54 protein-coding genes and 1 pseudogene (2 of these 55 only partly in view) are annotated in these 57,671 nt (G+C 43.6%); 37 read left to right on the top strand and 18 right to left on the bottom strand.

Going from position 1 to position 57,671, the window contains the following annotated elements; translation table 11 throughout:
- The 3 genes from hutH to hutC form a co-directional block, all read right to left on the bottom strand.
- On the bottom strand, window positions 1-1,067 hold the 5' portion of the coding sequence (gene hutH, locus GSF13_RS22700) for a histidine ammonia-lyase (protein WP_174170529.1). 466 nt of this gene lie to the left of the window's left edge; 1,067 of the gene's 1,533 nt are visible here — the first part of the coding sequence; the start codon lies at window positions 1,065-1,067; its stop codon lies beyond the left edge, outside the window.
- A 2-nt stretch (window positions 1,068-1,069) separates the two neighbouring features.
- The gene (hutU, locus tag GSF13_RS22695) at window positions 1,070-2,749 is read right to left on the bottom strand and encodes a urocanate hydratase (RefSeq protein WP_211867177.1); all 1,680 of its coding nucleotides are present in this window, start codon (window positions 2,747-2,749) and stop codon (window positions 1,070-1,072) included.
- A gap of 157 nt (window positions 2,750-2,906) precedes the next feature.
- Entirely contained in the window at window positions 2,907-3,668 is a 762-nt protein-coding gene (hutC, locus tag GSF13_RS22690; RefSeq protein ID WP_017217272.1) for a histidine utilization repressor, read from the bottom strand.
- Between the two features lie 111 nt (window positions 3,669-3,779).
- Between hutC and hutI the strand changes: the two genes are divergently transcribed.
- Both hutI and GSF13_RS22680 read left to right on the top strand, forming a co-directional pair.
- A complete protein-coding gene (hutI, locus tag GSF13_RS22685; protein WP_211869062.1) occupies window positions 3,780-5,003 on the top strand; it encodes an imidazolonepropionase in 1,224 nt (407 codons plus the stop codon).
- 24 nt (window positions 5,004-5,027) lie between these two features.
- On the top strand, window positions 5,028-6,812 hold the full coding sequence (locus GSF13_RS22680; RefSeq protein ID WP_010607044.1) for a GGDEF domain-containing phosphodiesterase: 1,785 nt from the start codon (window positions 5,028-5,030) through the stop codon (window positions 6,810-6,812).
- Between the two features lie 43 nt (window positions 6,813-6,855).
- On the opposite strand, the gene GSF13_RS22675 is transcribed toward GSF13_RS22680, so the two are convergent.
- Together GSF13_RS22675 and rraA are read right to left on the bottom strand one after the other, a co-directional pair.
- Window positions 6,856-7,911, bottom strand: a complete 1,056-nt coding sequence (locus tag GSF13_RS22675; protein WP_174170531.1) for an arginase family protein — start codon at window positions 7,909-7,911, stop codon at window positions 6,856-6,858.
- An 18-nt stretch (window positions 7,912-7,929) separates the two neighbouring features.
- On the bottom strand, window positions 7,930-8,433 hold the full coding sequence (gene rraA, locus GSF13_RS22670) for a ribonuclease E activity regulator RraA (protein WP_010607046.1): 504 nt from the start codon (window positions 8,431-8,433) through the stop codon (window positions 7,930-7,932).
- Window positions 8,434-8,591: 158 nt separating this feature from the next.
- Here rraA and GSF13_RS22665 point away from each other — a divergent pair, with 158 nt between their 5' ends.
- The 4 genes from GSF13_RS22665 (at window position 8,592) to GSF13_RS22650 (ending at window position 12,991) form a co-directional block, all read left to right on the top strand.
- On the top strand, window positions 8,592-9,116 hold the full coding sequence (locus GSF13_RS22665) for a phosphatase PAP2 family protein (protein ID WP_010368944.1): 525 nt from the start codon (window positions 8,592-8,594) through the stop codon (window positions 9,114-9,116).
- Window positions 9,113-10,165: an MJ1255/VC2487 family glycosyltransferase gene (locus GSF13_RS22660; RefSeq protein ID WP_010607047.1), complete on the top strand. Its 1,053-nt coding sequence runs from the start codon at window positions 9,113-9,115 to the stop codon at window positions 10,163-10,165. Before GSF13_RS22665 ends, GSF13_RS22660 begins: the two co-directional genes overlap by 4 nt.
- A gap of 105 nt (window positions 10,166-10,270) precedes the next feature.
- On the top strand, window positions 10,271-12,151 hold the full coding sequence (locus tag GSF13_RS22655) for a methyl-accepting chemotaxis protein (RefSeq protein WP_010607048.1): 1,881 nt from the start codon (window positions 10,271-10,273) through the stop codon (window positions 12,149-12,151).
- Window positions 12,152-12,442: 291 nt separating this feature from the next.
- Complete coding sequence (locus GSF13_RS22650; protein WP_211867175.1) at window positions 12,443-12,991, top strand: hypothetical protein; 549 nt, start codon at window positions 12,443-12,445, stop codon at window positions 12,989-12,991.
- Between the two features lie 2 nt (window positions 12,992-12,993).
- On the opposite strand, the gene GSF13_RS22645 is transcribed toward GSF13_RS22650, so the two are convergent.
- From GSF13_RS22645 to priA, 5 genes are all read right to left on the bottom strand, one after another.
- Window positions 12,994-13,368, bottom strand: coding sequence for a DUF971 domain-containing protein (locus GSF13_RS22645; RefSeq protein WP_010607050.1), 375 nt, complete (start codon window positions 13,366-13,368; stop codon window positions 12,994-12,996).
- A 49-nt stretch (window positions 13,369-13,417) separates the two neighbouring features.
- Complete coding sequence (gene hslU, locus GSF13_RS22640; protein ID WP_010607051.1) at window positions 13,418-14,746, bottom strand: HslU--HslV peptidase ATPase subunit; 1,329 nt, start codon at window positions 14,744-14,746, stop codon at window positions 13,418-13,420.
- Between the two features lie 11 nt (window positions 14,747-14,757).
- A complete protein-coding gene (gene hslV, locus GSF13_RS22635) occupies window positions 14,758-15,276 on the bottom strand; it encodes an ATP-dependent protease subunit HslV (protein ID WP_010368932.1) in 519 nt (172 codons plus the stop codon).
- 70 nt (window positions 15,277-15,346) lie between these two features.
- Window positions 15,347-15,877, bottom strand: coding sequence for an SPOR domain-containing protein (locus GSF13_RS22630; RefSeq protein ID WP_017217264.1), 531 nt, complete (start codon window positions 15,875-15,877; stop codon window positions 15,347-15,349).
- 13 nt (window positions 15,878-15,890) lie between these two features.
- On the bottom strand, window positions 15,891-18,062 hold the full coding sequence (priA, locus tag GSF13_RS22625) for a primosomal protein N' (protein WP_010607052.1): 2,172 nt from the start codon (window positions 18,060-18,062) through the stop codon (window positions 15,891-15,893).
- Between the two features lie 214 nt (window positions 18,063-18,276).
- Here priA and rpmE point away from each other — a divergent pair, with 214 nt between their 5' ends.
- Window positions 18,277-18,492 carry a 50S ribosomal protein L31 gene (rpmE, locus tag GSF13_RS22620; RefSeq protein ID WP_010607053.1) on the top strand — a complete coding sequence of 72 codons (216 nt, stop codon included), beginning with the start codon at window positions 18,277-18,279 and terminating at the stop codon, window positions 18,490-18,492.
- A gap of 772 nt (window positions 18,493-19,264) precedes the next feature.
- A complete protein-coding gene (locus GSF13_RS22615; protein WP_069020522.1) occupies window positions 19,265-20,506 on the top strand; it encodes a malic enzyme-like NAD(P)-binding protein in 1,242 nt (413 codons plus the stop codon).
- Between the two features lie 80 nt (window positions 20,507-20,586).
- Here the strand turns inward: GSF13_RS22615 and metJ are convergent, their stop codons facing one another.
- Window positions 20,587-20,907 carry a met regulon transcriptional regulator MetJ gene (gene metJ, locus GSF13_RS22610; protein WP_010368921.1) on the bottom strand — a complete coding sequence of 107 codons (321 nt, stop codon included), beginning with the start codon at window positions 20,905-20,907 and terminating at the stop codon, window positions 20,587-20,589.
- Window positions 20,908-21,251: 344 nt separating this feature from the next.
- On the opposite strand from metJ, the gene metB reads away from it, so the two are divergent.
- Together metB and metL are read left to right on the top strand one after the other, a co-directional pair.
- Entirely contained in the window at window positions 21,252-22,472 is a 1,221-nt protein-coding gene (gene metB, locus GSF13_RS22605; protein ID WP_211867173.1) for a cystathionine gamma-synthase, read from the top strand.
- A gap of 4 nt (window positions 22,473-22,476) precedes the next feature.
- Window positions 22,477-24,824, top strand: a pseudogene (metL, locus tag GSF13_RS22600) (bifunctional aspartate kinase/homoserine dehydrogenase II).
- A gap of 75 nt (window positions 24,825-24,899) precedes the next feature.
- Here metL and GSF13_RS22595 read toward each other — a convergent pair.
- Complete coding sequence (locus GSF13_RS22595; protein ID WP_211867171.1) at window positions 24,900-27,356, bottom strand: PBP1A family penicillin-binding protein; 2,457 nt, start codon at window positions 27,354-27,356, stop codon at window positions 24,900-24,902.
- A gap of 129 nt (window positions 27,357-27,485) precedes the next feature.
- On the opposite strand from GSF13_RS22595, the gene GSF13_RS22590 reads away from it, so the two are divergent.
- From GSF13_RS22590 to GSF13_RS22550, 9 genes are all read left to right on the top strand, one after another.
- Window positions 27,486-28,565: a pilus assembly protein PilM gene (locus tag GSF13_RS22590; RefSeq protein ID WP_211867169.1), complete on the top strand. Its 1,080-nt coding sequence runs from the start codon at window positions 27,486-27,488 to the stop codon at window positions 28,563-28,565.
- Complete coding sequence (locus GSF13_RS22585; RefSeq protein ID WP_010607058.1) at window positions 28,553-29,125, top strand: PilN domain-containing protein; 573 nt, start codon at window positions 28,553-28,555, stop codon at window positions 29,123-29,125. The genes GSF13_RS22590 and GSF13_RS22585 overlap by 13 nt, the downstream gene beginning before the upstream one ends.
- 16 nt (window positions 29,126-29,141) lie before the next feature.
- A complete protein-coding gene (locus GSF13_RS22580) occupies window positions 29,142-29,747 on the top strand; it encodes a type 4a pilus biogenesis protein PilO (protein WP_010607059.1) in 606 nt (201 codons plus the stop codon).
- Window positions 29,744-30,286 (top strand): pilus assembly protein PilP, encoded by a 543-nt coding sequence (locus GSF13_RS22575; protein ID WP_010607060.1) that lies wholly within the window; start codon window positions 29,744-29,746, stop codon window positions 30,284-30,286. Before GSF13_RS22580 ends, GSF13_RS22575 begins: the two co-directional genes overlap by 4 nt.
- Complete coding sequence (locus GSF13_RS22570; protein ID WP_206472681.1) at window positions 30,276-32,342, top strand: type IV pilus secretin PilQ family protein; 2,067 nt, start codon at window positions 30,276-30,278, stop codon at window positions 32,340-32,342. Before GSF13_RS22575 ends, GSF13_RS22570 begins: the two co-directional genes overlap by 11 nt.
- 150 nt (window positions 32,343-32,492) lie before the next feature.
- Window positions 32,493-33,011: a shikimate kinase AroK gene (aroK, locus tag GSF13_RS22565; RefSeq protein ID WP_010607062.1), complete on the top strand. Its 519-nt coding sequence runs from the start codon at window positions 32,493-32,495 to the stop codon at window positions 33,009-33,011.
- A gap of 26 nt (window positions 33,012-33,037) precedes the next feature.
- Window positions 33,038-34,108 (top strand): 3-dehydroquinate synthase, encoded by a 1,071-nt coding sequence (gene aroB, locus GSF13_RS22560; RefSeq protein WP_211867167.1) that lies wholly within the window; start codon window positions 33,038-33,040, stop codon window positions 34,106-34,108.
- The gene (locus tag GSF13_RS22555; protein ID WP_211867165.1) at window positions 34,109-35,470 is read left to right on the top strand and encodes an AAA family ATPase; all 1,362 of its coding nucleotides are present in this window, start codon (window positions 34,109-34,111) and stop codon (window positions 35,468-35,470) included.
- Between the two features lie 47 nt (window positions 35,471-35,517).
- Complete coding sequence (locus GSF13_RS22550) at window positions 35,518-36,351, top strand: Dam family site-specific DNA-(adenine-N6)-methyltransferase (RefSeq protein WP_010607065.1); 834 nt, start codon at window positions 35,518-35,520, stop codon at window positions 36,349-36,351.
- A 19-nt stretch (window positions 36,352-36,370) separates the two neighbouring features.
- Here the strand turns inward: GSF13_RS22550 and GSF13_RS22545 are convergent, their stop codons facing one another.
- Complete coding sequence (locus GSF13_RS22545) at window positions 36,371-36,565, bottom strand: DUF2970 domain-containing protein (RefSeq protein ID WP_010607066.1); 195 nt, start codon at window positions 36,563-36,565, stop codon at window positions 36,371-36,373.
- Window positions 36,566-36,603: 38 nt separating this feature from the next.
- The gene (locus GSF13_RS22540) at window positions 36,604-36,906 is read right to left on the bottom strand and encodes a hypothetical protein (RefSeq protein WP_010368894.1); all 303 of its coding nucleotides are present in this window, start codon (window positions 36,904-36,906) and stop codon (window positions 36,604-36,606) included.
- Between the two features lie 137 nt (window positions 36,907-37,043).
- Between GSF13_RS22540 and rpe the strand changes: the two genes are divergently transcribed.
- From rpe to GSF13_RS22455, 17 genes are all read left to right on the top strand, one after another.
- Window positions 37,044-37,715 (top strand): ribulose-phosphate 3-epimerase, encoded by a 672-nt coding sequence (rpe, locus tag GSF13_RS22535; RefSeq protein WP_010368892.1) that lies wholly within the window; start codon window positions 37,044-37,046, stop codon window positions 37,713-37,715.
- Complete coding sequence (locus GSF13_RS22530; RefSeq protein WP_102057628.1) at window positions 37,715-38,380, top strand: HAD-IA family hydrolase; 666 nt, start codon at window positions 37,715-37,717, stop codon at window positions 38,378-38,380. The genes rpe and GSF13_RS22530 overlap by 1 nt, the downstream gene beginning before the upstream one ends.
- 25 nt (window positions 38,381-38,405) lie before the next feature.
- A complete protein-coding gene (gene trpS, locus GSF13_RS22525) occupies window positions 38,406-39,410 on the top strand; it encodes a tryptophan--tRNA ligase (RefSeq protein ID WP_039494036.1) in 1,005 nt (334 codons plus the stop codon).
- Between the two features lie 186 nt (window positions 39,411-39,596).
- Window positions 39,597-40,178, top strand: coding sequence for an aminodeoxychorismate/anthranilate synthase component II (locus GSF13_RS22520; protein ID WP_010607069.1), 582 nt, complete (start codon window positions 39,597-39,599; stop codon window positions 40,176-40,178).
- A 213-nt stretch (window positions 40,179-40,391) separates the two neighbouring features.
- The gene (locus GSF13_RS22515) at window positions 40,392-41,567 is read left to right on the top strand and encodes an HDOD domain-containing protein (protein ID WP_010607070.1); all 1,176 of its coding nucleotides are present in this window, start codon (window positions 40,392-40,394) and stop codon (window positions 41,565-41,567) included.
- A 357-nt stretch (window positions 41,568-41,924) separates the two neighbouring features.
- A complete protein-coding gene (locus GSF13_RS22510; protein ID WP_206472683.1) occupies window positions 41,925-43,136 on the top strand; it encodes an aspartate aminotransferase family protein in 1,212 nt (403 codons plus the stop codon).
- A 67-nt stretch (window positions 43,137-43,203) separates the two neighbouring features.
- Complete coding sequence (astA, locus tag GSF13_RS22505; protein ID WP_010607072.1) at window positions 43,204-44,217, top strand: arginine N-succinyltransferase; 1,014 nt, start codon at window positions 43,204-43,206, stop codon at window positions 44,215-44,217.
- A gap of 15 nt (window positions 44,218-44,232) precedes the next feature.
- Complete coding sequence (gene astD / locus GSF13_RS22500) at window positions 44,233-45,705, top strand: succinylglutamate-semialdehyde dehydrogenase (RefSeq protein ID WP_211867163.1); 1,473 nt, start codon at window positions 44,233-44,235, stop codon at window positions 45,703-45,705.
- A 152-nt stretch (window positions 45,706-45,857) separates the two neighbouring features.
- Window positions 45,858-46,193, top strand: coding sequence for a DUF3802 family protein (locus GSF13_RS22495; protein ID WP_029215895.1), 336 nt, complete (start codon window positions 45,858-45,860; stop codon window positions 46,191-46,193).
- Between the two features lie 103 nt (window positions 46,194-46,296).
- Window positions 46,297-46,710, top strand: coding sequence for an OsmC family protein (locus GSF13_RS22490; RefSeq protein WP_174170538.1), 414 nt, complete (start codon window positions 46,297-46,299; stop codon window positions 46,708-46,710).
- Window positions 46,711-46,795: 85 nt separating this feature from the next.
- On the top strand, window positions 46,796-47,605 hold the full coding sequence (gene speD, locus GSF13_RS22485) for an adenosylmethionine decarboxylase (RefSeq protein ID WP_095726638.1): 810 nt from the start codon (window positions 46,796-46,798) through the stop codon (window positions 47,603-47,605).
- Window positions 47,606-47,863: 258 nt separating this feature from the next.
- Window positions 47,864-50,218, top strand: a complete 2,355-nt coding sequence (locus tag GSF13_RS22480) for a hypothetical protein (RefSeq protein WP_211867161.1) — start codon at window positions 47,864-47,866, stop codon at window positions 50,216-50,218.
- A 10-nt stretch (window positions 50,219-50,228) separates the two neighbouring features.
- Entirely contained in the window at window positions 50,229-50,912 is a 684-nt protein-coding gene (locus GSF13_RS22475) for an AHH domain-containing protein (protein ID WP_211867159.1), read from the top strand.
- Window position 50,913: 1 nt separating this feature from the next.
- On the top strand, window positions 50,914-51,552 hold the full coding sequence (locus GSF13_RS22470) for a hypothetical protein (protein WP_211867157.1): 639 nt from the start codon (window positions 50,914-50,916) through the stop codon (window positions 51,550-51,552).
- A gap of 141 nt (window positions 51,553-51,693) precedes the next feature.
- Entirely contained in the window at window positions 51,694-52,308 is a 615-nt protein-coding gene (locus GSF13_RS22465; RefSeq protein WP_211867155.1) for a DUF1629 domain-containing protein, read from the top strand.
- A 14-nt stretch (window positions 52,309-52,322) separates the two neighbouring features.
- The gene (locus GSF13_RS22460; RefSeq protein ID WP_211867153.1) at window positions 52,323-52,958 is read left to right on the top strand and encodes a DUF1629 domain-containing protein; all 636 of its coding nucleotides are present in this window, start codon (window positions 52,323-52,325) and stop codon (window positions 52,956-52,958) included.
- Between the two features lie 40 nt (window positions 52,959-52,998).
- Entirely contained in the window at window positions 52,999-53,634 is a 636-nt protein-coding gene (locus GSF13_RS22455) for a DUF1629 domain-containing protein (RefSeq protein ID WP_211867151.1), read from the top strand.
- A 56-nt stretch (window positions 53,635-53,690) separates the two neighbouring features.
- Here the strand turns inward: GSF13_RS22455 and GSF13_RS22450 are convergent, their stop codons facing one another.
- The 3 genes from GSF13_RS22450 to GSF13_RS22440 all read right to left on the bottom strand — a co-directional run bounded on the left by GSF13_RS22450 (window position 53,691) and on the right by GSF13_RS22440 (window position 55,235).
- Window positions 53,691-54,350, bottom strand: coding sequence for a hypothetical protein (locus GSF13_RS22450; RefSeq protein ID WP_211867149.1), 660 nt, complete (start codon window positions 54,348-54,350; stop codon window positions 53,691-53,693).
- A 32-nt stretch (window positions 54,351-54,382) separates the two neighbouring features.
- Entirely contained in the window at window positions 54,383-54,727 is a 345-nt protein-coding gene (locus GSF13_RS22445) for a hypothetical protein (protein ID WP_211867147.1), read from the bottom strand.
- Between the two features lie 157 nt (window positions 54,728-54,884).
- Window positions 54,885-55,235 carry a helix-turn-helix transcriptional regulator gene (locus tag GSF13_RS22440; protein ID WP_206473006.1) on the bottom strand — a complete coding sequence of 117 codons (351 nt, stop codon included), beginning with the start codon at window positions 55,233-55,235 and terminating at the stop codon, window positions 54,885-54,887.
- A gap of 346 nt (window positions 55,236-55,581) precedes the next feature.
- Here GSF13_RS22440 and GSF13_RS22435 point away from each other — a divergent pair, with 346 nt between their 5' ends.
- Window positions 55,582-55,815, top strand: a complete 234-nt coding sequence (locus GSF13_RS22435) for a hypothetical protein (RefSeq protein WP_010607079.1) — start codon at window positions 55,582-55,584, stop codon at window positions 55,813-55,815.
- Window positions 55,816-55,940: 125 nt separating this feature from the next.
- Here the strand turns inward: GSF13_RS22435 and GSF13_RS22430 are convergent, their stop codons facing one another.
- Window positions 55,941-57,671 carry the 3' portion of a TonB-dependent receptor gene (locus tag GSF13_RS22430; RefSeq protein WP_206473008.1) on the bottom strand. The gene runs 348 nt beyond the window's last position, so the window shows 1,731 of its 2,079 coding nt (coding positions 349-2,079); the start codon falls outside the window, past its right edge — the gene reads right to left on this strand; its stop codon occupies window positions 55,941-55,943.

The raw sequence follows: 57,671 nt of genomic DNA, 5'->3' as shown, positions 1-57,671 counted from the left end.
CGACGTTCAGCCAATGCACCAATTTCAGCAATGGCTAGCGCTAGGTTATCAGCCGCCATCGCGATAGGTTCTGCATGGAAGTTGCCGCCAGAAATAATATCTCCAGCATCAGCAAATACCAGCGGGTTATCTGTTACCCCATTGGATTCTACAAGGATCACCTCAGCGGCCTGGCGGATCTGAGTTAAACAGGCACCAAGCACCTGTGGTTGACAACGTAAGCAATAAGGATCTTGTACTTTTTCACAATCAACATGAGCATCACTTATTTCTGAGCGAGTTTGTAAGATATCTCTAAACGCCAGTGCGGTGTCGATTTGGCCTTGCTGGCCGCGGACTTCGTGAATACGCGCATCAAATGGCGAGCGGCTGCCCATAGCCGCTTCAATGCTCATTGAACCAACGACACAGCTTTGCGCATAAAGATCTTCTGCTCTAAATAGGCCTTGCAGTGCAAAGGCTGTAGATGCTTGTGTACCGTTAAGTAGTGCGAGACCTTCTTTTGCAGCTAAAGTAAGTGGTTCAAGCCCTGCTATTTTTAACCCATCGATGGCATCGATAAGCTCACCACGATAGCGAACCTGACCTTCGCCAAGGATCGGTAAACACATATGCGATAGTGGTGCAAGATCGCCTGATGCCCCGACTGAGCCTTTCTTGGGCACACAAGGATAGACTTCGGCATTAACCAAGGCCGCTAAGAATTCAATTACATCCAAGCGGATCCCAGAGAAACCACGAGAGAGTGAGTTGATTTTTAGTACCATCATGAGTCGAACGGTGCTATCGTCCATTAACTCGCCAATACCGGCTGCGTGCGACAGTACAATAGAGCGTTGTAGCAACTCTAATTCGTCTTTTGCAATTTTGGTGTTGGCCAGCAAGCCAAAACCCGTATTAATGCCGTAAACGGTGCGCCCTTCTTTGATTACTTGCTGAACTGTGTCTGCACTGTTAGCAATAGCGGCTTTCGCTGATTCGTCTAAGCTGAGATGAACAGGCTGTTGATTGATTTGTCGTAACGTGTTTAAAGTCAGTTGGCCTGGGATTAAATTTAGTGAGTACATACTTACTTTCCTTCCAGCATAGGTAAATCTAGTTTTTGTTCTTTTGCACAGTCTTTGGCTATGTCATAACCGGCATCGGCATGACGCATTACACCGGTACCTGGGTCATTCCATAGTACGCGAGATAAACGGGCGTCTGCTTCGTCTGTGCCATCTGCCACAATAACGACTCCCGAATGTTGACTGAAACCCATACCAACACCACCGCCGTGATGCAGTGAGACCCAAGTTGCACCGCCAGCCGTGTTTAACAAGGCATTGAGTAACGGCCAGTCCGATACTGCATCTGAACCATCCATCATCGATTCCGTTTCACGGTTTGGACTGGCTACAGAGCCAGAATCTAAGTGATCACGACCAATCACAATCGGTGCTTTGAGTTCTCCATTTTTGACCATTTCGTTGAATGCTCGTGCTAAACGCGCTCTGTCCTTCAGTCCAACCCAGCAAATACGAGCTGGCAGGCCTTGGAATTGAATGCGCTCGCGCGCCATATCTAACCAATTGTGAAGGTGTGGGTCGTCTGGGATAAGTTCTTTAACTTTCGCGTCTGTTTTATAAATATCTTCAGGATCGCCAGACAGCGCAACCCAACGGAATGGACCTATGCCTTGGCAAAACAGTGGACGAATATAGGCTGGAACAAAGCCTGGGAAATCAAAGGCGTTATCAACCCCTTCTTCTAAGGCCATTTGGCGAATGTTATTCCCGTAGTCAGTTGTTGCGGCTCCGCGCGATTGCAGCGTTAGCATGGCTTGTACTTGCACCGCCATAGATTGTTTTGCGGCTTTTACAACTGCTTGTGGATCGCTTTCGCGAAGCGCGGCAGCCTGAGCCATAGTCCACGTTTGCGGCAAGTAGCCGTTTAATGGATCGTGCGCAGAAGTTTGATCGGTCACTACGTCAGGCGTGATATTGCGCTCAACCAATTCAGCATAAACATCCGCTGCATTGCCCAACAGGCCAACTGATACCGGTTGCCCTGCAGCATTCGCTTCATCAATGATAGCTAACGCATCATCAAGTGTGGTTGCCTTTCGGTCAACATAGCGTGTGTTAAGACGAAAATCGATTCGTGACTCATCACACTCAACAACGAGGGCGCTAAAGCCTGCCATAGTTGCCGCGAGTGGCTGCGCGCCACCCATGCCGCCAAGGCCACCGGTTAAGATCCACTTGCCTTTTGCCTCACCATTAAAGTGTTGCTTTGCCATTGCTACAAAGGTCTCGTATGTGCCTTGTACTATGCCTTGTGAGCCAATATAGATCCAAGAACCAGCGGTCATCTGGCCGTACATCATCAGGCCTTTTTTATCGAGTTCGTTGAAGTGATCCCAGTTAGCCCAATGTGGTACTAAATTTGAGTTAGCAATTAATACACGAGGAGCGTTGCTATGAGTTTTGAATACCCCGACAGGTTTACCTGATTGCACCAGTAAGGTTTCGTCTTCTTCTAAGCGGTCTAACGTTTCAACGATTTTATCGAAGCATGCCCAGTCGCGAGCGGCACGGCCAATACCGCCATAAACGACTAGTGCATTTGGGTGCTCCGCAACTTCAGGGTCAAGGTTATTCATCAACATTCGCTTTGCCGCTTCAGTCAGCCAGTTCTTTGCGGTAATGTCTGCACCTCGTGGCGCGCGGATCTCGCGGCTAGGATCTAATCTTGGGTTATCACTCATTCTGCTCTCTCCTGTTGTATATACAACCTAAGTGAAACGTCTAGTTGCTGCGATTGCTTAGTTTCACTAGGTTGTTAGTCTATTTGTATTGCATGACAACCGAGGCTGCCATGTCGTTTTGATTTATCTGCCGCGATATTTGGCGACACTTTATGTGTTACGACCTTTGCTTAAAGGTGAGATGACCACCTAAGCGATATTTACTGCCTGGCGAAATTAATCTCGCGAAGCTAACAATGCCCTTTGCAGACCAAGTTCGGCGGATCATTTGTAAGCATGGTTCTTCATTATAAAGCCCAAGCCACTGGCAAACCTCTGGTGATGGCATAACTGCTTCAACGGTGTGTCTAGCCTCAGTGAGTGGCGCGACTTGAGATAAATATTCATGAGGGGTAGTCAGTTCAAAGTTTTGGTCTAAATACTCCGGTGCCAACTGTGGATTGACAAAGCGCTCTTCGACTTGCAGTGGTTGTTCATTTTCATTATGTACAATTACGCTTCTGTAGACTGGCGCGTCCGCTTCTACACCTAGTGCAATGGCGATAGGTGCTACTGCTGCAATAAGTTCAAGCGTTAGTACGGTGCATGAGTATTTGCCATTGCGTGCGTTGACCTCGTCGGCAATATTGCGGATCTCAAGTAACGAAGACTGAGATTTAAAACTGGCAACAAAAGTACCTAGACCTTGGCTACGAGTTAAAATTCCGGCTTCAGTTAGCTCGCTTAGTGCTCGTCTTGCGGTCATTCGGCTAACATTAAATTGGTCAGCTAACTCATTTTCCGACGGCACGCGCTCGTTTTCGAGCCAGCGCGCGGCGCGAATATTATCGATAATATATTGTTTTATCAGCGCAAATTTAGGAAGCTCAGGCACAGTTGTTGTCTCGAGTTCATATTTATGTAAATAAAGATGGCACACTTCTCTTGTATATACAAGTATCCCTGATAGACTCAATGGATAAATCTCGCAGTGAGCGAGTTTCTTTTAATGTGTTGGCATATGGATTTGATTTAGATTAGGACAAGTATGATGTTAGAAGCCGATTTGCTTATTATCGATGTCAATATTGCAACTATGGATCCCAATTTGGATACCCCTTATGGTGCGATAGAAAACGCAGCGATCGCTATTAAAGATGGCAAAATTAATTGGTTAGGCCCTCGTAGTGAACTACCTGAGGTTGACGCCATAGCAACCCCTATTCATAAAGCCAATGGCCAATGGTTGACCCCAGGGTTAATCGACTGCCACACGCATATTTTATTTGCAGGTTCTCGGGCCAACGAATTTGAGCAGCGATTACTGGGGGCGTCATATCAAGAGATTGCCGCGCAAGGTGGTGGTATCGCAAGTACCGTTAAGGCGACACGATTGGCAGACAGAGAAACGCTGTATGTTAACGGTAAGAACCGCTTGAATAGTTTACTCAAAGAAGGGGTTACCACGGTTGAAAGTAAATCGGGTTACGGCCTAGACGTTGAAAATGAGCTAAAGCTGCTAGAAATTAATCAACTACTTAATGAGCATCACCCGATTGATGTGCATAGCACGTTCTTGGGCGCGCATGCATTACCCCCAGACTACAAAGACAATAGCCAAGCCTACATTGATTTAGTCTGTGATGAGATGCTGCCACAAGTTGCTTCGCGCCAATTAGCAACGGCTGTTGATGTATTTTGTGAGAACGTCGGATTTACCTATCAGCAAACTGAGCAAGTATTTACTCGAGCACAACAGTTGGGATTACAGGTTAAATGTCATGCTGAGCAGCTATCTAATCAACATGGCAGCGAGCTGGTGGCAAAGTTTAAAGGGCTTTCAGCGGATCATATTGAATATCTTGATGAAGCTGGTGTGGAAGCGATGGCGAGAGGAGATGTGACTGCGGTACTTTTACCCGGCGCTTTTTATTTCTTACGAGAAACGCAATTACCACCAATTGACTTGCTCAGAAAGCATAAAGTAGCAATGGCACTCGCGAGCGACTTCAATCCAGGTACTGCGCCTTTGTGCTCACTGCGATTAATGCTAAATATGGCATGCACATTATTTAGAATGACACCGGAAGAAGCGCTTAGCGGTGTTACGGTTAATGCTGCGAAAGCCTTGGGGTTGAGCGACCGTGGAGTATTGAAAGTTGGAACGCGCGCGGACTTAGCGTTATGGGACATTACCCATCCTGCACAGTTAAGTTATCAATTTGGTGTAGCGGACCTGTCAAATTTGTGGATCTTAGGTAAACTTAATCAGTAATGATCCTTTTATAAGCAACAAATTATGCTTTCAATTTCAACAGCTAGTGGCGGAGCCACGGAATTATTGCTGTCTGAAGGAATAGCGATACTAATTACGCCAATGATGGCTGGCATGGCCGGAGCCATTGTAATGGGGGCGTTAGCATTAATGTTGCAGCGCCCCTCTGGTATGCTCAAGCTGGCTCACCTTAGCAGTGCAACACTTGCAATACTGCTCGCCTTTACGGGCAATATCACTACATTACATTTACTTACTCTGACGATACTCCTGTATCTATTCCATGGCTTACAGGAGCACAAAAGTGGCTTATTGTTGATAAGTGCTGCTGCGATAATCACTTTAGTAATGTGGACTGTGTCTGAATATCTATGGACATTTCCTGCCCAGCATGGCGCAATTGTCATTGTGTTTATGTATATTCTTTTCCTTGCCTATCAAGCGTATAGCAGCGCAAATGAATTTGAATTGAAAGAACACAATGATGACCACACCGAGCATGAAAGTTTGGGGTTACCTGGTCGGCAAAGTTTTAAACGTGCTTTTAATGAATATCGCCAAACGGAAGGGAGCCCTTGTATGCTCGTGCTAGTCCGTCTCATGGGTTTCGAGCAGGTAAATTTTCATTTAGGGCGTGAGTTTGGTGACTTGCTGCTAGCTCAGTCGGCTAATCGTATTGCACAATGTTTGCAATCAGGCGATGTTATGGCCATCACTCATGGCAATGAAACTGCGAAAATGGCGCATCTAGGTGGTCTTAACTTTGCGTTTGTATGTTCGTTAAAGCATGGTAAGCACTTTCATGAGCAGCTGATAGAGGAAATATCAAACAGCACTTTAAAGCCATTCAATGTTGGTAGCTGTACGTTAGAGATCATGATGCGTGCGAGTTATGTAAATTGCGATGAAGAAATGGGGCAGCTTGAGAACCTGATTTCTTGCGTGTTTTTAGCGCTAGATACACAATCAGAAGCGCATCAGCATAGCCATCAACAGGTCGTGCCGTATCAACAACGTATGCAAATTCATCGGCTGGAGCAACAGGTTAGGTTGTCGGAGTTAGCTAAAATCAACTTTAGATCTGAATTTGAGCTCTATTTTCATCCAGTCGTTCGTCATGAAGATAACAGCATTGAGTTTGTTGAATTACTGTTGCGTTGGCAGCATCCAAAGCAAGGGATTTTAAGTGCCAATGAGTTTATTGATGATATTCGTTTAGTTGGACTTGCCATTCCCGTTGCTGAATATGTATTAGAGCGTGCATGCGAAATTGCATTGGCACTGAAAATGGAAGGGATCAGCGTTCCCATCAGTATTAATGTCTTTGGTGCTGAGCTCTTGAGCGAAAGCTTTATCGAGTTTATTGACTACACTATGCTCAACCATCAGTTAAGCCCTGGCGCTATCATTATCGAGTGTCCAGCTAGTATGCTTGCCGAACTAGATGAGCAAGAAATTGCGATGATCAGTCGTTTGAAGAACTTGGGTGTAAAAATGTGTGTCGATAGCTTTGGTGATGCGCCGCTGGTACTTGCTAAATTACCCGCACTGCGTTTTGAGTACGTGAAACTGTCGCGCAATATGACGCAAGAACCAGAGCATATGGGGCATACCAAATCCTTGGTAAAAGGCATTGTAGAGATGCATCAAGAAAAGCACTGTCGCGTGATTGGCGAGGGTATTGAATCTCTCGGGCAACTCGAGTTTGTAAAAAGCATTGGCACGGTGGCAGCGCAAGGGTTTTACTTTTCTCGACCACAGAACAGCAATATTTTGATCAGTTGGCTGAAACAAAGGCTACCTCAATAACTAGGAGCGCCTTACCTTTACATTGGTTTGGCTGTGACAGTGTTTAGCGCCTCTGTTGACGGGTACTTAAATAAGCGTTCGCAAGGTTCGTTAGTATTTGGCCACAATGTTCGATACCCGCCTGCTCACCAAGTGGGTGTCTAGCCGGGGCTGCTTCACATAAGTGCAAATATTTAGCATGTCGAGCCTGAGCCATACGGTACACAAAATATTCGGCATCGCTACTTGTGAAGCCTTGATAGGTCAGGGCACTTGCAGGCATACCGACGATGGCATCAACGTCTAACTCTACGCCTAATGGAATGTCGCTTGGCATCGTTGCCAACGCTTTGTCGAGTGATGCGGATAAACTCTGAGTTTGCCTGGTTTTTATCGCTTGATAACTTGAAAATCCGAATCCAGCGTTTTGCAATTGAGTAAGGATTGTTTGGTTGTTTTTGTGCTCGTGCAAGCCGATGACATGATAATGCGACAAACTACCAGCTTGATGCGCGTAACTGAAGCCATTACCGCTATGTCGCCCTTCACAAGCTCGAAAGTCAGCATGAGGGTCAAAGTTGATGGCACCAGCGGCATGCTTGCTGGCCTCAAAATGTGCCTGCAAAATACCAAAAGCATTATTGTGACCACCACCAATGATAATTGGCTCCAAGCCTGCAGCAAAGATAGGTGCTAGGGTTGCAATAACTTGGTTGTCGAGGTCAGCACAGAGAGTGCGTAGCTGCGCTAGCTGTTCGCTATTAGCGTTATCGAGCGATAGTGCACGCGTTTGAATAGCGAGGGTATCCACCTCGCCTAGCAACAAAACCTTATCGCCTGACAAAAACTGGTTATCGGGCTGATTCAAAAAGCGTTTTAAGAAGGCTTGCCAACCGAGCTCGGCGCCGCCTTGCCCGCAATTGGCGCGCGGACCTATATCCTCGGGGATCCCCAACAACACGTAACGGATCCCAAATTGGGCCGCGTCTCTAAGCGAAGCCGCGTAGTCATGATCACATTGTAAAAAGCTTATGCTTTGCCAAATTCTGGTTTCACCGGCTCTTGCACTGACAAAAGTGGCAATATTACTTTCATCATATATACGGACTGCTGTACTCATGACTGTTACTTCTAGCGCTTAATTGTCTTCGTTATCATCTTCTAAAATTAACTCTTCCGCAGAGATGATAATGCCGGTGGAGTCGGCGTAAACAAAATCATCTTCGTAAAAAGAGACACCTGCGAAATTAACGGGAATACCGACTTCGCCGCTGCCACTGCTATCTGCTGCTACTGGGATAGAAGCGATTGCTTGAATGCCAATATCGCTTTCTTCTAATTCATCAACATGGCGCACCGCGCCGTAAACGATGATGCCTTGCCAGTTGTTCTCGACCGCCAGCTCAGCTAAATCAATATCAACCAGTGCACGACGAGTTGAACCACCACCATCAACGAGCAGCACACGACCAGTACCGTCTTGTTGTAGTACATCTTGGATCTGCTCATTGTTTTCAAAACATTTGACGGTAGTGATACGACCACTAAATGACGTCTGGCCGCCAAAATTGATGAACATAGGCTCTAGCACATCAACCACATCAGCAAAGTGGTCGCAAAGATCAGAAGTGCTGTATTCCATATTGAATCCTCGAATATTGATTGTCGATAACCAGTATACTCTCATACTTGTGCTTAGCAATGCTTTGATTCAACTTACATATTTGTGTCTTAAAAGTGTCACCTATTTGTTATTTTGCTCTTCTATGCTGATATTGTGAGCAATTAGGCGTGACTCGAATGATGAAAGCAAAACTAGCCGAGCTGGACGCTGCATTATACTTTGTGGTGTTTTGCCCTAAACCAAGAAACTGGTTTAGATTGATAGCATTAGGTCTATCCAAAAGTGGCAACGGTGGACTCTATGTGTTGGTCGCAATTGCGTGCGCTCTGTTTTTGGAGCAGCTAGGTCAGCAATTTGCACTCACCGTGATTTTGGCCTTTGCAATTGAAAGGCCGCTTTACTTCTATCTAAAAAATCGTTTTGCACGATTACGACCATGTGACTGCTACGCAGTGAAAGCCTTGTTGACGCCGAGTGATAAGTTTAGTCTGCCCTCGGGGCATAGTGCTGGCGCTTGGCTATATGCGACTTGCTTGATGGAGCAAATTCCACTAGCTGCGTTTCCGTTGATGATTTGGGCTTCAGGAGTGTCATTGTCACGCGTAATTGTAGGGGTACATTATCCACTTGATGTGGTGCTTGGTGCGGCAATGGGTGTTGCCTGTGCAAGTTTAGCGATAGTGATATTAGGAAGCGTATGAAAATACTATATGGTGTTCAAGGAACGGGAAATGGCCATACGACTCGAGCTCGGGTAATGGCAAATTGCTTTCGCAACATGGGAATTTCTGTTGACTACTTTTTTTCTGGACGTCCTTCGGAAAACTATTTCGATATGCATGATTTTGGTGATTATCGCAGTTGCCGAGGGTTGTCATTCGTTACCGAACGTGGCCAGTTAAATCGTTTAAAAACTTTTCAGTCGCTCAAGTTTGGTGAGTTTATTCGCGACGTTAGAAAATTAGATGTATCAGGTTATGACTTGATCTTTAACGACTTTGAGCCTGTCAGTGCGTGGGCAGGAAAGCTGGCAAAGGTTCCGGTGATAGCAATGAGTCATCAAGCGTCATATTTATATGATGCTGTTCCACAATTTGCCGTACAGCCTTGGCACAAAGCCCTGATCCGGTATTTTGCACCAGCTGATATTCATCTTGGGGTGCACTGGCAACCGTTTGATAAGCATATTATTCCGCCTTTTATTCCTTACGAGGCTGAGCAGGAGCAATGTGCATCGATAATTAACAAAGTTTTGGTTTATCTGCCGTTTGAAGCTTTGGATAGCATTATTGAGTTGTTAAAAGATTTCCCTGATAAGGAGTTTTACTGCTATCACCCGGATGCTGACAATGCTTCTTTGCAACATATTCACCTGAGAAAACCGAGTCGTTCTGGGTTTATTCAGGACTTAAGAAATACCAGTGGTGTGATTGCAAATGCCGGGTTTGAGCTTTCTAGTGAAGCATTAAAACTCGGTAAAAAACTGCTACTTAAACCATTAGATGGTCAATTTGAACAGCAGAATAATGCACAGACGCTAGCCGAACTCGGTCATGCCCAAGTGATGAATTATCTCAATGCTGGGGCGCTGGAAGAATGGCTGCGAACAGACGCGAAGGCATCGTTTTATTTTCCATCCGATCCTAGCTTGCTAGTGGAGTGGTTGATAGGAGGTCAATGGCACAATATTGATTTATTGCACAATCAACTTTGGAACGGTGTTAATAATTTGTATGTAAAAGCGGCGTAAATATATTAATTTGTAATATGAACCCAGAATAATTACCTATTATGAGGCAAGGCTGAAAGGCTTCAGCTATACTTTAGCCAGTCTATTAACATTGTAGGTAAGCCGATGGCGGTATTAGAAAATCTGACTATCAGACGTCGTTTGCAAGTGAATGCATTAGTGGTAGGGATTGCCTTGGTTGTTATGTTAATTATGATCATGTACGAAGCTCGTACTATGCTGAAATTGAATGAAACCATTCAATATGCAGAAGAGCTCGACATTCATGAATTAGCAATGCGCAAACACGAGAAAAATTTCCTTTTTTACAAGCAGGTAGATTCACTCGATGAGTTTGAAAACGAGTATCGTGAGCTGCAAACTAAGCTCGCTTTGTTGCAAGGTACTTTTTCTGATTTTGATATCGATTTAGGTCGGATCAACGAATTTGAACGCTTAGCAAAAAGTTATTACGATGACTTTCAAAAAGTGGTGCAATTACAAAAAACAATTGGCTTGCATCCAAAGGATGCTCTTTACGGTGAGCTTCGTGGTGCGGTACACGAGGTAGAAACACTACTAAAAGAGCAGCAGAATTATCAACTCCTTTCAACCATGCTGCAGCTTCGTCGAGCCGAAAAAGACTTTATGTTACGTTTTGATACCAAATATCTTAAGCGTTTTGACGAGCTAGTTGCACAGTTTTCTCAGGAAATTCGTAGTGCTGGGTTTAACGCTCAATATCAATCTAAGCTACTTAGTTTATTGAGCACCTATCAATCCAAATTTGCGGGTTTAGTTCGAGCACAAGAAGCACTTGGCTTAGATTTAACGAGCGGTGCGCTTGGCAAGATGAAAGTGAGTGTTGAGAAAAGTGATGCGCTGGTCTCTGAAGTCGTGGAGCAGGCAAAGGCAGAGATCAAAGAAAACGTTGATAAAACTCAGATGCTTGCCATCGGTGTATTTGTTGTGGCTGGTATTATCGTGATGACTTTGGTGTTATCTACTAGTCGCTCAATTATTCAGCCCGTAGAGCGCGTTTATCAAACCATTGAGCGCATTCGTCGTGAAAATAATTTAAGTCTACAAATTGAACAAAGCGGTAATGACGAAATCACGATTATGACCCGTGATTTTAATAGCTTAATTTCTGACTTCAGAGATCTCATTGCTGATGTGAATGGAGCGTTGGCAACTATTAATGAAGCCACGGATCATTTAACGGAGACAACAGCCCAAACGAGTACAGGTATGGCTGAGCAGTTGCACGAAGCGGATATGGTTGCAACCGCTGCGACCGAGATGCAAGCGACGATCCAAGACATTTCTCATAATACGGGTGAAGCTGCGCATAAAGCCGAGACAACGAATGAAAATGCGCAACAAGGTCGCCGTGAGGTCACAGCAACAATTGAGCACATCATGCAGTTATCGGAATCGTTAGGTGGTGCTTCAAGTGTTGTTGCTCAGTTAGAGCGTGACGGTGAAACTATTGGCTCGGTATTGGATGTGATCCGTGGTATTGCAGAGCAAACAAACTTACTTGCGCTAAACGCTGCTATTGAAGCTGCACGTGCGGGAGAGCAAGGTCGAGGTTTTGCTGTTGTAGCGGATGAAGTTAGGTCACTTGCGCAGCGTACTCAAGACTCCACGCAAGAAATCGAAAGTATCATTTCTACACTGCAACAGCGTACACGAGAAGTGGTGAACATCATGGAACAATGTCGTGAACAAGGCAATGAAAGTGTGTCGCAAGCCGAAAAGGCTGGGGAGTTGCTCAGCATGATCACCCAAGATGTGCAAACGATTATGGAAATGAGCACGCATATCGCGACGGCAATTGATGAACAAAACCAAGTTGCTTCAGAAGTGAATAAAAACGTGGTTAAGATCAGAGACATTGCGCAAGGTGCCTCAGAGCATGCTCGCTCTAATGCGCAAAGTAGTGAAGAAGTCGCAGAGCAAGCGCGCGTATTACACGAAGCCGTGGCTAAGTATCAGGTATAAACACCAATTCAACCTGAGGTTCTTAATGTCAAAGCCCCACTTAATTTATAGTGGGGTTTTTTATTAAACCTGAGGCTCGGATAAGAAATGAGCTTGCTTATTATTTTTAAGGTTCAGGTTGATTGTCATTTTGAATATTGAGAAGCGTATTGCATTTAAGGTGACTCTATTCAACATCGTGAGTAATATGTACTGTTGTAGAAATTTTCCGGATCGTCTTAGGTAGGGGTTTGCATCTTTAAAAGGTATGTTTTATAAAGAGAAAATCACATGTTGAAAAGGAATATTTAAATGAAACTCTCCACACGTAATTCTTGTATCCGGGGGCTATTTTTACTTTTGGCTATGGGAAACTTTTCTGTTCAAGCTTCGATGTTATGTCGAGATAGCTTCGATACTGTACGCAATAACATGGCTAATATGAATTATAAAAGCTTTGATCAAACACCTAACTCTGGGTGGCGAGTACTGTATAATCAGGGTTGTTATTTAGAAGCTGCAATGCTCATTGAGCAATATAAAACCATGACTGGAGAGCAGCAAGCAAGTTTGCAATGGCATTTATTTCAGAATTACGCTATGGCGGGAAAGCGAGAACAGGCGATAGAGGTTGGAGAGGCACTTCTGCTCTCTGCGAAGAATAATCCTGCCGAGTTCCTTTGGGTAGAGTATATAGCCGCGAGTGTTGCGTTTTTAAAAGAAGATCGAGTGACACTAATGAAGATGCGTAACAAGCTAGCGGCACAAGCTGATTTCTTCCCTAATAAGATGAATTTAAAGGTTTTAGATAGCTTGGTCGATAATGTCAAATCTTCGTATCAGGCTGCTTATCAACAGTAAATTTAAGGCACAAACTTGATAGGTACGCTGTCCTTTTGGGTTTTATACTCTTCTACCGCGTTTACATATTCCTGCCATAGCACATCGTGTTGTGTAGCTATAGTGTATAAGTATTGCCAGCTGTAGAGCCCTGAGTCGTGGCCATCATCAAAAACAAAGCGTGCAGCATAGTGACCAACGGGTTCAATTTTCTTTATGGCGACATTCTGTTTGTTTAGCACGAGTTGCTTTTGCGCCGGACTATGCCCTTGCACTTCGGCGGATGGTGAATGTGTTCGTAAGAATTCGGCACTTAGCGTAAAACAGCGGCCGTCCTCAAAATAAACATCGAGTACTTTACTGAGCGTATGATAATGAAGTTTGGTGACTTGATACATAATTGGTATAACTCAAAAAGCGGAGCAAGGCTCCGCTTTTGATTTTAATTTACAGAATGAAGCGGCTTAAATCTTCATCCTGAACAAGCATGTCTAAATGCTGTTCAACGTAGGCGGCATCAATCGTCAAGGTATCACCAGCCTTTTCACTGGCATCGAATGAAATCTCTTCCATCAGCTTTTCCATCACAGTGTGAAGGCGACGCGCACCGATGTTTTCAGTTTTCTCGTTGACCTGATATGCAGCTTCAGCCAGTTTAGTGATAGCGTCATCGGTAAAGTCGATAGTGACGTCTTCTGTTTTCAGTAGCGCTTGTTGCTGCTCTGTAAGAGATGCATTTGGCTCAGTTAGAATACGTTTGAAATCACCCGCAGTTAGTGCTTCTAGTTCAACGCGAATAGGTAAACGACCTTGTAGTTCAGGGATTAAATCCGACGGCTTGGCCATTTGGAACGCACCTGACGCGATAAATAAAATGTGGTCGGTTTTTACCATGCCGTGTTTAGTATTAACGGTTGAACCTTCGATAAGTGGTAGTAAGTCGCGTTGTACACCTTCACGGCTAACATCTGGGCCAGAAGATTCTCCGCGCTTACAAATTTTATCGATTTCATCAATAAACACGATACCGTTTTGTTCAACTGACTCAATAGCTTGCTCTTTAAGCTCTTCTGGATTAACAAGCTTTGCAGCTTCTTCTTCAATCAATAGCTTAAGTGCTTCTTTAATTTTCAGCTTACGGTTCTTTTTCTTGTCACCCGACATGTTTTGGAACATGCTCTGTAGCTGGCTGGTCATTTCTTCCATACCGGGAGGTGACATGATCTCAACATGAGGCGCCGTTTCTGCGATGTCGATCTCAATTTCTTTGTCGTCTAACTGACCTTCACGTAGTTTCTTACGAAATACTTGACGTGTTGACGAATTTTCATTTGGCTGAGACTCACCCCAAGCGTCTTTTGCTGGTGGCAAAAGTGCATCTAAAATACGCTCTTCGGCGGCTTCTTCAGCGCGGAATTTGAATTTCTTGGTTTGCTGTTCACGTGTTAGTTTAAAAGAAACTTCGACTAGATCGCGGATGATGGTTTCAACTTCTTTACCAACATAACCCACTTCGGTGAACTTAGTCGCTTCTACTTTGATAAATGGTGCGTTAGCAAGCTTTGCTAGACGGCGGGCAATTTCAGTTTTACCTACACCCGTTGGGCCGATCATCAAAATATTCTTGGGTGTAACTTCTGCACGCAGCTCTTCATCAAGCTGCATACGACGCCAACGGTTGCGCAGTGCAATCGCGACGGCTTTTTTGGCTTTGTCCTGACCGATAATATGTTGATCAAGCTCGTGCACAATCTCTCTTGGAGTCATAGCTGTCATGACGAGTCCTATTACAATTCTTCGATAGTTTGGAAATTATTGGTAAATACGCAGATATCGCCGGCGATCTTCAGGCTCTTTTCCACGATTTCTTTCGCACTTAAGTCTGTATTTTCAAGTAGTGCGGTTGCAGCCGCCTGTGCGAAGTTACCACCACTGCCGATAGCAATAAGATCATGCTCTGGCTGCACCACGTCGCCGTTACCTGTGATGATAAGCGAGGCGGTTTCATCGGCTACCGCAAGTAGGGCTTCAAGCCTTCTTAATGCTCTGTCGGTACGCCAGTCTTTTGCCATTTCTACGGCTGCTTTAGTGAGATGGCCTTGGTGCATCTCTAGCTTTGCTTCAAAGCGTTCAAATAATGTAAATGCATCAGCTGTACCGCCAGCGAAACCTGCCAGTACTTTACCATTGTATAGACGACGTACTTTACGTGCGTTGCCTTTCATAACTGTGTTACCAAGCGAAACTTGGCCATCACCGCCGATAACCACTTTGTCATCGCGACGAACACTAACGATGGTAGTCATAGTAATCCTTATCTGGGCCTGTGCCCGTGTAACTCTAGATTAGTAGGAAATATGGGTGGACTTATAAAAATCAAGTCCAGCCCCAAATCCCGCAGCCAAATATCCCAACGCGTTGTAATTTGTTTTTATCGCTTTCTGCTAAACGCTTGGTATCGTAGGGGCCAAGACGGACACGATACCAGACACCGTTACTCCCTTCGGTACGACGGATCTCCGCGATTAATCCAGCAAACGCAACTTTGGCTTTCATGGCTTCGGCTTGGCTATGGGTTCTAAATGAACCACACTGCATTTGATAGGGACCTTTGCTCTCGATCTCTTTAACTTCGACCTTGATTTCATGATTTTTAATTTCTTCAATGAACTCAGGTGGGCGAGGCTTTGGTTTAATAACCTTTTGCTCGGCAACTGGGTGTGGGTTTTTGGCTTGCTCTACTTCTTTAGGATCGGCATTGGTTTTTATAAACCAAAGACCGTAGGCAAACCCTCCGATTAGTAGAAATGCAAAAATAGCAGCAATAACAGGAAATTTCGCCGATTTTTCTGGCTTGTCTTTCCCCTTGCCTTTAGGTTTCTTATTGATGTAATCGTGCTGTGCCATAGGTTATTTGATTTTAATAGCTATCCATTGGATCAACATCTATGCTCCAGCGTACTCGATTGGCAGACTCATGCGTAGCGATATAGCGCGCAAGTTGCGAAAGGTAGTCCCGCAGCACAGTGCGTTGTTGTGCGTGTATGTGTAATTGATATCTGAACTTTCCAGCTATTCGTTCAAGTGGTGCTGGAATTGGACCCAGCAATTGTATACCAGGATAGGGGGTAGCAGGAACCAAATCCGACAAAAAGCGCAATACTGTATTTATATTTGTTGCCTCGGCGCGGATGATAGCTAAGTGTGCGAAGGGGGGAAGCATAGCTTCTTCACGCTCTTGTAAGGCATATCGCGCGAAGTCGCCATAACCATTATTAATTAAATCTTGCAATAATGGATGTTCTGGAAAATGCGTTTGCAATAACACGGTTCCCGCTTCACCGGCACGTCCGGCTCGTCCAGCAACTTGCGTAATGAGCTGTGCCATTTGCTCGGTTGCTCTAAAGTCACAAGAGTAAAGTCCTGAGTCCACATCCAAGATAATCACAAGGCTGACATCGGCAAAGTGGTGGCCCTTGGCAAGCATTTGAGTGCCGACCAGAATTCGCGCGCCACCTTGATTAATTTCTTCAAGGGCGCTTTCAAGGCTGCCCTTACGGCGCGTAGAATCTCGGTCAATGCGAGTAACGGGAATATCAGTGAAGCGTTCGCTTAAAAAGCCTTCGAGTTGTTCTGTACCAAGCCCTGTGGGCATGATTTGGGTGCTGCCGCAATCTGGACACTGTCTCGGTACAAAGTCCTGTTCACCACAATGATGGCATACCAAGCGGTTCATGTTTTTATGGTACGTGGCGCTGGTAGAGCAATGTTTACAGGTATTAAGCCATCCGCATTCGTGACACATCAATGTTGGTGCAAAGCCCCGACGATTTAGAAACACCATAACTTGCTTACCGCGAGCGAGTGTTTTTTCCATCCAATGTAAACTCATTGGTGAAAACCCGCCTTGTTCTGGCTGACCTTTCATGTCGACAAGGTGAAATTGGTTGTCGTGCTGGGTCTGCGCTCGTTTACTCAGTGTGACGAGTTGATATTTGTTGGTAATGGCTTTGTGTAATGTTTCTAATGCCGGTGTTGCGGTTCCCAAAAGCAAAGGGCAGTGTGCCTGATGCGCTCGAAATGCAGCGAGATCTCTGGCGTGATAGCGCAGGCCTTCTTGCTGTTTAAACGAGTTGTCGTGCTCTTCGTCAACGATGATCATGCCGAGATTTTGAAATGGCAAAAAAATGGCCGAGCGAGTACCGATGACCAAAGCGCTCAGACCCTTTTCGGCGCGACGCCAAGTATGTAGGCGTTCGTTATCGGTTAGATTTGAATGCCATAAATCAATGGGCAGGTTATTAAAGCGTTTTTTGAAGCGGTTGACCGTTTGTGGTGTGAGTCCAATTTCAGGCACTAAGATCAGTGCTTGTTTACCCGCTTTTATTATGTTTTCAAGGCTCTGTAAGTAGACTTCGGTTTTACCACTTCCCGTTACACCTTCGATTAAAAAGGTACGGTAACCGACTTGTGCATTAACGGCGCTGCAAATAGTCGCTTGCTGGTCGTTTAGGCGTGGCTTTTCGCCTAGCTGTAATTCGTTTTGCGACCAATCACTATCATGCTCAATAGATTGTGAGATAAGCGCTTTTTCTTCTAATGCTTTAATTGTTTGGCTAGCAAATCCGAGCGCTTTGAGTTCACTTAATTTTATTGCACCACCTTCATATAATTGAGAAAGCAGCGCTTGTTGCTTTTTGGCTCGCAGTGTTGGTAGTTTCTGCCCTTTTTCCGTTAATCTGACGATAGGGATCTGAGTTTTGTCTGGGCTTCCACCATCTCTGAGTACTGCCGGTAGTGCTGTGAATAAGGTATCGCCAATTGGATGACAGTAATACTGGGAGACAAAGTGTAAAAAGCTAAGTTGTGCTTGATTAAAGACAGGATGCTCGTCCAACACCTCAATAATTTGCTTGAGTTTTTCTTTTGGTACATCGGTGTCGTCTTTTTTAGCAAGCGCAATCGCTGTGCAGCGACGGTTGGCAAAATTGACGGTGACTCTCATTCCTGCTTCAACTTGCATGGTTGGTGCTAGCAAATAGTCGAATGTTCGGTGCAGTGGCAGCTTTAAAGCTACTTCAAGAATGAGCATGTATTACAATTCCATAAAGTGAGCGCAGTGACGAAGTATATACCTAAGGTGGTACGAATTGAAAACGTACTCTGCGACGGTGATAAAAAACTCTGAAATATCGCTTGTAGATTGTTCAGTTAAGCACTAAAATACGCGTCCACATTTTTGTATAACTACGTATGGTGCCAGACTTCGGGTTTGGAGAGCGATACGGCCTTAACTAGAGGTTGCTATGAAAGAAGGTATTCACCCTAATTACGAGACGATCACTGCATCGTGCTCTTGCGGTAACAAGTTCGAAACTCGTTCAACGCTATGTAAAGATATTCACCTAGACGTATGTTCTGCATGTCACCCGTTCTACACTGGTAAGCAGAAGATCCTTGACACAGGTGGCCGTGTAGATCGCTTTAACAAGCGTTTCGGTGCACTTAGCAGCAAGAAGTAATCTTGTTGGTCTAGTCGAAAAAAGCACCTTTAGGGTGCTTTTTTTGTGCCTGTTTGAAAATACCTTCTCGATTTATACATCCTATTCTGCATCAGCAGATAGACCGTCAGTCATCCCGTCTTATTGTGTCTTTTATTCTTCTAAAATAAAAAACTTGCCAGTTTGGCAGCAAAACTTTACTGATCTCTTGGGTAGAGTAAAAACTCTATTTAGCAGATAAATATTCAACATTTACGAGCTTAAGTTGTGAAAATAATCAAAGCTCATATAGTAAATAGTATCAGGTATGAGCACTTAATATAAACTAAAGTCAGTATATTGCGATTAAATGTCGGTATCTTGACGTTAAAGTTAGTTAAGTTGCAATTTTCTTATTGTTTTTATAGTTGGTATACATTTGTGCTAATCTTATACATTCTGTGCTGATTTTAGCGTCTTGTTTTTTAAGTTTTAGTCATTTTATTTGTGAAATATTTCTTAAAATTGAGCTTATCTTCTCGGAAAAGTATAGAAAATACCATGCTAGTGGATAGACCTGATTTTACTTGAATAATGAGCAAAACTCGGTATTGTGTGAATACGGTCGATTAACTATATGTCCTATTGACATACCGCGACAGCAAAGCACATACGCTTGTTGAGTGGTTGAATGTCGTCGCTCATATAGTTAATCGCACTGTGTGTTGCTGTAACCAGCTAGCTAGGTTGCCAACATTCAGAATGCGAACGTTTACCACACTCTCACATTAACTTCGTAGGAAAATATCGCGCCATGACAGACTTTCGTCAACAAGCTCTAGATTATCACGAGAAGCCCGTTCCAGGTAAAATCAGTGTTGAACTCACTAAACCTGCCGAGACCGTAAAAGACTTAGCACTTGCATACAGCCCAGGTGTTGCAGAGCCAGTACGTGAAATCGCGGCTGATCCGGCGAATGCATACCGTTACACGGGTAAAGGAAATATGGTTGCGGTGATCAGTAATGGTACGGCAATTCTTGGCTTGGGTAACTTAGGTCCTTTGGCGTCAAAGCCTGTTATGGAAGGTAAGGCACTATTATTTAAGCGTTTTGCGGGCCTTGATTCAATCGATATCGAAGTTAAGCACAACACCACTGAAGACTTCATCAATACTGTGGCAAATATCGCAGACACATTTGGTGGTATTAACCTTGAAGATATTAAAGCGCCAGAGTGTTTTGAAATTGAGCGCGCGCTAATTGAACGTTGTGACGTTCCTGTATTCCATGATGATCAGCACGGCACTGCAATTGTAACCGCTGCGGGTATGCTGAATGCGTTGGAAATCCAAGGTAAAGATATTCATGATGCGATTATTGTGTGTCTTGGCGCGGGTGCAGCCGCTATTGCTTGTATGGAATTACTGATCAAATGCGGTGCTCAACGTGAGCACATCTATATGCTGGACAGAAAAGGCGTGATCCATACTCGTCGTGATGACCTAAATGAATACAAAGAGCTGTTTGCAAACAACACGGATAAGCGTACGTTACAAGACGTGATTGCAGATGCGGACGTATTTGTTGGTGTTTCTGGCCCAGACTTACTTTCTGCTGAGGATCTAAAGCTAATGGCTGACAAGCCAGTGGTATTCGCTTGTTCTAACCCAGACCCTGAGATCAGCCCTGAAGTTGCACACGGTGCACGTAATGATTTGATCATGGCGACAGGCCGCTCGGATTATCCAAACCAAGTAAATAACGTGTTGTGTTTCCCGTTTATCTTCCGTGGTGCGCTTGATGTACGCGCAACCGCTATCAATGACGAGATGAAGATTGCAGCGGTTGAAGCAATTAGAACGATTGCGAAAGAGCCTGTACCTGCTGAAGTGTTAAAAGCGGCTGACGTAGATAGTCTAGAGTTTGGTCCTGAGTATATTATTCCAAAACCAATGGATCCACGTTTGTTACCTCGTATCGCAAAAGCGGTAGCGGTAGCTGCAATTGAATCAGGCGTGGCACAAATCGATATGCCAGCTGGATATATGGAATAATACCATTGGTATTATTCAAATGAAAAAGCCTCGATTGAGGCTTTTTTTGTGTCTGTATTTCCAGAGCGAAAGAGCAGTTATCACTCTTCGTTTATTTCTGGGATCTCCAAACCGCGCTCTTCCATTATTTGTCTTACCTCTAAAGGAATACGCTCTGGATTATCTTTTCTCAAGTCTTCATCGCTCGGCAGTGGCTGACCTGTGAAGGCATGTAGAAACGCCTCACATAAAAGCTCACTGTTCGTGGCATGACGTAAGTTATTCACTTGGCGACGTGTACGCTCATCAGTTAGCACTTTGAGTACATTCAGAGGTATGCTCACCGTGATCTTTTTTACTTGCTCTGCTTTCTTACCGTGTTCTGCATATGGGTGAATATACTCACCGTTCCATTTTGCCATAATTGTGTACTTGCCTCAGTTACATCAATGCCAATATGACTGGGTTCTGGTCTACATTATTCACCAACCGCATGAATATAGGGATAACCTTACGAATTAAAGATAAATCCCAAACTCAAATAGATGAATAAACTAATCCGCCATAGCGAGATAGAAGAATCTCTGCCATAGTTTTCAATAACTCAGTCGTATTAGCAACGCCTAGAGTGGCGAAATTTTATCGGTTTAAAAAAGATAGTCAAATACTAGTTATTTAGCCATTTAGCAGTATAAATGTTTTGACTTCTGGTTTCTGTTGCTCTAACCTTTTAGACGTCTAAACATCCAACTATCTAGGTGACCTTATGAGTCAAGTTAATAAATCGACGGTAGCAGTGCGTCACGGTATAGAAGCTGATAAAGCGCATGGGGCAGTAGTGCCACCGCTTTACCTTTCTACCACCTATTCTTTTGCCGATTTTGATACCAAACGCGACTACGATTATGGCCGCAGCGGTAACTTTAATCGTGATGTGCTTGCACAGGCACTTACCGAACTTGAAGGTGGTGCTCGTGGTATTATTACCGCCACTGGCATGGCTGCCGTTCACCTAGTAACTCAACTGCTTAACCATGACGATACGCTGGTTATTCCACATGACTGCTATGGTGGTAGCTATCGCTTGTTTACATCGCTTGCAAAGCGTGGATTGCTCAAATTAACAGTCTTGGATCTCACGCAACCTGAAAGTCTTGCGCAGCTGCAGCAGATCAAACCTAAATTAGTTTGGATTGAAACACCAAGTAACCCAATTTTGCGGTTAACGGATATAGAAGCTGTCGTAAATGCAGCACACGCTGTGGGGGCTTTGGTCGCCGCTGACAACACCTTCTTGTCTCCTGCATTACAAAACCCCATTGCCTTTGGCGTGGATGTCGTCGTGCATTCAACCACTAAATATATCAATGGTCATTCTGATGTAGTGGGGGGCGCGGTGATCGCGCGTACTCTGGAATTGGGTGATGAGTTAGCTTGGTGGGCGAATAATATCGGTATTACCGGTGCACCTTTTGATAGTTACCTTACCCTACGTGGACTGCGCACCTTAAATGTGCGTTTACGCCAACATCAAGAAAATGCTCAGCTTATTGCAGAATATTTAGAAAAGTCGCCGTATGTTAGCCAAGTTTATTACCCTGGCCTTGAGTCGCATCCTCAACACGAACTTGCGAAAAAACAACAGCTCGGCTTTGGTGGCATGGTGAGCTTTGATATCAAAGGCGATCTGCAAACATCTGCGAAGTTTTTAACGTCTCTAACGCACTTTTCATTGGCAGAATCTTTAGGTGGGGTTGAGAGTCTTATTTGTCATCCAGCGACGATGACACACGCGGGTATGGATCCGCAAGCACGTTTAGAAGCGGGAGTGGGCGACACGTTGATTCGTATTTCTGTAGGCATTGAAGATGCACAGGATCTCATTGCAGATCTGGAAGCGGGATTTGCATGTATTGATGAAAGTCAGGCGAGTGATGATGCTAAGTCATTCAAATTAACGCCTGCACATACAGTAGCGTTGTGGTGAGTAAATGGCAAAAGTAGTACATAAGTTTGGTGGTTCGAGTTTAAGCTCGCCAGAGCGTTATCAGGCGGTTGCCAAGATAGTGTTAGAGCAATGTCAACTAGGTGACAGTGTTGTGGTTTCTGCTGCAGGAAAAACAACGAATACCCTAGTGAAGTTATGGCAAAGCTTTGAGCAGCAAGATGTTCGCGCATTCAACGATGTTTTATTACAAGTTGAAAATCATCAACGTGAATTAATTGATGCCCTGTTTGTAGGTGAACAACACAGTGTGTTACTCAAACAGCTTGTCAATGAGCTGCAAGCAATCGCTTTAGGACGAGAAGAACAGCATCTTCACTACGCGAGTTTACTTGCACATGGAGAGCTATGGTCGGCTCGTATATTAGCAAACTACCTAAGTTCTCAAGGTATCGAAGCCAAAGCTATCGACGCTCGTACGTTATTTGTACAACAAGAGGGGGTGTTACTACACGCCCATAACAAAGAAGCGTGCTATCGCGCAATTGATGATCACGCTATCTATATCGTTACCGGTTTTATTGCCGCAAATGCACAAGGTGAAACGGTGACTTTAGGCCGAAATGGCAGTGACTATAGCGCGACTTTGTTGGCAAGTTATCTTGATGCGGCTCAAGTATCAATTTGGACGGATACAACAGGTGTATTCAGTACTGATCCACGTAAAGTCGCTAATGCCATAAAATACACTAAGGTATGTCGTGGCCAAGCTGAATTACTCGCACGATTAGGTAATCCGGTATTACATGCAAAAACGCTGTCTCCACTTAAAGATACCGATATAAAACTACAAGTTCGTAGCAGCTTTGACGCTGATGCGCTTGGCACTGAGATAGTAAAGGCAGGCTATAGCAAAGAGAAGCGCTTTATTACCACTTTTGGACAACTTGACCTGTTACGCGTTGAGCAGCTAAAAAGTGGTGAAGTAAAACAGCTAAGCCAGCTTATCCAGCATAGCATTCATCATTTTGTTAAAGGTGGAGAGGCACACTTACTGGTGCCATCTGAGTTTAGCCATGCTGTGATCAAAGCGCTGGATTCGCGGGCCAATATTATTGAATCACAAGTACAAGGCTTTGCTATTGTTGCCCCAAGTCAGGATGTCGCTGGCTTACATCAGCAGGCACTGGAGCTATTGGATGAACATGCGATTGTCACCCGTTTTGTGCTGCAAGAGCGTCATTACAGCTTAGTGTTAACCGATCAAGCAATTGATAGCGATCTACTTGCTATATTGCACGAGCGTTTGGTGAATAAAGGCCGGGAGCTTGCAGTGATTGTGGCGGGTGTTGGCAACGTGGGTGAAGTGTTTATCGAACAATGCAAAAACCAAGTCGCTAAGCTGAGTGAGCACTTTGATCTTAAGTTGGTTGGCCTACTGCGTTCTAAGCAAATGTTGTTCTGTCCAAGCGGGTTGAATTTAGCATTGTGGCAACAGCAATGGCAAAATGAGGCCATCGAATACAATGAAGCAGAGCTATTCACTCGTATTAAAGAGCTAGATTACGAGCATAAAGTGGTGGTCGATATTACTGCGAGCGAGCGTTTCAGCGAGTTGTATCCGCAGTTTGTTGAACATGACTGTCATTTGATCAGCGCCAATAAATATGCCGGCACGGCACAACAAGGTTGGTACTCAAAGCTGCGTCAGCAGTTACAAGAGCGTAACCTTTTATGGCGTTACAATACCAGTGTTGGCGCAGGTCTTCCCATTAACTTTGCATTGGCTGATCTGCAAAATAGTGGTGATGAAGTGGTGAGAATTGAAGGCGTCTTTTCCGGCACTTTATCTTGGCTTTGTAGTCGCTATGATGGTTCTGAAGCATTTTCTGAGTTAGTGCTTGGGGCGCAAGAACTTGGTTTTACCGAGCCCGATCCGCGCGAAGATCTATCTGGCCGTGATATGCAGCGTAAGCTTTTGATCTTAGCACGAGAGTTAGGCATTGAGCTTGAGCTTGACGATATTGAATTAGAGGCGTTAATGCCAGAGTCCTTGAGTGTGGGTTCATGGCAAACGTTTTTAGAAAATCGCCAGCAACTCGATGACTTTTATGCGACACACTATGCAAAGGCCACAGCGAATGACGCTGCGCTTCGTTATACTGGTGCGCTTGAAATTGCAAGCAATGGCAAAGTGTCTGCAAAAGTAGGCATTGCACAGGTACCAAACGGCTCGGCAATCGCGAATTTAACACCGGGTGATAATATTTTTGTGATCCACACTAAATGGTATGAACAAAATCCACTGGTGATCCAAGGCCCGGGGCAGGTAAAGAAGTGACAGCAGCGGGAATACATTCCGATTTATTCTGGCTGACGCAAAATCTAAAATAACTCTTTTAAGAAAATAGATATAATACAACTGATATAAGACAAAAATGCCGATACATCTGTATCGGCATTTCTATTTTAGAATAACTCTTCGTGAGTCGGTAGCGGCGCGGTATCGTCAAACGGTGTGCTGCTATCCGTATCCAATACGTACTTGGTTGGGGCCGTACCTTGCTCGAAATATTCAAACCGAGATGTGTAATCGTTCTTGCGAGACAAAAGCCCTGTCTTTAAGTCAATCCGAGTTGAGATAAGCCCAGGAGGCGGCTCTATCGGGGCCAAAGGCTCATCTCTCAGTGCCTCACGCATAAAGTCTATCCAAGCAGGTTGTGCTGAAATTGCCCCGGCTTCTGCGCCAACAAGTTGATTATCACCAAGGTTAGCGTTGTAGGCCGCACGACCCAAGGATTTACTCGCATCGTCAAAGCCAACCCAAACTGTGGTGAGGACATTACGGTTAAAGCCCGTAAACCAAGTATCTACAGAGTCGTTGGTGGTACCCGTTTTTCCAGCAAGGTCACGACGTTTTAACCATTGACCACGCCAGCCTGTGCCGCTCCAGCCCGTGTCGTGTTTCCAGCTACCGCCACCCCAGATAGCACTGTGAAGTGCATCGGCAATCAGAAATGCGTTTTGCTCCGAAATCACTTGCGGTGCACAGCGCTCAGGTTGTTCTTCCAGCTGCTGCTCGTCGCAGACTAATAACGGCTCTGCCGAACCCAGCTCGGTACCAAATGAGTCGGTAATTCTATCGATAAAGTACGGCTCAATGAGGTGACCGCCATTGGCAAAAGTGGCCATGCCGCGCGCCATTTCAATAGGAGTCAGTGCAGCACTACCAAGCGCCAATGACTCACTGCGATTAATATCAGCGTCTTGGAAACCAAATTTAAGCAAATGATCAGCGGCCTTATTTATGCCAACGCCTTTGATCAAACGAACAGATACCACGTTTTTCGATTGTGCGAGCGCTCGGCGAATACGGATTGGGCCGTTATACACTTCAGGGCTATTCTTCGGACGCCAAGCCACGCCAACGCTTCTGTCCCAATGATTAATCGGGGCATCATTAAGAATGGTGGCTAGGGTATAGCCATTTTCTAATGCGGATGAATAAATAAAGGGTTTGATGTTTGAACCCACCTGACGCTTAGCTTGGGTAGCACGATTGTATTGGCTAAGCTCAAAGCTGTAGCCACCCACAATCGCCTTGACACGCCCATCCTGCGGGTCGAGTGAGACGAGGGCACTGGATGCCTGCGGCAATTGACTTAACATCCAGCCGTCGTCTTGTTTGCGTACAAACACTTGCATGCCCGGCGCGAGGATATCTGCGGTTGTTTTTGGTGGTAGGCTTTGACGCGTTTCACTGATGTATTGTCTGGCCCAACTTAAGCCTGACCATTCCAATGTAATTTGCTCACCGGTTTTTAAGAGCAGGTCGGCCGTTTTCTCTGCAATGCTTAGCACCACAGCTGCTTTTAACGGCCCAATTTCATTGACCTTTTTAAGGCGAGTAATAATGCCTTCATAGCTTAGCGGCGATTCCGTTTCAGCATGCCAATAGGTTTCTTCTGCGCCTCTAAAGCCGTGACGCATATCGTAGGCATGTAAATTATCAACTAATGCATGCTGAGCAGCCTGTTGCATGTCAGACTCCACACTGGTGTAAACTTTCATGCCTGAGTTATAAGCTTTATCAGTACCATAACGCTCAACCATATAGGCGCGAACCATTTCAGAAATATAAGGTGCATACAGCTCGATTTCGGCGCCATGGAATTTAGCCGTGATAGGAGCTTGTGTCGCCTCACTATATTCTGCGCGGGTAATATACTTTTCAGCAAGCATTCGTCCGAGCACAACATTCCGGCGCAATTGCGCGCGCTCTGGGTTACGAATTGGATTTAACGCAGAAGGCGCTTTTGGCAGGCCTGCAATCATTGCCATTTCTGCTAAAGTTAATTCTGATAGTGAGCGACCGTAGTAGACTTGCGCTGCAGCACCTATACCAAAGGCGCGATTGCCCAGTTCAATTTTGTTTAAGTAAAGCTCAAAAATTTCATCTTTCGTTAATAGTTGCTCAATATGCAACGCAATAAAGATTTCTTTCACTTTACGAATATAGGCTTTCTCTCTTGTTAAGAAGAAGTTTCTGGCAAGTTGCATGGTGAGCGTACTGGCTCCCTGCTTTTTTTGCCCTGTGGTGATAAGTACTATAGCGGAGCGGACGATACCTATCGGATCAATACCGAAATGATCGTAAAAGCGGTTATCTTCTGTCGCTAAGAATGCCTTTCGCATGGGGAGTGGAACATCCTGCAAACGTACAGGGATCCTGCGCTTTTCACCAAATTGATTGATGAGTTTTCCGTCTCGTGTAAAGACTTGCATGGGTGTTTGTAGTTGAACATCTTTCAAAACCTCTACACTTGGTATGTCAGATTTGACATAATAATAAAGACTGATAAGTGTCAACACGCCTAAAAGGGTACAAACAAAAACGAATTGTAAAAATCTTTTCAATAATTTCACGGAATTATCCCTAGTTAGACTCCCAATTACAGGTAGACACTGCTAGTATATCTTGATTAAAAAACGATTAATATTTTTGTGTGCTAAATTTTTATGGTACACAGTCTTAAAAGGAAACGGGCGCTTCACATGCTGAGCCAACTACTAAAAAAACAAGCACCTCTGATGATAGGGATCGATATTGGCTCCCATTGTGTCAAAGCGGTGTTGCTGTCGAAGACAAGTTCCAGCTACCGAGTAGAAGCCGTTGCGATTGAACCTATTCCGAAAGGAGCAGTAAATGAAAGGGCCATTCAAGACATTGAAGCGATCGGCAACGCGATAACTAAAATGAAGCGGCGCATTCCAAAGCTCACGCAATATGCAGCAGTTGCCGTATCCGGTCAGACCGTGATTACAAAAGTGATCTTTATGGATGTGTCATTAACTGATGCTGAACTCGAGTCTCAGATAGCAATAGAAGCAGATAGCCTGATCCCTTACCCGTTAGATGAAGTTAGTCTAGATTTTGAAAAAATTGGAGTAAACGAAGCCGATCCGTCAAAAATGAATGTGCTGCTCTCTGCGGCTCGTACCGAAAGCGTGCAAGCACGGGTTGGCGCATTGGAAGAAGCGGGTTTCAAAGCGAAAGTTGTTGATGTAGAAAACTACGCACTAAGTAGAGCCATGGATGTCATTTACCCTGAACTGCCAAATGATGCCTTTGATAAAATCGTAGCAATGATAGATATTGGCGCAGTGCTTATGCTGATTAGCGTTATTCAATCTGGGAAAACGATTTACACTCGTGACCAAGTGTTTGGTGGTGAGCAATATACCAACAGCATTGTTGCTTATTACAACAAAACCTACGATGAAGCAGAACTGGCGAAAACGACGGGGGATTTACCTCCAAACTATACCTTTGAAGTCTTGGCTCCTTTCCAAACTTCTATGCTGCAGCAAATTCGTCGAGCAGTGCAAATGTTTATGACGACCAGTGGTAAAGATCATATCGATTACATCGTGTTGACGGGTGGAACGGCTTTAGTGGATGGCTTAGATAAACTGCTCATTGATGAGCTTGGGATCCACACAATAGTGGCAGACCCGTTTACTGATATGGAGATTGCACCAAAAGTAGATAGGCATGTGCTGCAAAAGCATAAAGCGCAATTCGCCTTAGCGACAGGCTTGGCATTAAGGAGCTTCTCATCATGCCACATATAAATTTGCTTCCTTGGCGCGAGCAGCAAAGGCAAGCGTCGCAACAAATCTTTCTGACTATCATTGCGGTGATCATCGCGGCTTGTCTGTTGTTAATGTACATGCTTGGCAGCTTCTATGACGGCTTAAAAACCGGGCAAGAAATTAAAAACCGCTATCTCGAAAGCGAGATCACTCAACTAGATTCACGGATAGTTGCGATTAACGACCTGAATAAGCAAAAAGAAAATTTACAGCGCCGTATTCGGCTTATTGAGGAGTTGCAACTCAACCGCAGTCTCGGCACGCAAATTATCGATGAAATAGCGCGAGTGGTTCCGGCTGGGGTTTATCTCACCAGTCTTGAGCGGCAAGACAATATGATCAAAGTCATTGGTCGGAGTGAATCAAACAACCGCTTATCGCAAATGCTACGACAAGTTGAATCATCATATTTAATAGAGCGGCCGGTGATCCAAGGCATAGTAGCCGGTGAGCAAAGTTCAAAATTACTGAGTGATTTTACGATGCACTTTTATATTAAGTCTCATGACGACATCCACTTAGCCGATAAAGCGAAATAGGGCGGAGGCACAGTGCATGAATTTTGACTTAAACAGTTTAAAAGAAATAGATTGGAATGAGCTGGAGCTCGATAATATTGGTCATTGGCCATTTCCTGTAAAAGTTTTATGCTCCGTTCTGGTGGTTTTACTAATGATGGTATTGGGTTATAACCTGATGGTCTCAAGTTCCATTGACCGCTACGACCAAGCGGTTAAAAAAGAGCAAGAGCTGAGAACGAGCTACCGGATTAAATACGCAAGAGCAAACAATCTAGAGCTATATAAACAGCAAATGATTGATATGGAAGCGCAATTCACTGAGCTGTTGAGACGACTGCCAAGCTCCAACGAAACGCCTGGACTACTTGATGATCTGACTTACGTTGGTACCTCAAGCGGATTAACCTTCCTAAAAATTGGCTGGATGCCAGAGGTACGTAAAGAGTTTTATACCGAATTGCCTATTAAGCTAGAAGTGATAGGTAAGTATCATGAATTTGGTCAGTTTGTGAGTAAGGTATCTGAATTACCTCGTATAGTCAGCCTACATGATTTTAGAATCGAAAATGCAGGAAATGGCGAGCTGGTATTTAGTGTTGTGGCAAAAACTTATCGTTATGAGCAAGGAGGTCAGAAATGATCCGACTGATGCTCTGCGTGACCTCGTTGATGTTCATCTCGGGTTGTAATGATAGTACTGCAGAACAAAAAGAATTTATTGATCAGGTAAAAGCAAGCTCAACACCAAAAATCGAGCCTATACCTGAAATGCAAAATTATGAGCCATTTAAGTATAGCGCTTCAGAATTGCGTAGCCCTTTTGTTGCGCCCCAGCCTGAAGTGATTGAAAATAAACTAGTTCAAATTAAAAACTGTTTACACCCAGATCCAGACAGAGATCGCTATCCATTGGAGAAATTTCCGTTGGATAATCTACGTATGAAAGGCATTATTGCCAAGTCTGATGGTCGTTGGGCGCTAATCGAAGCGGCGACGCAAGGCTTGTATCGTGTAAAGCGTGGTGAATATATGGGCCTGTATCATGGCAAAGTGCTGAGTGTACATGCCGATCATTTAGAATTATTAGAATTGATCCCAGATGGAACGGGATGTTGGAAAGAAAGGCTAACAAAAGTGGAAATGTTAGAAGCGGAACAAGGTGGCACGAGTGAATACTAACAATAACGTTATAAAATCAACCATTAAAAGCACTCGAACATTATGGCGTTCTGTGCTCGGTGTTGCCTTAGTTGGCCTTTCGTCAATTACGCATGCCATTCCTATGTTGTATGACATTCGCTATAACCCCGTTCCGACAGGGGAAACTCAGCTACAACTGGTGTTTGATGAAAAACTCAATACAGAGCCACAAGTTCGTGTTGTCGGCGAAAGCACCAGTATTGAATTGTTTTTCCAGCAGGCTGAGTTTGAAGAAAGCTTAAAAGCTCTGAGTATTGATAAAGCTGGTATTCAAGGCATTACCAGTGAACTCAGAGATGGTGGTTTTGCCGTTTCCATCAACATGGATGAGCTGAAGCTATATAAAACCGAGGTTAAGAATAACCTTGTGATAGTGGAAGTGTCTAATAAACCGATTGTCTCTGAACAAGATCAAAGTCAAAAAGTCACTGCGTTTATCAACCAAATTCAAGCTATCGATTTTCGTCGCGGTGAGAAAGGTGAAGCTAAAGTACTTGCGTTTCTTGAGCACAACCAAGCGGCCATCGATGTACAAGAGCGCGGTGGTAAAATCATTGCGGACTTCCACCATATCGATATTGCAGAAGACCTGCTATACGAACTCGATGTGTTAGATTTTGGCACTGTGGTATCTCGCATAGAAACCTTTAAAGAAGACAATAAAAGCCGCATTGTGATTGAGCCAAATGCGGCATTCAAGTTTACCTATCAACAGCTTGATAACATCTTTACCTTATCAGTTGAAAAAGACGAAGGTAATAAAACCTTTGGCGATAAAAAAGAGTATAGAGGTCAGCCGATCACGTTGAATTTTCAGGATATTCCAATTCGCTCCGTACTACAGATCATCGCCGATACAAACAACTTTAACCTAGTAACGAGTGACACCGTATCTGGCAATATAACCTTGCGTTTAGATGGTGTACCTTGGGATCAAGCGCTTGATGTTGTGTTACGTGTGAAAGGGCTAGATAAGCGTATGGATGGCTCTATTTTGATGGTCGCGCCATCTGAAGAGCTCGCTGCTAGAGAAGCCAAGGAATTACAAGCGCGTCAGCAAGTAGAAGAGCTGGAACCATTATATAGCGAGTATATTCAACTTAATTACGCGAAAGCGGAAGAGTTTGCTGACTTACTCAAAACCGATATCAACTCTATTATTAGTCATCGTGGTAGTGTATCGGTTGATAAACGTACCAATACTTTATTAATTAAAGACACCTCACGCAGTATTGAAAGTGTACGTCGGATGGTTGAAACCTTAGATGTGCCGGTAAAACAGGTGCGTATAGAGTCACGCATGGTTACTGTAGATGACACAGTACAAGAAGACTTAGGTGTCCGCTGGGGCTTTAGCGATCAGCAAGGCAGTGATGCCATCTCTGGTACGCTAGACGGTGCGAATGCGCTATCCAATGGCAATATTCCGTCTTTGGAAAACCGCTTAAACGTTAATTTAGGCGTAAAAGGAGTCCCTGCTGGCAGTATTGGTATGCACATTGCGAAACTAGCTGATGGCACTTTGATAGATCTTGAGTTGTCTGCATTGGAGCAAGAAAATAAAGGTGAGATAATCGCGACGCCAAGCATCACGACAGCTAACCAGAAAAAGGCGCGTATCGAGCAAGGTACAGAGATTCCTTACGTAGAGGCATCATCAAGTGGTGCAACGACGGTGAGCTTCAAAAAAGCGGTTTTAAGCTTGGAGGTGACACCGCAAATCACACCTGATAATAAAATAATTCTCGACTTAGTGATTACACAAGACACTAAAGGTGATACCGTGCAAACGCCAAATGGCCCGGCGACGGCAATCAATACCCAAGAGATCCAAACACAAGTACTGGTCGAAAATGGTCAAACTATCGTACTGGGTGGTATCTATCAGCAAGAAGTGAAAACGGCAGTAAGTAAGATCCCAATTTTGGGCGATATCCCATATTTAGGTCTATTGTTTAAGAACTCTCGTGATATTAATGAAAAGCGAGAATTGCTGATATTTGTGACGCCTAAGATCATTCAAGACAGTTTATAGGCCCGTTGACAGTAAAAGTATTGCGCTTTTTGCGTGGTTTGACTTGAAATTGTTCACGGATTACTGAGATAATCCCCTCCTTAATTTTGGGGCCAGGTCGTTAGGCGGGGTTTTATTTCAAATTTTAGAGTTCGTTTGTACTAAAAAGATATGGCTGAGAAACGTAATATATTTCTAGTAGGCCCGATGGGGGCTGGTAAAAGCACGATTGGTCGTCACATTGCAGATCAATTACACCTTGAATTTTTCGATTCGGATCAGGAAATTGAGCGCCGCACAGGTGCCGATATTTCTTGGGTGTTCGATATCGAGGGCGAAGAGGGGTTCCGCAAGCGTGAAGAAAGCGTCATCTCTGACCTAACAGAAATGCAAGGCATTGTGTTAGCGACAGGTGGTGGCTCTGTGATCAGCAAAGAAGTGCGCAACAAGTTGTCTGCGCGCGGTATTGTTGTTTACCTAGAAACGCCGATCGAAAAACAGGTAGCTCGTACTCAGCGTGATAAGCGTCGTCCATTACTACAAACCAGTGAAGACTCACGTGACGTACTAGAGCGCTTAGCTGATGAGCGTGAACCACTATATAGAGAAGTGGCAGATCACGTTGTTCGCACGGATGAGCAAAGCGCTAAAGTAGTTGCAAACCAAATTATTGAAAAATTAGATTTCTAATATAACAACACCGTAGGAGGGACGCCATGCTTGAATTAAAGGTTGATTTAAACGAGCGGAGCTATCCCATCTTTATCGGTGAACATCTCTTATCTGATGAAGGACGACTTAAGCAGTATGTTGGGCAAAGTCGTCCTGTTATCATCACCAACACCACCATAGCACCTTTATATTTAGACAATCTTTTAGCGATATTTGACGCTCAAAAACCGCTACATTTTGTTATCCCTGATGGTGAACAATACAAATCGCTAGAATGGTTTGAAAAGATTTCTGCCTTTTTGCTCGAGCATAATTGTGGTCGTGATACGTGTTTGATTGCCCTCGGTGGCGGTGTGGTTGGCGATTTGACTGGTTTTGTTGCGGCATGCTACCAGCGCGGTGTTCCGTTTATTCAAATCCCTACGACTTTGCTGTCACAAGTAGATTCATCGGTTGGTGGTAAAACAGCGGTAAATCATCCGCTAGGTAAAAACATGATTGGTGCTTTCTATCAGCCAAAAGCGGTTTTTATCGACACCAAGACCTTAAGTACATTGCCTGCAAGAGAGTTTGCTGCGGGTATGGCTGAAGTCATTAAATATGCGTTGATCTATGACGCATCTTTTCTTGATACATTAACGGATCAGCATCCTCAGCTCAGCGCACTAGATGCTGAAAGCCTTCAACAAGTTATTTATAAGTGTTGTGCGATAAAAGCCGAGATCGTCGCCAAAGACGAAACCGAAGCGGGATTGCGTGCATTACTTAATCTGGGTCACACCTTTGGCCATGCGATTGAAGCGCAAATGGGCTATGGTAATTGGTTGCATGGTGAAGCCGTTGCTGCCGGTATGATGATAGCTGCAAATTTGGCTTGTCAGCGCGGCGCGCTTAGTACTACTGATGTTGAAAAGATCCGTCGTGTTATTGCGCTTTATCAATTACCGACAGAAGCGCCAAGCGAGATGACCGCAGCGCAGTTTTTACAACATATGCGCAAAGACAAAAAGAACAAACAAGGCAAAATTCGCTTTATTCTTCCTACGCAACTAGGCCAATGTGCGCTAGTGGATGATGTTAGCGATGAAACCGTGGTAACTCTAATAGGTCGTTAAATGCAGTCGCAAATTTTACCAAGCAGAGCTGCATTGGTAGATAGAATTGCTATGCAATTCGACTATGGCCAAAACCTGATAACCTTAGTTGGCTCTTCAGGTCTTGGTAAAAGCTACCTTGCGGAATCGTTTCTTACTGATAAATACCCAGACTTTAACAAAGCGTTTGTAAAGCTGACTGCCAATACTCAAGAGTTTGATGTGGTACGGCAGCTGCTTGAGCATAGCTTTCGCAGTCCTCTCATTGATCAGAAGTTATCTCTAAGTGAAAACTTCATGTTGCTCCATGATGAACAAGCCTGTGGGCCATGTTTATGGGTGTTAGACAACGTCAGGCATTTAACCCAAGAGCTTGCGGAACAACTACAAAAGCTCGCAAAATCTTCTCGCGAAACAATTTACATACTCGCTACGGCGCAGCAGCCTCAGCTGATCCCTGAAAGTCTGGATATTCATATCGAGCCTTTATCCGTGCTCGAGAGTAAGCGCTTGATGAGCATGTTTTACAAAGACTTACCGCCTGACGAAGATCCTATTTTTAATACGTTTGTTGCTGAAGCTCGAGGTAATCCGAGTGTTTTACTTTCTTGGCAGCCACAGCAGCAGAGTCTAAATTTACGTGAACAAAGCTCCAAAGTAGGTAGCAAATCACAATGGCAATGGTATGTCATTGCGCTTTGTTTGGTATTAACAGCGTTGATGGTTGCTTTAGTGTATAAGCAAGAATTAAAACGATACTGGACACCGACTCAAGGTGATGAAGAAACAGTAGCCACCGCTATTGATGCGCAAGAGGTATTTGAGGCGCCAAATACCACAGTTGAAAAAGTTGAAATTGAAAACGACTTGCAACCAGAGTTGCCAACCGAAGCGCCAACGCAAGTCGAAACAGCGGCTGTTGGCAGTATTTTATCTGCACTAACCGAAACAAAAGAAGATACGACAAACAACAATAACGCACTATCAGAGCAAGCGGTTACACCTGAAAAAGCCGATGTTGATAGTACTCCTGCCACTTTATCGCCAGTAACAGAGCTTCAGCACGCGGAGCCTGAACTATTGACGGGAAACCCTTGGTATCTCAGTCGCTCAGATGGTGAATGGGTGATCCAGTTACTTGCAGTGACAGAAAGTGAGATTGCAGCTGGGTTTATGGCGGAGCATAACGAGGTAGTAACACAGCAGTTTACTGTTTTAAGAAATGGCCGAACTTGGTTTGTAGTTACTACTGATGCTTACGAGAGTTTGGCATCAGCGAAGCAAGCAAAGGCAGTATTGCCAGAAGCGCTACAAAAAGGTCAGCCATTTTTTAAGAGAATGAGTAAAATTAAACAAGAAATTACTCAGTCTCTCGGTAATTAGCCACATTTAGTGTAAAATCGCGCAACCACTAACGACATAGAACGAGCATGCAACAAAAGACTAGAGCCTTCTTAAAATGGGCAGGCGGAAAATACAGCTTAGTAGAAGATATTTCTAAGCGCCTACAAGCAGCAAGTAATGAAGCCGACACGCTAGTAGAACCTTTTGTTGGAGCGGGATCTGTTTTCCTTAACACTCAGTTTAAGCATTATGTCTTAAATGACATTAACGCTGATCTTATCAACCTGTATAAAGAGTTGAAGCGTATTCCTGATGAATTTATCAGTGACGCTAAAAGGCTATTCGTCGAGCTGAATAACCATCCAGATGCGTATTACGCGTATCGACAACAGTTTAACGAAAGCATTGATGTGTATGAGCGTGCGATTCTATTTCTATATATGAACCGCCATGGCTACAATGGTTTATGTCGTTATAACCTCAAGGGGATCTTTAACGTCCCTTTTGGTAAATACAAAAAGCCTTACTTTCCAGAGCGCGAGTTATATGTGTTTGCTGAAAAGGCTCAACAGGCTACTTTCACCTGTCAAAGTTACAGCCAAGTATTTGAAACCATGCCAAAGAATGCGGTAGTGTATTGCGATCCTCCGTATGTACCTTTGAGCAAAACTGCGTCATTTACTAGCTATGCAAAAGGCGGCTTTAACTTAGACGATCAAGCACAGCTGGCGAATCTTGCGGAAACTGCGGCTTTTGAAAAGCAAACGCCAGTGTTAATCTCCAATCACGATACGGTGTGGACACGAAAGATTTACAATCAAGCGAAGCTAGATGTGATAAAGGTGAAACGTACAATTAGCCCAAAGGGTAATGGGCGGAATAAAGTTGACGAGCTAATGGCGCTATATCACCGTTCGTAATTTGCAGCGGCATAAAAGACTAAGCCAAAACTACACCATTTACAAACCAAATTAAGCCAATGACAAAAGCGGCGACAAAAACGATGCCCGCAAAAGCAAACGGCCAAAAATGCTTTTTGTTAAAGTCATATGCTTGTTTTTGACCGCTCTGCACACCAAACATTGCCGCACAGACACTTTGAATTAACGCGAATTTACTATTGGAAGAAGCCATAGTGTTTACCTCTTACCAGTTGATTGGCTCAACTGGTATTAGTAAGGAGATGAAACTTTACTACTGCTTTGATTGTCTTTAGAGCCAAGTAATAACTCAAGCAAATCCAAATAATGGAATTGGCCACTCGAACTACCGCCAGTCAACCACGCAGCCCAACTGGTGTGCGCTTCTTGCTGACATTCCACTGCATTTATTCGACTGCTTAAATTGCCAGTGCTACAAGTGCATGCGGAGTAATTTGCGGCAAGACTTTCATCATTGTCGAAAGAAAATACCCCTGCCGACACGGCTAATACCGTCCCAAGCAGAGCAATCCGTGCTTTATATCTAGAAACCATAACCCTATCCCCAGAAGTTAAATATCACATAATGATACACAATGTTCGTTTATTGCACAATCATAAAGCGCCTTAAATCGCAGACATTTTGGGCAATTTACGGTACAGTATCGCGGTCTTACGTTTAGGGGAAAAGTATGTCTGATTTTTTAATTGCACCATCCATTCTATCCGCAGATTTTGCGAGGTTAGGCGAAGATGTTGAAAAGGTACTGACAGCAGGTGCCGACGTGGTTCATTTCGATGTAATGGATAATCACTATGTGCCAAATTTAACTTTTGGTCCAATGATTTGTGACGCATTAAGAAATTACGGAATTACTGCTCCTATCGACGTACACTTGATGATAAAGCCTGTAGATAGTCTAATTCCCGAGTTTGCTAAAGCCGGAGCGAGCATTATTACATTTCACCCAGAGGCCAGCGAGCATATAGACAGAAGCCTTGCGCTGATTAAAGAATCAGGTTGTAAAGCGGGCTTGGTATTTAATCCGGGCACACCGCTGCATTATCTTGATCATGTGATGGATAAAATTGATCAAATCCTCTTGATGTCAGTAAACCCGGGCTTTGGTGGACAAAGTTTTATCCCACATACACTTGAGAAATTAAAAGAAGCGAGAGCACGCATTGACGCTTCCGGTCGCGATATTCGTCTTGAAGTGGATGGGGGAATTAAGGTGGACAACATTGCTGAAGTTGCAGCGGCAGGTGCAGACATGTTTGTTGCAGGTTCCGCTATCTTTAATCAACCCGATTACAAAGCGGTAATAGACGCCATGCGTCAAGAATTAGCAAAGGTAAAATAATGCGTTTTGAGGGTATTTTATTTGACCTCGATGGCACGTTAGTTGATAGCGTCGAGGATATGTATATGGCGCTCAATTTAACGCTGTCTGAGCTTGCTCACCCAATTGTTAGTCACGCTCTAGTGCGTGAATGGGTAGGTAACGGCATCGATATGTTAGTAAAAAGAGGCCTAAGCGGTAGCCATGAAGTTAGCGAAGACTTATCCGAAAGTTTAGCGCACACCGCCATTGAGCGTTTTAAAGTGCATTATGACGAATTAGTTGGTCAGTATGCGGGTTTGTATCCGCATGTTGAGACAGGGCTATTTGCATTTGCCACAGTGCCAAAAGCCGTCGTGACAAATAAAAATCGTGCATTTACGCTAAAACTGCTGGATAAATTAAATCTCACATCGCATTTTGATTGTATCGTCTGTGGTGATGACACTGACAAAAAGCCGTCACCAGCTCCGCTATTGCTGGCTGCCGAGCGTCTTGGTATATCAGCGGATAAGCTTATTATGGTTGGGGACTCTAAAAGCGATATTTTGGCCGCTCAGGGCGCTAAGATACCTGTGATTGCGCTAAATTATGGGTATAATCAGGGATTCGATTTGAAAGAGTTCAATCCACAGTACCTTTGTGATGGATTCTTAGATATTATTCCCATTATCAATCAACGTTAATTCAATGAAGAAATAAAGGAACGACATGAGTAAACCTGTAGTATTAAGTGGTATTCAGCCAACCGGTGGTATGACAATAGGCAATTACGTAGGTGCCATTAACCAGTGGCTTAAACTACAAAACGATCATGATTGTTACTTTATGTTGGTTGACTTGCATGCCATTACGGTTCGCCAAGAGCCACAGCAACTACGCGATCGCGTATTAGACGGCGTAGCACTATATACTGCTTGCGGCATCGATCCAGATAAATCGTCACTATTTGTACAATCACAGGTTCCTGAGCATGCACAGCTAGGTTGGGTGCTGAACTGTTATGCACAGATGGGTGAGTTAAACCGCATGACGCAGTTTAAAGATAAGTCAGCAAAGCACGCCAATAACGTAAACGTTGGCTTATTCGCCTATCCAGTATTGCAAGCTGCGGATATTTTATTGTATCAAGCGGATCAAGTACCGGTTGGTGAAGACCAAAAGCAACACCTTGAGTTGACCCGCGATATCGCAACGCGCTTTAACAACTTGTACGGCGATGTCTTTAAGATCCCAGAACCTTATATTCCAGAGTTTGGCGCTCGTGTTATGAGCTTGCAAGACCCGAGCAAGAAGATGTCAAAATCAGACGAAAACCCAAATGGTTTTGTGATGCTGTTGGACGAACCTAAGAAGATAGAGAAAAAGCTGAAAAAAGCGGTAACGGATTCAGATGAGCAAGCACGCATTTACTTTGATCGTGTTGAAAAGCCAGGAGTATCCAACTTACTGACTCTACTAAGTGTTGCAACTAAACGCTCAATTGAAGAGTTAGTGCCAGAGTACGAAGACAAAATGTACGGTCATTTAAAGAAAGACACTGCCGATGCGGTCGTGAATATGCTGGAGCCTATTCAAGCGCGTTTTAAAGAAATCCGTGAAGATCAAACTCTGCTGAACGAAATCATGAAAAAAGGCGCGGAAAAAGCAAGTATTCGTGCCGAAAAAACACTGAAAGCTGTGTATGACGCCGTCGGTTTTATTCCTCGCGGTTAATAAAACACAATGAAAAGACACCATAAATGGTGTCTTTTTGTATTACAAGGGTCTGCAGACCTTTGGTTTAAAGCAGATACTAGATATAAGAAAACCCTCCTGTTGAGTTCGTGATAAAATAGATTTATAACGAACATCCTTACCCCAGTGGCAAATAGGCCGCTTGGTTCTTTTAGTGGTACCTACATGCTGTTGATGATTGATAACTATGATTCCTTTACCTACAACTTAGTGCAGTATTTTCAGCGCTTAGATGTGGATGTGCTGGTAAAGCGAAATGATGAAATCAGCACCTCACAAATCAAGCAGCTTAATCCCAAATATGTTGTGCTATCCCCTGGCCCTTGCAGTCCTGATGAAGCGGGGATCTCGCTTGAAGTCGTAAAACGTCTACAGGGACAAATCCCTATTCTCGGCATTTGCCTCGGTCATCAAACTATTGCACAAGCTTTAGGTGGCAAAGTCATTCGCGCAAAACAAGTGATGCATGGGAAAACGTCTCAAGTGCACCATAACAATATAGGCGTATTTCAAGGCCTGCCATCACCATACGAAGTATGCCGCTACCACTCTTTGGTTGTTGAGCAAAGTAGCTTACCAAAGTCTCTAGCCGTAACGGCTTGGACACAGACACAAGAGGGTGAGCGTGATGAAATTATGGGACTCTTGGCATCCGATAGAGCACTTGAAGGTGTGCAATTTCACCCAGAAGCTATCCTCACTGAACACGGCTTAGCATTACTTGATAACTTTATAAAACGCTTCTAAAGTTTAAACAAAACCAACAGGATTTCGCCTAGGTGTTATACATCCATATTCGCTGCGTTTTTGTTGGTTAGACTAGTTTTTGATACGTAACTTTTTGATTCTATTGTGCGCAATATCAAATCATAATATTGCTTTTACTGGTATAATGTTAATCAGTAAGACGATTCTGTTGAGTGCTTAACTCAGTGTTTTTCCTTTAGATAAGTAGCATGCATGACGCAAGAAAATAAGCAAATTAGAATGGCACAAGCGCTATCCGAGCGTGCCCATGACCTTCTTATCAGCCTCAACTTTGCGCAAAAGCAAATAGGCTATATCCATACATTTGATATTAGCTATGGGGAGAATATCGCACAGCGCACTATGCTAGAGGTGGAAATTGCAGCGGCTGCAAAACGCCAAGAAAGCAGCACAAGCCATCACAAATATATTGCCAAAGCGAGTAAGCATCTACATTCAGTTATCGAAGAAGCTATCACAAAGCAACTGCATGACCTTGATAATATCTATCATGAAGTCATTGGCATTCAAGACTCCGTTCCTGCAATTTTAGACATTCTTGCCGTGCGCTCAGCTTCAGTTGGGCGTTTAGAACCTTTGGTTAATGACTTAAGTTGGTTGGGTCGTGAGCTGGTTTCGCTAGTCAACTTGCCACAGTATCGCAAAAAAAACAGTAAAGGCACGTCCATTAAGGTCGACACGCCGGCATTAGCATTAAGGTATTTAGGCCTTGAGAACTTGCAAATGGTGATCCCGACAATGGCGGTAAGACACTGGATGCCGCATGCTACAGAACCATTTGGCTTAATGAAGCGTAAATTACGCGAGCTGAGCATGAGCACGGCCATTGCGGCAAAAGAGCTGGCACCATTTTTTGGGGTAAAAGAACAGCATGCGTTTACTTTAGGCATGTTACTAGAGCTTGGGAAAGTGGCCTTGATCCGTCTTTATTTACGCACCTTCGAAAAGGTGTGGCAAGCCAAGGTACAAATAGCACGAGACAAAAAGCAAAAAGACCTACACACCGCATTAATGGAGTTATCTCCTGATCCGTTATTTTTACGTAATTTGTTGATAGAACATTCAGCAGAGATTTCACGTAAGCTAATTGAAAAAATGGAGTTACGTTATTTGCCCTTTAATGCCGTCATGGAAGAGTATGCGCAAACTTATCTACCAAATGCGCATAAAAACATTGCCGACCCATTACCTCTGACACAAGTGATGCAAAAAGCCTATGGTTACGCACAACTGCTTGTTTTAAAAGATAGTCAGTTAATTGAAGATGACGAAGCCGAGATTTTGCTCAATCATTTAGAACTTACCGAGGAAATGCGTCAGCAATTGGCAAAATGTGCGTTCCATAACCTGCAGTTGACGATTTTGTAAAAAAAATTGAAATTTTTTTTGCGACTATTCATTCAAAACCTAATCTTAAATGATCTGTGCAAGGCTGCACGGCGCTTGCTTTGCCCTAAATATCTGCCCTAGATAGTTATTCACTTGAGTTGAGAATATATGTTAAACCCTTGAATACTAAGGGCTGAGAACGTGGTATAAGTGAGACAAATGGCGCTTTTTCTGGAATAATGAGCGTATGAATTTTGTGCCATCAAGGGGCGGGTCAAAATACATAGCACCGAATTGGTGTGAATAAATATCCTATCAAGTGGCGGCAACGCGCCGACCTCCAAAAGGAAATGACTCCTTGTTTGCACTCTCACTCACCAAATATGAGGAAATAAAATGACTATCAATCGTGAATTGTTTGACGACGTAATGGTACCTAACTACGCACCTTCAGCGGTAATTCCAGTGAAAGGTGAAGGTTCTCGAGTATGGGATCAGGAAGGTCGTGAGTACATCGACTTTGCTGGTGGTATCGCAGTTAACTGTCTAGGTCATTGTCACCCAGCTTTGGTGGGCGCGCTTAAAGAGCAAGGCGAGAAAATTTGGCATCTATCTAACGTGATGACCAATGAGCCTGCACTACGTTTAGCGAAAAAGCTAACCGATGCCACGTTCGCAGAAAAAGTCTACTTTGCAAACTCAGGTGCAGAAGCGAACGAAGCGGCGCTTAAACTAGCACGCCGTTGGGCACTAGATAAGTTTGGTGCTGAAAAGTCGCAAATCATCTCTTTCAACAAAGGTTTCCACGGCCGTACTTTCTTCACTGTGACCGTAGGTGGTCAAGCTGCATACTCTGATGGCTTTGGTCCAAAGCCGGGCGACATTGTTCACACAGACTATAACGATTTAGCGGCATTTGAAGCGCTTATTTCAGACAACACTTGTGCCGTGATGATGGAGCCGCTACAAGGCGAAGGTGGTATCATTTCACCAACGGCTGAGTTCGTAAAAGGTGTTCGCGAGCTGTGTGACAAGCACAACGCGCTACTTATTTTTGATGAAGTGCAAACAGGTGTTGGCCGTACTGGTGACCTGTATGCATACCAAGGTTTAAACGTAACCCCTGATATTTTAACAACGGCTAAAGCGCTTGGCGGTGGTTTCCCTATCGGCGCGATGATCACAACAACTGAGATTGCTGCGCACCTAAAAGTGGGTACTCACGGTTCTACATACGGCGGTAACCCGCTGGCGTGTGCGGTTGCAGAAGCGGCATTTGACACAGTAAACACAACAGCAGTACTTGATGGCGTAAAAGCAAAAGAGCAGCTGTTCCGTGAACTACTAAACGACATCAACGAAAAGTACAACGTATTTACCGAAGTACGTGGTAAAGGTCTATTGCTTGGTGGTGTAGTCACTGAAAAGTACGAAGGCAAAGCAAAAGAATTCTTGGTTGAAGGTATCAAGCAAGGCGTAATGTCACTGGTTGCAGGTGCAAACGTAGTGCGTTTCACTCCATCTCTAGTTATTCCAGAAGCTGACATCCGCGAAGGGATGGCACGCTTCGAAAAAGCCGTTGCCGCGGTAGTTGCTAACAACGCTTAATACTGGTTGCAAGGTCACCTTTTGGTGGCCTTGTTGTTATCCACATTTTTGAGGAGTAAGCGGGCTCATGATGATCCTTCGCCCAATCCAAGAAAGCGATTATCCAGCGCTTTTAAACATTGCTCACGAATCAGGCCACGGTTTTACCTCTTTGCCTGTTAACGAAGAGCTATTACAGAAGAAGATTGCACGCTCTGTTGCTTCATTTGGCAAGCAAGCAGACAAGCCTTTTGATGAAGGCTATTTATTTGTATTAGAAGATACTGAAACAGGCGAGGTGGTTGGTACCAGCGGTATCGAAGCTGCGGTTGGTTTAGATGATGCGTTTTATCATTATCACCTAAGCAAAGTGATCCACTCTTCACGCACACTCGATGTTTATAAAGCAGTGGATATTTTAACGCTATGTAATGACTACACTGGCGCGACGGAATTATGCACCCTGTTTTTGAAAGATGGCTATCGCAAAGGCGCAAACGGCAAACTGCTATCTCGCTCTCGCTTTATGTTTATTAACCAACATCGTGCTCGTTTTGCTGAAACCGTTATCGCGGAAATGCGTGGTGTTTCTAACGAGCAAGGCGAAAGCCCGTTCTGGCAATGGCTTGAAGAGCATTTCTTCTCGATGGATTTCCCTACAGCGGATTATCTAACGGGTATCGGCCAAAAGGTCTTTATTGCTGAATTAATGCCAAAGTACCCAATCTACGTGAACCTGCTTAGTAAAGAAGCACAAGCGGTGATTGGTGAAGTTCATGACAATACGCGTCCTGCGATTGAGCTACTAAAAAGCGAAGGTTTCACATTTAATGGTTATGTTGATATCTTCGACGCGGGTCCAACTGTAGAAGCAAAAGTGGGGAACATCCGCACGGTTCGCAATAGTGAAACTCGTACTGTGAAAATAGGCGAAAGCAACGGTGGATTCCCTGTTATGGTCGCAAATGGTAAACTTGTTGATTATCGCGCGACAGTAATTGAGTTAGCCCTGACTGATGGCAATGAAGTTACGCTTGCTCCACATGTTGCCGCGGCGCTAAAAGTTGAAGAAGGCGATCAAGTAAGCCTAGTAAAGATTTAAGATTGGGAACAGATTATGACAACACATGCAGCACAACTAATAAATGGTGAGTGGATTGCAGGACAAGGCGCAAGCTTTAGCTCTGTAAACCCAGCAAACAACGACGTTATTTGGAGCGCAAACGCAGCTACTGCTGAGCAAGTTGATGGCGCGGTAAAAGCGGCTCGTGAAGCTTTCTATTCATGGAGCGACATGAGCTTTGACGCGCGTCTAGAAATTGTTAAGCGTTTCGCTGAAGTACTAAAAGAAAATAGCGAAGAGCTGGCTATCGCAATTGCTAAAGAAACGGGTAAGCCACTTTGGGAAACTCGTACAGAAGCGGGTGCTATGGTAGGTAAAATCGCGATTTCTGAGAAAGCCTATCAAGAGCGTACAGGTGTTGTTGAAAATCCAATGCCAGTTGGCCGTGCCGTGATCCGTCACAAGGCACATGGTGTAGTTGCTGTATTTGGCCCATATAACTTCCCTGGTCACTTACCTAATGGCCACATCGTACCTGCGCTACTTGCTGGTAACACGGTTATCTTTAAGCCATCTGAACTAACGCCATATGTTGCTGAGCTAACGCTTAAATACTGGCAACAAGCGGGTCTTCCTGCTGGCGTGATTAACCTAGTTCAGGGTGAAGTTGAAACAGGTAAAGCACTTGCGTCACACGCGGGTATTGACGGCTTATTCTTTACTGGCTCTTCTCGTACGGGTCACTTGCTACATGAGCAATATGCAGGTCAACCGGGTAAGATCCTAGCGCTTGAAATGGGCGGTAATAACCCACTCATCGTAAAAGATGTAGCGGATACCAAAGCGGCAGTACACGACATTATTCAATCTGCGTTTATCTCAAGTGGTCAACGTTGTACTTGTGCTCGTAAACTATTCCTTCCTGCAGGTGAACAAGGTGACACAATCCTTGAGCAACTGATCAAAGCAACTAAAGCGATTAAAGTGGGTAACTTTGACGATGCTGATCAACCGTTCATGGGCTCAATGATCTCAAATGCAGCAGCCGCTGGCATGGTAAAAGCACAGCAACAGCTTGTTGAGCTCGGTGGTGAGTCGCTTATCGAGCTGACGCACACAGAAGGCACAGGCTTTGTGACGCCAGGTATCATCGAATGTACTAACATTGCAGACTTCCCTGATGAAGAGCACTTTGGTCCGCTGTTAAAAATATTCCGTTACACAGACTTTGACGCTGCTATTGAAAAAGCGAACGAGACAAGCTTTGGCTTATCAGCAGGTCTGCTTGGCGACAACGAAGCTGATTACGACCGTTTCTTACGTCGTATTCGTGCAGGTATCGTAAACTGGAACCGCCCAATCACTGGCGCTTCAAGTGCAGCTCCGTTTGGTGGTATCGGTGCATCAGGTAACCACCGTGCAAGTGCATACTACGCGGCAGATTACTGTGCATACCCAGTGGCTTCTGTGGAACTAGAAAAGGTAACTTTACCTTCTAGCTTGAGCCCAGGTTTATCTTTGGATTAAAATGCCAATATTGAGGTTTACTCAATAAAAATTGATTAGAAAAGCAGCTTCGGCTGCTTTTTTGTGTCTAGTTGACTACAAAAGTAGCAATCGAAAAAACTTTCTGCTTAAATCAATAGGAGATGTCTTTGATAGGTTCGGGTGAGCAAAGTATGGTTTTAGATAAACAAGGGTACGATGATTTAGTCATGTATTTGACGCAAAACTTAGCCTTGTTTGAGAAGTCTGGGACGGTTGAACCAGGGGCTCCAACAGTCATGGAATTAATCGAAGATGTGATCGCTGAAAACGTTATCCGTATATGCGAGCAGCACACTGAGTTATCTACAGAGCAGCGCAGCATGATCGTGCGTGAGGTAGATGGCATTGTGTACGACTTACAAGAAGTGCTATCAAGTGTTGTTGATAGACGTGTCACCGTAGAACAAAAAGAGTTTATCGAAGAATTCGCAGGTTTGGTCAAAAACCTGTTTGATTCTGCTGTATAGCTTGGCACAATCACTATCGACAGTGTAGAAAACACACTTAGAGGCAATTCTAGGTTTAAGATACACCGCCATTTGGCGGTGTTATGCTTTATAGAGGATAACTATGTTAGCTAGCGTAAAATGGGTTGAAGGAGATACCTTTATCGGTCGCTCTGCGTCGGGACATAATGTGGTATTTGATGCTGGTTCAGACAGTGCTGCGCCAAGTCCAATGGAGATGGTATTAATGTCAGCGGGATGTTGTTCGTCAGTCGATGTAGTCAGCATTCTACAAAAGGCGCGTCAGGATGTTAGCGACGTGGAAGTAAAATTAACCGCAGAGCGCGCAGAAAGCGCACCTCGGGTTTTTACCAAGATCAATTTACACTTTGTGGTGAAAGGGCGTAATGTCTCTGAAAAACACCTAGAAAGAGCCGTAAGTTTATCCGCTGAAAAGTATTGTTCAGTGGCATTAATGCTTGAAAAAGCAGTAGAAATTACGCATAGCCATGAAGTGGTTGAAATTGACGAAAAATAACGCTTTTTCATAGCGCTATTTTCGTATAAAATCCGCGAACTTTTGTTTCTGCAGCGCAGATTTTTTGTATTAAGGTGGGTCTATCGTGAACAAGCCCTTTGATAAAATTAAACTCCATGGCTTTAACAACTTAACTAAGAGTTTAAGCTTTAGCATTTACGATATTTGCTACGCCAAGACCGAGCAGCAACGTAAAGAATATCTAGAATATATCGATGAGCAGTATAGTGCTGATCGTTTGACGGATATTCTAAAAGACGTAACGGATATTATCGGTGCAAACGTACTGAATATCGCGCGTCAAGATTATGAACCACAAGGGGCGAGTGTGACGATCTTAGTATCAGAAGAGCCTGTTGAACAACAGACTTTTGATAGTAATGAAGCACCAGGACCATTGCCTGATTCAGTGGTAGCACATTTAGATAAGAGTCACATCTGTGTTCATACTTATCCTGAAGCGCACCCACATGATGGCATCTGTACTTTTAGAGCAGATATCGAAGTTTCAACGTGTGGCATTATTTCGCCACTTAAAGCGCTTAACTTCTTAATTCACTCTTTAGAGTCAGATGTGGTGACGATTGATTATCGTGTTCGTGGATTTACTCGTGACGTTAATGGTGTAAAACACTATATCGACCACGCAATTCACTCGATCCAGAATTACATGACGGAAGATACTAAAGACGCATACCACATGGTAGACGTAAACGTGTATCAAGAGAACCTATTCCACACTAAGATGATGCTTAAGGAAACAGACCTAAATGCATATCTATTTGGAATTAGTACTGATGATTTAGACGCAGACGAAGAGGAAGAAATTCGTCTTAAGCTGAATCGTGAAATTCAGGAAGTGTTCTACGGTCGCAATTTACCAGAAACTGAATAATCAGCGGTAAATTGAGGAATTAAAAAAGGCGCGCAAGCGCCTTTTTTAATGTCTGAGATTTGTAAGATATTCAGCCTACATTTAATTTAAATGTGGACAATATTTGCTCGCTATCAATAGCGGCTAAAGCATCTAATCGGTGGGCTTATTCGGTAGGCAATAGTGCAGGCTAAAACCAGCTGGAAGAAGACATTAATTATCCGAGGCTCAGATTAGGTACTAACCTCTCATTTCATAACGCTATTAAAGGACTAAAAAATGGCATTTGATGATCTCATCTCGCGCTTAGGTGATAATCAGGAAAGCACCAGTAATAGCACTGAGCATGAAGCGTCAAGTGAAGTACAACTTCTTGCTGCAACAGCGATGTCCTCCATTCAAAGACGAAAGCTTCCGATTGAAATCATGCATGTGCTTCATGGTCGTATTTGGAGCATCATTCCGTTTAGACAAGCACCGCTTTTTAGATATCACTCTCAGGCTCAATTTTGGATACTTGCAAGCAAGCGCTGGCAGCGAGTGAATTATTCTAGCTTTAGTCACCACAGTGGTGAGCGATATGCCTTTGTGCCATATCAATCACTTGATGTAAAAGATAAACTGACAAGCTATGGGGGAGGAAATCGCAGTGCGCAAGATTTTAATAGCTTGGTGCAAGCAGATATGCCTCGAGGGCTTAGTCAAGCTGAAATTAATCGCGCCTTACTTGGTGGCAGTAAAGCAATAAAATCTGAAGTGGTACTCGAGCCAACAGTTTTTATTTCTAATCCAAATAACAATTCCAAAGTGGAACTAAAACGCTCCCAACAAGTTTATATGCGTTTTAGCGATCACATGTTTCGTGCTGGAGATACCGTAGAGTCCGTCGCTAACCAATATGCGGGTAGGCCCGATCCTAAGCTGATTTATGGTTACAACGACCATGTCAATCGCAACAATCCTCCAAAGGCTGGTGATCGTTTACGGGTACCGAGTGGTTGGGATACTAAAGTGGGTGGCTCGGTAAGTAATGCCCGCGCAGTAAGGTTGCAGTGGCAAGGTCCAAGCAAGGGAAGCGCAGTGCTTGATGTACCAAAACTACCACCAGATCAATTACACTTTTGGGACACTCGACTTAAACTCGATCCCGGCGTTTATGTTCTTACCGCGAGCGCAGGTTCAGCCAATCATAGTATTGACGTTGAAGTACTCGGTGTTAAGTCAAGTGCCGCATGGATAAAAGTGAGGGCGTATTACGATGATGAATGGCAGACCGCGCTTCCCCTTGAACAAGTCAATATTCATTTAGGTAATACACTTATCCACGGAAAACTTAAACTCAATTCAAGTGGTGATAAAAGCACAGATGCAAATGCACTTGAACGAGCAGAGTCAACGGCAAATGAGGCTGGAGTTGTGGTAAAAAGCGACTTACCACAAGAGGGGCAAGTCACTGTAGAAGTTGCTCGTAACGAAGCGCTAGAAGCGGAAATCAACAACCTCAAATCATCATTACACATGCAGCTTGATGGTGCATATCGAGATACCGTATCGAATATGAGTGGATTTCAATCTGATTGGGACGAATATGGTTTTGCTGCAATTGCAATTAATGGCGCACAAGGTGCGTATCAAGGTGGAAGTAAGTGGCTTGAAGACCAAGCAGACTTGTTCGAAGCACAAACATGGATTGACTTAGGAAAAACCATTAAGTCCGTCGCAGGTAGCGCATATGATACCACCGCAGATTATGCTAGCGAGCGCTTTGAGCAATTGCGACAAAGTGCCAATGAAATGTCTAATTGGATTGAAGAGGATGCCAGTGAAGACTTGCTCAGTTGGAACTGGTATCAAGCCAATACACAGCGAGCATTAGATGCAGCCGAACAGGCTTATCGCGATGTACATCATGATACTACTCAGTACCTTAACGACGCTGCAGACGCAATTAAAAATACAAGCCATTATGCAAATGCGTTGTACACGCACCGCCATGCAATTACCAACTTACTTGATGATATCGCGAAAGGAGAGGTCGCCAAAGTACAACAATTTGTTGATACCACTTTAGTTGATATTGACCCTGAATTAGCCGCTAGCATAAAAAACACTCCTGACTTCTATTTAGTGTTGGCGCTCATAGACGATCATGATAGTGCACTAACTTATGTTGCTTACGCGTCACTCTTTATGGAAGCTGTGCCTCCTAACTTTTATGCATATATTGGCGGAAAAGGCGGCGCTTATGTCGCGATAGAGGTTTGTTTGTTACTAGCAACGTCATTACTTACATTAGGAGCGGGTACAGCCGCAAGAGTAACAGCACTTGCTGCCAAGTTATCAGCCAACGGTGCCAGAGCCGCAAGTACATCAGTAAAAGTTAAAAAGGCACAAGCGGCAATTAGCGCTTTTATCCGCACGCTTGAAGACTTTAACGACAGCACTACAACCTTAAAAAAACTCGGGAAAAAGCTTACAACCGCGCGTTCAAGTGGGTTGCTACTTAAAGGCAAAACCAACTCGACGCTAACTGCGAAAAAGCAAACAACAAAACGACAGACACGATGCCGCTTATGTGGCAAAACAGATCACACAACACCACGAAGTCTACGCGGCATCGTTCATTATGAATAAGGAGTGATTCATGAGTGAAGAAATTGAAGAACAAATTGAAGGGATGGTTGATAAGGACAAAAAATATCGAGATAGGCTGATCGCCAATATCAAACACAAGAAGGATCATCCGTTCCATAATGGTATTCATATGGCGGCTCATCATCTGATTTCGAAAAGTGGAGTAACCGAAAGTGAACTTGGGGAAGCTCTTGTTCATAAAGGATATAACATTAATATGATTGAGAACCTAGTCTTTTTACCCAGTACTCCCCAAGGAGCGTGCCAGCTAAGAGTTCAACTGCATCGATATGATCATACGTATTCGCTGTCCGACCAAGAGCCATATCATGATCAAGTAGCTTCATTGTTGTCAAAATTAGAGAAAAAGATATTGAAATGTACTCAGAGAACAAAAAAGGACAGTAGTGAAGTTCAAAATCTATTGAATCAGAAAAGTGAGGAAATACTCCAACGTATAGCTGAATTTCGAGTGCCTCTGACATCTATATTTCGAAACTTTAAATCATCCAGCAAGATTGGTTGCGCTAATCAACTAGAAATAGATGACAGTAACGACTCTTTTGCCAGATGTACAAGTGAAAGAAGTCATACAGGTGAGGTTCATAACTTGAATCCATACGCCAAAAAGCGAAAACTTCCTAAGATGATAAAGTATCAGAAATCTTACTATAAGTTAAAAGTAGGTAATTAAAATGATTAATAATTACGATAAAGAATATTATATTATTCTAAAAAAGTTTGATGGCGATACTTTGTATCCTAAGCCTCTGAAGAAAACTGCAAAACGTCGCTTTCGGTTTGAACAGCTTACTTGGGGACAAGAGCCTTTATTTTTTGAAAATGCACATAGAGATAAAGATCTCAAGGCAAATAGGAGTCGTCTAGTTCCTGATGTCTTTCTCAGTGCTACTATTCCAGTAGTTAACTCAAAGATAAGAGAAAAGTTGAAGTTTTTTGCGTTTGAGGGAATGCAGTTATATCCGGCGGTTTATATAGATGATGAAGGAAATTATCATGAAAACTTTTGGTGTATGAATTTTTGGGAAGAGCTGGATTGTCTAGACAGAAATCGCTCGAAGTTTTCTAAATTGACACTTGAAAAGCTGAAATTAGACCCAGACGCAGATGACTTAACGACTTATAAATACAGCCTTGATAGCGATGTATTAGATAAAATTCCAGAAGAAGAGCGGCTGATTTTTAAAATGGGGCCCGATGATATGGGTTATGTCTTTGTCCATCAAAAAATTGCGGATATCTTTTTTGAGGAGAAGGCGACTGGCGTTAACTTAGTCAAAGTATCCGACTTTGAAGAAGGGATGCAGTTTTAGCTTTATAGCATTAGCTGGATGCATCGAATTGTGACGCAAGTGATAGAGAGCATAGTAGTGAAATACATTCAAAGCTAGCAGTGGAAAATGTGTAAAAACTATCGAGATTGCAACGGTAAAATGTAATTTAAGGGCAAGGGAATGAGCGGGTTCAATGAAGTTTATTACGTTGCTTGTGGCAATAGCTATGAAGAGCAAATGAGATTGTCAATTAATAAAAAGTCTGATGGCTATTTTTTTTATGGTGAAATAGCCAAAGAAGGAGAGCCTATATTCTTTGAGCCTAGCTTTCAAGAGCGAAATAAAAAGCTGGGTATTGCTTCAGTAAAAACAGACGTAATGTTCGACGGGCCGAGCTTTGTTGTTAACAACAATATAAAAAAAGAGTTGGATAAATATGATTTGCACGGTATTCAGCTATGTCCTGCTATAGTTATTGAATCAACAGGGTGGGATGAAGGATACTGGTATTTAAATATTTATCAGTATCTTGATTGTTGGGATAAAGATAAATCGATCACTCGACCTCTAAAAGCAGGAAGAGATATTGAAGATACGAAAGTGCTAAAATATCACCTTGATAAAAGTGTGCTAAATAAAATTCCAGAAAATAATCGTATGGTATTTAAGATGGGTGGGGATTTTTATAGCCATATATTTATACATGAAAAACTTGTCACCTACTTCTTGAAAAATAATATTACAGGAATACGCTTTTTTAAAGTATCTGACTTTGAAGAAGGGATGCAAATCTAGAACTATAAAATTAAATGTCAAAAAATTACAATGAAGAATACTATATACTTCTCACGGATTACAATGAAAATACACTGTATACAATGCCGCTAGAGCGAAGTGCGACTCGTCACTTTGGTATTAAAAAGCTTAATTGGGGAGATGAGCCTCTTTTTTTTGAGAACTGTTACAAGGAAAGGGATGTTTTAAATAATTTTACACGTCCAATTACGGACGTATTTTTTGATGCTACAGTACCTATTATAAACTCAAAAATAAGAGATAAGTTAAAGTTTTTATATCTAAAAGATATGCAACTTTATCCTGCTGTTTTTATTAATGATGAAGGAGCTTATATAGAAGACTATTGGTATATGAACTTTTGGCAAGAACTTGACTGTTGGGATCGGGAAAAGTCAAAGATAGAAACATTCACAGCAGAAGAAATGTTAGATCCAGATTATTTAGAGGACTGTGAGATATATAAATATCATTTAGACAGTGAAGTGTTAGACAACATCCCAGAAGAAGAACGTTTGATCTTTAAACAAGCTGGTGGTGTAAAGTATATTTTTGTTCATCAAACGGTTGCAGATATCTTTTTTGAGGAGAAGGCGACAGGCGTTAACTTAGTCAAAGTATCTGACTTTGAAGAAGGGATGCAGCTTTAGTTAGTCATTAGACTACGTTAAATAAATAATTGGCAGTGCGATGGCAAGAGATTTTAACGACCAATATTACATCATTTTAAAAAAGTATAGCGAAGTAACATTACACCTTACTGCTTTGCAAAAGTCGGCGGATAGAGATTATGAGTTTGAACAGTTAGTTTGGGGGAAAGAACCGCTTTTCTTTGAAAATAGCTACAAACAAGAAGATATCAAAAGAAATATCAAAAGGCCTATCCCAACCGTTATGCTAAACATGGTGACTCCTATAATTAGTAGCCAAATTAGAGAGCGGCTAAAATTTTTTAATTTTGTCGGGATGCAGCTATATCCAGCTGTGTACATTGACGATGGTGGTAACTATCACGAAGACTATTGGTGCATGAACTTTTGGCAAGAGCTGGATTGTTGGGATAGAGAAAAGTCTAAAACAGAGAAAGCGACGAAAGAAGAATTAGCAGATCCATACTTTATGTCGAGAATTGACGTTTATAAATACCACTTAGATAGTGAAGTCTTGGATAAAATCCCAGAAGAAGAACGTTTGATATTTAAACAAGCTGGTGGTCTGAAGTATGTCTTTGTCCATCAAAAAATTGCAGATATCTTTTTTGAGGAGAAGGCGACAGGCGTTAACTTAGTCAAAGTATCCGACTTTGAAGAAGGGATGCAGTTTTAGTTTTATATCTGTGTAAAACAAAAAATAAAACCCGCGGGAGCGGGCTTTATTTTGCCCTATTTGGGTTCGCTTTCCAATTCCTCATCTGGCGTATCAGGGCGCTGTCGTTCGACAAAGATAGTGGCCAGTAGGGTGGTGATCACACAGGATAGTAAAATCGACTTTAGGATTTCGTAGTTTTTATATACCCAGCTCCAACTCCAAAAGGGTTTCGAAGCTTCTTCTGAAACACCAAAAAAGAGATCCATATAGCGAATCAAGTTTTCACCAAAAGCGGCTAAATCGACCAATACAAATGCAAAGAAAATACCGTATAGAATTGGGTCAGCATGAGTCATATAAATGGATCGCCAATTGTCAGGATTACTAAAGCGCATATACCTTAAGGAAAGTCGAACTCGGTACTTCAGAATCATTAGGGCAATAAAATCACATATCAGGTGTAAGCTATATATGAATGCATTTGTCTGATAGCCAGGTAGTCCTGCTTTGTTAAGATTCATAAAGTAATTAAAAAAACCATATTCAATAAAGCTCAACACCAATAGTATCAGTACAATATGCTTAATATTTTCTTGGCCTCTTAAGAAGAAGCTAGTCATAGCTATGCTACCCATAAATAACAAATGCAGGGAATTTATAGACTGATAGTGCAAACCGATAAAAATAAGGGCTAGGACTACACAAAATAGCAACACAAACCAAGAACGCTTCATTTATTCCTCTCTATTCTGTTGTGTTTCATAACTTAGCCACCTTCCTTTACTCTTGGATCCTCAGCCTGACCACCAGTACTTCCTCCAACCACTTTATTGAAGGAATCGGCTTCCAGCGGTGGTTTTTTATCTGATTGAACTGCTACGCCTTTTACTCTCGAATCGCCGCCTTTATCTGCGTGGCTTCCACCAATCACCTGATTAACTGAGTCAGCACTAAGTGATGATTGTTTACTTGGCGCTGCTGAGTCACTTTCGAGTTTTGGATCTTTTACTTTTGGCCCAAGCGATCCACCAGATACCCTGTTAGCTTGTTTTTGGGAAAGTGCTGTTAAAGTTACGAGTCGGTTAGCTATATTTTTTATAAAAAAGCGCATAATGACGTCCTTTCTAAGTTAAGTTTTGCGGTGTTTAGTTTCCACTCCACTTTACTCCTTAACAATAAAGTTGAAAACATTGTGTTGCAAATGGACCTTATTCGTAACTTTATTGTTTGCCATTGTGGTGAGGGGCAATGAAAGTGCGCGTCTTTCATTAGCTATTATCCTCGTTACTTGATTTGCTATTTCGTGGTGTTGGAGACTTGCGCCATAACTTGGCGTCGTCAATTTTGTCTCTTAAGGCAAGGATTTGTTCTCTAAGTGGATTAAGGTTGATGCCGCAGGCGTCGCACCATACTTCAAAATATTCGTAGGGAAATTTGCTGACGCCTTTTTCGTAGTTTTCGTAAGTGCCACGCTCCACGCCAGCCAAATTAGCCATTTCTTGCGTGGTTTTGCCGGCGACTTTGCGCATGCGGCGCAGGTCGTCTCCTGTAAAGCGCTTATCAAATTTCCCCACCAACTCAATCCTTTTTGCCTGTCGCACTCGCGTCACAAACAGCATTAGTCCCTATGTAGCCGGATGTATGCTATTTGTTTGTCTCTATTGTTCGCTTAACCAAGTTGCATTTTTGTATCTAAACCGTAAACGCGAGTCTATCGTAGAAATTTTCTTTTTCAAGCCTATTCAGTCGAAAAATGAACATTTTGTTGCATTTAATGAGTCTTCGCTCGATTTTTTAGGCGAAGCCTGAGATGAGTAACTCTTGAGTCAACGGAGGTGTTGCTATGATGGTGCTGGCGTTTTTAATTAATTTACAAATAAATTCAAAAAAATTTTCTTCGCGCAGATTTTTGCCCGAAGCTTTTGTTACTTTAGTGTGAAATAAAGTGACATGTTGGAGAGCAATATGGATTATCTACGCCAATATCATGACTTAACGATTTATTACGATGCCCTCAAGAAGGCGGCAAGGCAGGGTGACGAGGTGCCAGACACCACAACCAAATGGTTAGCACTGGTGGAAACAACCTTGTTTGAACTGCAAGAGCTTGCCCATATGGAAAAGGCTTACATGCAGAAGTCAAAAACGATGAATAATCTGGTTGAGTTGGTGTATTCCAGTGCCCCAAGCATGGAGTAACTAAAAGGGTAATTGCTTTTTGAGTTTTTGCGGTGAGGGGGAACGTTTTACTCTAATTTTACGTTCCCCCTTTTTTCTTTTTGTGCCCGTTTATCGCCTGATGTGTAGGCGATAAACGGGTCGTACTACAGTTCGTAAGTAAAACTTAGACCATAAACGCGCGGCTCGCCGTACTGTACATAGGTATTGTCTTGCCAGCCGTCTAGTGGATTATTACCAAACCTAAAGCCACGCACTACAATGTCTTCGTCTGCTAGGTTTCTACCCCAAGCCGTTAATGACCAGTTGTCGCCATAGTAACTAAGGCTTGCGTTGATCAGGTTATGATTGCGCGCTTGCTCGTTGTGACTGTCCGAGAGGTAATAGTTATCTTTGCCTTCCACACCCAATTCAACCACGAGGTTATCCATTAACTCGTAATTGACGGCAAACGAGTATTGATAATTTGGCGCTTGTGCTTGGTCGCGACCATCAAGGTTTAGGCCACTGGCAGCCACAAAGTCTTCAATCTCGGTCTCTAAATAGCCTGCGCTATAGGTAAAACCAAGGCGGTCCGTGTATTGTAGGTTGCCTTCAACTTCTAGGCCATAGTTACTGCCTTTACTGGCGTTGTCGATGTAGCCTGCAAATTGTTGGTTAGAAACTTGCCATTGCTTTAACTGGATATCATCGCGTTGCATATAAAACGCGGTAACACGCACAAGGTGACGTTTGTCTTCAGATTCACCTTTTACGCCAAACTCAGCGTTCCAAACATACTCAGGGTCAAAGTAATGGTGTTCGGCCGGAATGTTTAAACCTTCATCTTTGGCTTTTGCTAGTGCTTCGCCGTTTACACCGCCGACTTTGTAACCGCGAGTAAGGCTGGTGTAGATCATCGTGCGCGGTACAACTTGATATTCAAGTGCAACTTTTCCGCCCCACATTACATCATCGGTTTCAATGGTAAAGCCGTTACTATCTAAATAGTCAGCGTCATATTGCTCCGCGCGAAGGCCACCGATAAGACGGGTTTTGTCAGATAGGTGATGTACGTATTGACCAAAAATCGCTCTACTTTCTACGGTGTATGCTGACGTAAATGGGTTCTCCAGCCAAGTGTAATGACGGGCCAAATCAACATCGTTACGCTTTGCAAAAACACCTACCACCCAGTCATTTTGCTTATCTTTGATTAAAAACTCTATATTGCCATTTTCATGGTTACGCTCGTAGGCATCGGTTGAGCTGTATCCTTCTGGGTGCAAGCCTGCTGCACATAGCGCTGGTTGAGCTGCGTCGTTACATACCCAATCTTCGTCGTAGCTATACAAAGTATCAGCATCTAGCCCAGATACTTTAAATTCGACATTGAATAAGTCTGAGCGAGTGTAAATTCCGCGTAGTGAAAACGCATCGGAGCTGAGGTTGTCTTGGCCCGGGGTATCAGCGACGCTGTTACGTGAATTATCTAGGGTAAAACCGTCGTACCCGTTTTCAGTATCAATATGGTGATAAGCGAACTCTAGTGCGAGGTTGTCGCTCACTTGAGAGTTAAGTTTCACTCTTGCTACTTGCTCGTCTTGTTGCTGAGTGGGTTTGTTTAGGTAGAGGTTATCTACGTAACCGTCAGACTCTCGCTGATAAAGGCTGACGCGCACTGCGGTGTCGTCGCTTAATCCAGTGCCAGCAGCAAGGCCTGCTTCGTAGCTACCATAATTACCAGCACCTAATTTCACTTTTAATGATGGCGCTGTGGTGGCGGCTTGGGTATTTACTTCAACGATTCCAGCTAAAGCATCTGAACCGAATTTAGTGCCTTGAGGGCCGCGATACACTATCACTGACTCAGTATCAAAAAGCAGCGCACTTGCGCC

This window comes from Pseudoalteromonas sp. M8 (assembly GCF_018141365.1).
Lineage (GTDB): Bacteria > Pseudomonadota > Gammaproteobacteria > Enterobacterales > Alteromonadaceae > Pseudoalteromonas.
Note: the sequence above shows the minus strand (reverse complement) of the source record. Positions and strands in the feature narration are given on the sequence as shown.

Coding starts and splice junctions, on each gene's coding strand:
- hutU (WP_211867177.1), bottom strand. CDS start 2,749: ATGAGTGATAACCCAAGATTAGATCCTAGCCGCGAGATCCGCGCGCCA.
- hutI (WP_211869062.1), top strand. CDS start 3,780: ATGTTAGAAGCCGATTTGCTTATTATCGATGTCAATATTGCAACTATG.
- GSF13_RS22680 (WP_010607044.1), top strand. CDS start 5,028: ATGCTTTCAATTTCAACAGCTAGTGGCGGAGCCACGGAATTATTGCTG.
- GSF13_RS22675 (WP_174170531.1), bottom strand. CDS start 7,911: ATGAGTACAGCAGTCCGTATATATGATGAAAGTAATATTGCCACTTTT.
- rraA (WP_010607046.1), bottom strand. CDS start 8,433: ATGGAATACAGCACTTCTGATCTTTGCGACCACTTTGCTGATGTGGTT.
- GSF13_RS22665 (WP_010368944.1), top strand. CDS start 8,592: ATGATGAAAGCAAAACTAGCCGAGCTGGACGCTGCATTATACTTTGTG.
- GSF13_RS22660 (WP_010607047.1), top strand. CDS start 9,113: ATGAAAATACTATATGGTGTTCAAGGAACGGGAAATGGCCATACGACT.
- GSF13_RS22655 (WP_010607048.1), top strand. CDS start 10,271: ATGGCGGTATTAGAAAATCTGACTATCAGACGTCGTTTGCAAGTGAAT.
- GSF13_RS22650 (WP_211867175.1), top strand. CDS start 12,443: ATGAAACTCTCCACACGTAATTCTTGTATCCGGGGGCTATTTTTACTT.
- GSF13_RS22645 (WP_010607050.1), bottom strand. CDS start 13,368: ATGTATCAAGTCACCAAACTTCATTATCATACGCTCAGTAAAGTACTC.
- hslU (WP_010607051.1), bottom strand. CDS start 14,746: ATGACAGCTATGACTCCAAGAGAGATTGTGCACGAGCTTGATCAACAT.
- hslV (WP_010368932.1), bottom strand. CDS start 15,276: ATGACTACCATCGTTAGTGTTCGTCGCGATGACAAAGTGGTTATCGGC.
- GSF13_RS22630 (WP_017217264.1), bottom strand. CDS start 15,877: ATGGCACAGCACGATTACATCAATAAGAAACCTAAAGGCAAGGGGAAA.
- priA (WP_010607052.1), bottom strand. CDS start 18,062: ATGCTCATTCTTGAAGTAGCTTTAAAGCTGCCACTGCACCGAACATTC.
- rpmE (WP_010607053.1), top strand. CDS start 18,277: ATGAAAGAAGGTATTCACCCTAATTACGAGACGATCACTGCATCGTGC.
- GSF13_RS22615 (WP_069020522.1), top strand. CDS start 19,265: ATGACAGACTTTCGTCAACAAGCTCTAGATTATCACGAGAAGCCCGTT.
- metJ (WP_010368921.1), bottom strand. CDS start 20,907: ATGGCAAAATGGAACGGTGAGTATATTCACCCATATGCAGAACACGGT.
- metB (WP_211867173.1), top strand. CDS start 21,252: ATGAGTCAAGTTAATAAATCGACGGTAGCAGTGCGTCACGGTATAGAA.
- GSF13_RS22590 (WP_211867169.1), top strand. CDS start 27,486: ATGCTGAGCCAACTACTAAAAAAACAAGCACCTCTGATGATAGGGATC.
- GSF13_RS22585 (WP_010607058.1), top strand. CDS start 28,553: ATGCCACATATAAATTTGCTTCCTTGGCGCGAGCAGCAAAGGCAAGCG.
- GSF13_RS22580 (WP_010607059.1), top strand. CDS start 29,142: ATGAATTTTGACTTAAACAGTTTAAAAGAAATAGATTGGAATGAGCTG.
- GSF13_RS22575 (WP_010607060.1), top strand. CDS start 29,744: ATGATCCGACTGATGCTCTGCGTGACCTCGTTGATGTTCATCTCGGGT.
- aroK (WP_010607062.1), top strand. CDS start 32,493: ATGGCTGAGAAACGTAATATATTTCTAGTAGGCCCGATGGGGGCTGGT.
- aroB (WP_211867167.1), top strand. CDS start 33,038: ATGCTTGAATTAAAGGTTGATTTAAACGAGCGGAGCTATCCCATCTTT.
- GSF13_RS22555 (WP_211867165.1), top strand. CDS start 34,109: ATGCAGTCGCAAATTTTACCAAGCAGAGCTGCATTGGTAGATAGAATT.
- GSF13_RS22550 (WP_010607065.1), top strand. CDS start 35,518: ATGCAACAAAAGACTAGAGCCTTCTTAAAATGGGCAGGCGGAAAATAC.
- GSF13_RS22545 (WP_010607066.1), bottom strand. CDS start 36,565: ATGGCTTCTTCCAATAGTAAATTCGCGTTAATTCAAAGTGTCTGTGCG.
- GSF13_RS22540 (WP_010368894.1), bottom strand. CDS start 36,906: ATGGTTTCTAGATATAAAGCACGGATTGCTCTGCTTGGGACGGTATTA.
- rpe (WP_010368892.1), top strand. CDS start 37,044: ATGTCTGATTTTTTAATTGCACCATCCATTCTATCCGCAGATTTTGCG.
- GSF13_RS22530 (WP_102057628.1), top strand. CDS start 37,715: ATGCGTTTTGAGGGTATTTTATTTGACCTCGATGGCACGTTAGTTGAT.
- trpS (WP_039494036.1), top strand. CDS start 38,406: ATGAGTAAACCTGTAGTATTAAGTGGTATTCAGCCAACCGGTGGTATG.
- GSF13_RS22520 (WP_010607069.1), top strand. CDS start 39,597: ATGCTGTTGATGATTGATAACTATGATTCCTTTACCTACAACTTAGTG.
- GSF13_RS22515 (WP_010607070.1), top strand. CDS start 40,392: ATGACGCAAGAAAATAAGCAAATTAGAATGGCACAAGCGCTATCCGAG.
- GSF13_RS22510 (WP_206472683.1), top strand. CDS start 41,925: ATGACTATCAATCGTGAATTGTTTGACGACGTAATGGTACCTAACTAC.
- astA (WP_010607072.1), top strand. CDS start 43,204: ATGATGATCCTTCGCCCAATCCAAGAAAGCGATTATCCAGCGCTTTTA.
- astD (WP_211867163.1), top strand. CDS start 44,233: ATGACAACACATGCAGCACAACTAATAAATGGTGAGTGGATTGCAGGA.
- GSF13_RS22495 (WP_029215895.1), top strand. CDS start 45,858: ATGGTTTTAGATAAACAAGGGTACGATGATTTAGTCATGTATTTGACG.
- GSF13_RS22490 (WP_174170538.1), top strand. CDS start 46,297: ATGTTAGCTAGCGTAAAATGGGTTGAAGGAGATACCTTTATCGGTCGC.
- GSF13_RS22480 (WP_211867161.1), top strand. CDS start 47,864: ATGGCATTTGATGATCTCATCTCGCGCTTAGGTGATAATCAGGAAAGC.
- GSF13_RS22475 (WP_211867159.1), top strand. CDS start 50,229: ATGAGTGAAGAAATTGAAGAACAAATTGAAGGGATGGTTGATAAGGAC.
- GSF13_RS22470 (WP_211867157.1), top strand. CDS start 50,914: ATGATTAATAATTACGATAAAGAATATTATATTATTCTAAAAAAGTTT.
- GSF13_RS22465 (WP_211867155.1), top strand. CDS start 51,694: ATGAGCGGGTTCAATGAAGTTTATTACGTTGCTTGTGGCAATAGCTAT.
- GSF13_RS22460 (WP_211867153.1), top strand. CDS start 52,323: ATGTCAAAAAATTACAATGAAGAATACTATATACTTCTCACGGATTAC.
- GSF13_RS22455 (WP_211867151.1), top strand. CDS start 52,999: ATGGCAAGAGATTTTAACGACCAATATTACATCATTTTAAAAAAGTAT.
- GSF13_RS22450 (WP_211867149.1), bottom strand. CDS start 54,350: ATGAAGCGTTCTTGGTTTGTGTTGCTATTTTGTGTAGTCCTAGCCCTT.
- GSF13_RS22445 (WP_211867147.1), bottom strand. CDS start 54,727: ATGCGCTTTTTTATAAAAAATATAGCTAACCGACTCGTAACTTTAACA.
- GSF13_RS22440 (WP_206473006.1), bottom strand. CDS start 55,235: ATGCTGTTTGTGACGCGAGTGCGACAGGCAAAAAGGATTGAGTTGGTG.
- GSF13_RS22435 (WP_010607079.1), top strand. CDS start 55,582: ATGGATTATCTACGCCAATATCATGACTTAACGATTTATTACGATGCC.